The sequence below is a fragment of the Pseudoduganella albidiflava genome, from assembly GCF_004322755.1.
Lineage (GTDB): Bacteria > Pseudomonadota > Gammaproteobacteria > Burkholderiales > Burkholderiaceae_D > Rugamonas > Rugamonas albidiflava.
Genome location: NZ_CP036401.1, coordinates 4,130,665 through 4,188,335, shown reverse-complemented (window position 1 = coordinate 4,188,335; position 57,671 = coordinate 4,130,665). Strand labels below are relative to the sequence as shown.

The following is a 57,671-nucleotide window of genomic DNA, read 5'->3' as shown; positions in this document are numbered from 1 at the left end:
AAATCATGCGTCGCACGCACGGATTGTTCCCAGACATCGAAAAGACGGGGTAGATCGTTTTCATTTACTTTATCGACAGGCATTCGTTATCCTTGCATTCCGCCAGCGCTATCCTGGAGCGCGAGAAAAATTACCATCACATGTGAAAATAAGATCCAGGCACTGCCCGGAAGTGCGACATTTGCCTGGCTACCGGTCAAATCAATCCAGTGCTTCGACCGGGCAGGCGACATTTGTTTGCGTCATGCTGCCATTGCGGTGGACTGGTGCGGGAAACGGGCTCGCGAGGTAGGCCGCGATACCGGGATCGAGGTTCACGGGCAGGCGATTTTGTTTGCTCATGAGATGCTTTCATTTTTTCGGCATTCCGTTCCGCTTGCGCCAGCCGGCATGCTTTTGTCGGGGAATATTTCCGCGTTATGGCGTCCGTGTGCTGCATCGATCGCCGGATCACATCCGTGCCGAAGGAAAAAGACGCCTCCAGGGCGGCTGCCGAATGTCGTGAGCGTTATGCTCTGAGGGCGTCCCATGGGGCCTACTCAGCCAGTGTCTTGCGCATGACGGCATTGCGCAGCGCTACGCCTCTCACGACTGGAGTCCGCTCTTCCTCGATCAGAAAGCCGAAACGGGCAAAGAACGGCTGCGCAGTCAGGCTGACGCAGGAGAACAGTGCTGGCAGCCGGCGAGCCGACGCAATATCGAGCAGGTGGCGCATCAGGGCAGTCCCAACGCCTTTTCCGGCAAAATCCGGTGCCACGAAAAACTGGTCGATATAACCTGTTTGCTGCAAGTCGGCGAAGGCCACCGGCCGGCCATCGATCTCGACTGCCCACGGACGATTGGCGTCGATCCGGCGATCCCACGACCGCCGGGATTCGGCATCGAGTACACGGGGAGCCCAGGCCGCGATCTGCTCGGCCGTATAGTCACGGCTGGCCAGCCCATGGACGGACGATTGAAAGATGGCGAGAAGAGCGCCTTGCTCTCCTTCGGTATAAGGACGGATGCGCATGCTGTGCAGCGGAAAAAGCGCCAGTATGCCGTCCAGCCTCTTTTAAGTCTGTCAACAATTGTAATCAGATGTCGGCAATCGAGCGGGATCGGCCGTTCACAGAACGGCCGAGTTCGGTAAATGGCGGTAATAACCCGAAAAGCGAAGCCTCCGCAGGCAAGGGGTATCGGTTCAGCGCGAAGCAGGCGCTTCGGAAAACCGTGCAGCAATGGCGTCGAGCTCGTTACCGGTCGCTTCGCCGATCCGGCTGTAGAGCGCAGGCCGGCGGCCACGTATCCATCTGCGGCCCGTGCAGCGGTCGAGCAGCGACAGGTCAAGCTGGCCGCAAACCATTTCGTCGCCGGCCTTCCATGTTTCGTTGATGATGCGCCCATAGCAGTCGATCAGCATCGCGTTGCCCGTGCGGACTTCGCCATGATCCTCGCCGACGCCGTTGGAAAATACCAGGAACATGCCGTTGTCGTGCGCCCTGGCGGGCAGCCAGCGCATCAGCCAGCCGCGCCCCTTGTCACCACGAAACTCGGCCTCGATTGCTCCCGGATCGTTCTTGCGGTTGCGCCACAGGGCTGGATCGATCACGCCCATGGCATGCGGGCTCCTGGATGCGGTGCCGCCTGTCTGGTGCGGCGCGAGCAGGATGTCTGCGCCCAGCAGAGCCGTCATGCGCGCGTTTTCGACCAGATTGTTATCCCAACAGATCAGGATGCCCAGTTTGCAACCCAGCGTCGAGTCGAACACCGTGTAACGGTCGCCGGAAGCGATGTGCTCGCTTTCGAACGCATGGAGTTTCCTGTGCACGTGCCAGCTTCCGTCAGGCTCCGCCACGACATAGCTGTTGTACAGTGTTCCCCGATCATTTTCGATGAGCCCGGCCCCGATGACCATATGGTGTTGCCTGGCAAGTGCCAGCAGATGCCGGGTACTCGGCCCGTCGGGCACTTCTTCGGCCAGCTGTTCGATGCTGTCGCGCGGCATGCCGATGACATGCCAGTACCCGGTGATGCACATTTCGGGAAAGACCGCGAGCTGTACCTTTCGGGATGCCGCTTGCGCGGCAAAATCCGTTATCAATGTCAAGTTGGCTTGCTTGTTTCCCGGGATGTGCTGGAACTGGATGGATGCCGCCTGGATAATCATTTGCCGTGAGCCTTTCGATCTGAATATGGCGTATGGAGATACTCATCCTGATAATCGTATGCTCAAATGGCCGGCCAGATGTCGGGAAATTGTCGATACCACCGCACGCGAAGCTGCCCGGACGAGCGTTGACTTGCCCGGCCGTGGCGTAGATCATGGAAGAGGTCGAACCCCGGGAACAGGAGAGCACATCAGATGGGCACCCACACGCAAAGCGTCATGGACCGAGCGACATCCGATACGGAGAAGGCGAAGCGCCTTGGCGAATGCATCGTCGCTTGGCTGGTCGAGCAGGAGATCATCCAGCACCGGTTGACCGACTGCTGCTACAAGCCCGGTTATCCTCCCGGGCCGCATTACAGGCGGGCATGCGGGGGCATTCCAGAGAGCGAGCGGGAAGCCGATTATGCCGATTTCCTGCAATACAATCCCAACGGCATGGAACTGTCGATGACGCGGAATGCCTTCTTCAATGGCCAGGGCGACTACGGCCCCGCGCGTTGCCCCCACTGCGCAGCCGAGCACGATATTCACCTGTTCTATGCGGCTGCCGACGTATGGCTGAAAGGAGGCGAGGGCGAACTGGCGTGCATGCAATGTGGCCAGGGTGCGCCGGTGACGGCGTGGGAACACGACGATCTCCTGTTCGGCACGCTGGGCCTGCAGTTCTGGGAATGGCCGGACCTGTCACCTGAGTTCCTGCTGGAGCTCGAGCGGCGCACCGGACATCGGTGGACTTACATGTTCGGGAAGCTCTAGTGTTCCAGACCAGAATTCGCTGGATGAACCCAACGCAACGGTGCTTGTCGGAGCCGATGCTGCGTTGACATGCCAAAAGCCGTGGCAGGCACAGCCCGACACGGCCCACCACAAGACTTTGGCATGTCCCTTCAGGAAGAAAAACATCTTTCCATTGAAAGCCTCGCGTTGCCCGGCTTTCCTCGCGCCAGGACGATCGGCCTGTATTGTCTGCCAGCCAGCGCTGTACGAGTTCCCTCACCAATATGTCGGGCGTCACCCCGGGGTGCGTACCAGTGCCCGACTCAATCGCCGGCACGTTGAAGACGCCAGCAGCACTCCGGAGGATCGGGCGTGCGCCCGGGCACCAGCCCGGCGCCAGGCCGGACCGGACGATGGCAGTTGCCGGTATTGTGACTTTCCGAATAACCGCGACGTTTTTGAAATCGCTGCGATTACCGGCGTAAGGTAGCGAGGCCCACCGCTTCTTGCTGAGTTACACTAGTCGCAATGAATTCCGCTATCGGCCAAAAGCGGTCCTTGGGGTTCCCAACGGCGGCTGTATCGGCACAACGTTTCAACGACTTTTGAAAGATCGGCATGCTACGACTCGGAAGAGTGTTGTTGGTAGCTCTGATGCTATTCCCTCTACCTGGGCTTACCGCCGACTGTGAGGTAGAAGCACAATTGCAGGAGGTCCAGATTCAGACGTGTGACGGTGACCGATTCCTGGGTACTTCAAGCGGCGATGGATCTTTTGCTAATCGTATTCCCTACGACGCAATCCCCGTCGGTCTTGAAAAGTTTTGGTCGGACCTTTGCAATTGCTACCTGTGGCAGGTATCCGGCATCGCTGGTGCACACACTCGTGTTGTCGGGTTTTATCAGGGCGGCAGTGATGGCAGGCTTACCCTAGTCCCTGGCGGCGAGTTCGGTTCCGAGATTGGCAAAATCTCGCGCGTTAGCCAAACATCCGGATTCATTGTCGAAGTACGGGACAGTGACGTTGCTGGGAAACGGAGGACGTGGGAACGATACCGCTTCGATGGCAAAAGATTTCTACGGCTTAGGACGCCCTAGCTGCGTTTGTTGACCGTCTGCTTCGGGGCGGAACCGGCCGGTCGCAATAAACCGGTTTCAGCCGGAAGCGGACCTACAAAGCCGACTTAACAAGTACTTCTTTCCATGATCAATATTCGATCCTGTAGCTCAAATCGCGAACTTAAGATTAGCTGCGCAAGCGGCCCGTATTTGCTCGCTGAATTAGTCGGATTCCCCGTTTCTGCTAAGGTCGAAGTCTGGGTTGAGACCGGCGATGCTGCCGGACTTGAAGCATTCCTTGCCGACCTTGGTAAGCAGGACGGGCCATGGAGCGGCACACGAGAATGGCAGTCGATTGAAGGAGATTTCAAGCTCTCCGCGACCTGTACTGCACTTGGCAATGTTGTTTTCAACGTCGAGCTGCATGGATTGCAGGGTGCAACTGAAGAATGGGCTGTCACCGCTGGCATTGACTACGAGCTGGGCCAACTCGAACGCCTGTTCCATGGGTTGGTTCCGAAAAAACTCGCTGAGCCGTCATAGGCCGCGGCCGTCTGCTATGGGGTGCGAAACCGGCCGTTGGCGACAGACCGCGATCAGCCCGTCTACCGACGCCAAGCGGCCTGGCGTTTCGCCAACGGTTTATTCACTTCGTCCCACTCGACAACCATCCGCCAGTCCCTGACGGCACACTGCGCTAGTTCAGCGGATTCGGAAAGCCGAAGGGCCAGGGCGCGGCCTCGACTGGGTCAGGCGGCGGAAGATAGCGCCGCCAGCGGCTCAGGCATCTGGTCCGATACCGGGCTGGAATGCGCAGCGATCCAGTCACTCAGGTCACGCCCGAGAACGCGCAGGCGCGCTGTCTCGACCTGGCGGCGCTTGTAAGCGTCGTGGCTGGACGGCCCGGTCATGCTGCGCTGGTGGCTTTCCTTGTCCATCAACTGCAGTTCATAGTCGAAGAAAAAGCCGACGTCATAATCCTGGCCCGCCGTTTCAGGATAGCCTTGCCCGGCCTGCAGATGGATCATCTTGCGCACCGTGACCTGGATGCTGCTGAAATCGGCGCCGCTGTGGGGATTGTCGGCGCGCGTCTGGCGCTTGGCGACGGCCAGGAGCTCCGCGTCCATCTTTTGCAGCAGCTCGGCCGGATACTCGTGGCTGCGCTCCAGCATGCAGCGGTATTTCACGAAGATTTCCTTGGCCGCTTCCAGGTCGAGCAAGGTATTGCGGGTGCGATTGGGTTCGATATTGGTAATGGACAGGATGTGCGCGCGCTGCAGCGTCTCCAGCGCCAGCAGGCATTCGAAGCGGGTGCCGAAGACGAGGCGCACGCCCAGGTGGTCGTAAATGTCCTGCGCGAGATAAGCCGCCTTTTGCAGCAGCTTGAGCAGGATGCTGTTGCGCCCCTTGTTGCGCTTGCGTTCGTGGTGGTGCAGGGGTAGGCACAGCTCGCCGTTGGACAGGAAAAATTGCCCCTCGTCGTCTTCGTGGATGACCTCGTCGAGCGTGGCGAACACCTGGTCGCGGATCGTATTGAAGTGCCTCAGCTCCAGGTTGTTGTCGATGTAGAAAATCGCATGCATCACTTTGAGGATGGCACAGGACCACATGCGCTGCTCGCTATGTTGCTGCGCCTGGTGGGACGCGTAGACCAGCAGCTGGACCGGATCACCGGGCTCCAGCACTTCGCGCGGAATGAGGTTTTCCTGGCCCGGCTGCAGGAACGTGCCGATGATGAAATCGACGGCCTCGCGGTGGCCATTGCGGATGATGTCGCGGGCGGCCGGCTGGTCCAGGTCGTAGCCGTATTCGCGCACGAATTCACGCGCATCGTGCAGGTTGCGCAGGGCAAGCGCGCCGAGGTCGATCGCCGAGCGTCCGCTGGCGATGGCCCCGAGGTAGCCCCAATTTAACGAGAATTTGCGCTTGGTCTCGAGCGTGGGCCGGAATTCACTCATATCTGCTGCCTTGATCTGCTTTGCTCGAGCAAGTATCCAGTCGTTCGAAATTGAGGTCAATCAATATCCGATCCTTAAGGGCATCAATTCTCCTTCAGGCCACAGCGTCGGTAGGCGGCGACTGCCTCGGTCATGGACATCGCTGCAAAGTTACCGGAATGTCCGCTGAAGGTGGACGACGCCAGCGCTTCCCACGCTGGACGAGGAAGCTGCCCAGAGTTACATCACGCGTTGCCCGCAAACAACCTTTTGACCAGGACAGCTTCCTATAATGAAGCGACCTGTCCCTGAAGTGTTGGCCGCGTCAAGCATGTTCGATGAACTGATTCCCTCCCCGCCGTCATGCGCATGACGCCCTATGCCCGGCTGCAACGCTGGCTGCTGTACGCCGCCATGGTGCTGGTGGTCGGTACGCCAGGCTTGCTGGTCTGGCACCACCTTGGCATGACGCGCGTGCTGGAGCTGGCGGCCGGCAGCGGATTCCCCGTGACACCGGTCGACGACCGTGGTGACGGCGGTACCTCGACCGCGAAGCTGGTAAAAGGAGGGCCGGGCATCGTGCTCGATTGCGATGTGCGCAAGGATACCTACCAGTGGCCCTATTGCGGCTATCACTTCGAACTGGGCCTGGGCGAGAACGGCATCGACCTGTCCGGCTTTCATTCAATGACCGTCGACGTTACCGACGCGGCGCCCGGCAAGCACGGCATGCGGGCGTATTTCCGGCAGTTCGAGCGGGGTTTCTCCCGCGTCGGGGAATGGCAGTCCCAGAAGGTCAACGAGATCGAATTCATGTTGCCGCCCGATGGCGTGGCGACGGTTCCGCTGGAACTGCTGCGCACCGCGCCCTGGTGGGTCTCGGCGCGCGAGGTGCCGCTGCTGATGACCGGTGTGCGGATCGATAACACGACCGCCATCGAACTCTATACCGGCAGCCGCGAAGCCCCCGGGCTGCACCGCCTGACCCTGAAGAGTCTGCGGCTGGAAGGAAAATGGATCAGCCAGAACGCCTTGCTGCTGGCGATCGTCGTGGCCTGGATGCTGCTCGGGACGATGTGGCTGGCCGCCAGGCTGCTGGAATACCGGGCAAAACTCCACAGCAGCAAGGCGCGGGTGGCGGCGCTGAAGGTAGTCAATCGCGCGCTCGAACTGGAGACGCAGGAGCTGGCCGGGCAGGCGTTCACCGATTCCCTGACCGGCGCACTTAACCGGAATGGCATGCGTGAATGGCTGATGGTGGACGACCAGGCGCGGCGCGAGTGCATGGGCCTGATCGTCGTGGATCTCGATCACTTCAAGCGGATCAACGACGGGCATGGCCATGCCGTCGGCGACGAAGTCCTGTCCCGCTTCGCCCGTGAAATGCGCGCCCGGCTGCGCGCGGAAGACCGCCTGGTTCGCTGGGGTGGCGAGGAATTCCTGGTGCTGCGCCGCGGCGCGTCCGTCGATGAAACGCTGGCGCTGGCCGAGCGACTGCGTGGCGCGATGGCCGATATCGCCTGGCCATCCGGCCTGCGCGTCACCGCATCGTTCGGTGTCACCGGCACCCACGAGGGCGAAGACATCGGCGTGGCGCTGCACCGGGCCGACCAGGCACTGTATATCGCCAAGAAGAACGGTAGGAACCGCGCCGAGTGCGCACGGGATGCGCAGCAGGCAGTCGATCATGGCGTCGCATCGTAGCCGTTATCGCAGGAGGAGCACCGGCCGATGCCGCCAAGCGCGGCGCATGGCTCATCCATGCAACACTCCGAGCCATTTTGGTAGCGCTAATCCAGTCCCCGCGCTAAAATTTCTCCTGGGTAAATAAAGTAACCCAAAATCCAACATCCGGCCGTAACGCCGTGAAGTTAGGCCGACCCCAAGGGCAACTTCCGGGGTCAGACCCGGCGGGTCTGACCCCAGCCCCTCGCCGTTGGGGTGCTTGCATGCGCTTTCAATGTGTCAGGTAACGCTTAACTTGACGGCATTAACATCCGGCCGCTAATGCCGAGACCCTTTCGCCTCCGGCGAACATTTCCGGAGCAGGGCGTGATCCATACCGATTCCCGTATTTCCAGGCCATCACCGTCGGGCTCGATCCCGGGCGGCAGCCGTGCCAGCGCTGCGGCCGTGGCAGCCTGACTCCGCAACACGATCGCCGGCACGCACATGGTCCTGTATCCCCGCACGCTGAAGTCGCGCATCGCCATCCTGGTGGGCGTGCTCGCGCTCGCGTCGGCGGTGCTGGCGTCGCTGGCTGTGCTGCATCCGATGCGCCAGCAAATGCGCGCCGTCGTCGGCAACCAGCAGGCGGCGCTTCTCGCGAGCACGGCGGCCGCGCTCGACCAGCAGATCAGCGACCGGCGCACCCTGCTGCGTGCCGTGGCGGAGAGTGCGGCCAGGGAGCGCGGGCTGCGGCCCGGCGACCTCCAGCCGCTGCTGGAACAGCATCCGGTGCTGCGCGACGAATTCGACAACGTCGTGGTGCTCGATGCGTCGGGAACGCTGATCGCCAACCTTGCCGACCGGCGCGCGACCGGTGACCGGGGCGCCGCGAAGTCCAGGACATTCCGGGAAACCATCGATACCCGCGAAGGCGTGATCTCGCGGCCCTATCGCAGCCCGTTTACGGGCAAGCCGACCATCGTCCTCCTCGAGCCGGTGATCGGCGCGGACGGTTCGGTCGCCTATGTCCTCGGCGGCGCCCTCAGCCTCGTCAACGCCCGCTTCATGGGGCAGTTCCTGGCATCCCGGCCCGGCACCTCGGCGTATTTCTTCCTGATCGACCAGCACGGCACCATCCTCTATCATCCCGACGCGTCGCGCGTGCTGCGCAACGTCTGGCGCGAGGAGGGTGGCATTACCGAGGTCACGCGCGAGGCCCTGGAAGGCTTCGAAGGGTGGACCGAGGGCGTCACCAAGGAAGGCCAGCGCGCGCTCATCGCCGCCACGCACCTGCGCCGTACCGGGTGGACGCTCACGGTCGTCTATCCAACGGCCGAAGCCTTCGCGCCGTTGCAGCAAGGCGAGGATGCGGCCTGGCTGTCGGCGGCCGCCGTCACGTTGCTGGCCGCGGCCGCCGGCCTGTGGCTGGTGTCCCGTTTCCTCCGGCCGCTCAGGCGCCTGCACCGGCAAGTCGACATGCTGGCCGCCGGTACGGCGGACATCGGCGTGCTGGATTCGGCGCGGGCAGACGAGATCGGCAGCCTCAGCCGGGCGTTCTTCGGCCTGTCGCAGCAGCGGCGTGCCGCCGAGGAGCGGCTTGCCCTGCTGAGCCGGACCGATGTGCTGACGGGATTGAACAACCGGCGCATGTTCGAGGCGGAGCTCCCCGCGGCGATTGCGCGCGCCCGCCGCCAGCATCAGGGGCTGGTGCTGGCGTTCCTCGATATCGACCGCTTCAAGGACATCAACGACACCTTCGGGCATGCCATCGGCGACCGGGTGCTGGGCGAGTTCGCCGACCGGCTGCGCAGGAGCGTCCGGGAAGTCGACACGATCGCGCGCCTGGCGGGCGACGAATTCGTCATCATCTTCGAGACCATCGACACGCAGGCGCGTATCGCGCCGATCGTGGACAAGCTGCTCGATGCCATCCGCGAGCCGTTCGCGTGCGGCGGCATGATGCTGGACGTGACGGCGACGGTCGGGGTGGCGTACAGCACCGGCAAGGTCGCGCCCGACAAGCTGCTCAAGATCGCCGACGATGCCCTGTACGAAGCCAAGGCCGCCGGCCGGAACACCTGGGCGCTGCGCCACGTGGATGTCGCCGCGGATCCGCTGAAGGATGCCGGGCCGCCGGCGACCTGACCATCAGGGCCGGGGCGCCGGCCTGCCGCACGGGAGCGGCGCGCGCGGGTGACGTAGCACTGCTATACAATCTGGTCCTCAAGACAACGATTGTGTTTTCACTCGCGATGGCGTTACCGATATGGCGATAGCAGTGCTCCCGGATCCGGGCTACGACGATGCGCGGCAGGGCGACGATGGCCTGTTCGACTACCCTGGTCCGATGGCCAGCCAGATGCGCGAGCTTGACTGGCGCGCCACGCCGCTGGGACCGGTGCACGCCTGGCCCGCCAGCCTGAAGACGGCGGTCAGGATCCTGCTGCAGTGCCAGCTGCCGATGTACATCGCCTGGGGCCGCGAATTCGTCCAGCTGTACAACGATGCCTACCTGCCGATCCTCGGCGCCAAGCATGTCGGCGCGCTGGGTGGTACCGCGCCCGGGACATGGCACGAGATCTGGCACGTCATCGGCCCGATGTGGGAAGAGGTATGGGATGGCAAATCGTTCGGCTTCGACGACTTCAAGCTCACCATCGACCGCTTCGGCTACCGCGAAGACTGCTACTTCAACTATTCGTACAGCGCCGTGCCGGACGACGCCGGCAACGTCGGTGGCGTCCTTGTCACGTTCACCGAGACCACCCAGAAAGTCCTGTCCCAGCGCCGCCAGGACTTCCTGCTGTCGACCGCGCAGCGCTTCCGCGAGCTGACCGACCCCTTCGACATCATGCGTGCCGCCAGCGAGCTGCTGGGAACGCACCTGGGCGTCGCGCGGGCCGGCTACGGCGAGATCGATGCGGCGGGCGAAACCGTCTCCGTCAAGGACGACTGGACCGCGCCCGGCATGGCCAGCCTGGCCGGCGAACAGCGGCCGCTGGCCAGTTTCGGCCCGGCGATCATCGACGTGCTTCGCCGCGGCGAGGTGCTGCGGCTCGACGATATCGCCGCGGATGCCCGCTCCGCGCCGTATGCGGCGGGCTATGCCAGCATCGGCACGCAGGCGCTGCTGGTGGTGCCGATCATCCGCGACGGGCGCTTCGCGGCCATCCTGTACCTGCACCAGCCGGCGCCGTGCCAGTGGCGCGAGGAAGACGCGGCACTCGCGCGTGACGTGGCCGACCAGACCTGGGAAGCCGTGGCGCGCGCCCGCGCGCAGCTGGACCTGCGCGAAAGCGAGGATCACTTCCGCCACACCGTCGCGCTCAATCCCGATGTGCAGTGGACCGCAGACGCGCAGGGTATCGTCGATCCCCTGCCGCCGCGCTGGCAGGAGTGGACCGGGCAGCAGGCCGGCGATGGCAACTGGATGCTGGCCGCGCATCCGGACGACCGGCCCAGGGCCGCGCATGCCTGGGCGCACGCCGTGCTGGCGGGGCAGCCGTTCGACGTGCAGGCGCGCATCCGCCTGGCCGATGGCCGCTATCACTGGATGCACGCGCGCGCCTTTCCGCGCCGCGACAGCGCGGGCAAGATCGTCAAGTGGTACGGCATCACGCAGGACATCCAGGCGTACCGGGATGCCATCGACGAGCAGGAACGGCATCGCCAGGATTTCCGCAAGCTGGCCGAGGCCATGCCCAACCACGCGTGGGTGATGGACGGCGCGGCGCGCCTGTCCTGGTGCAACAACGAGTTCGTGGCCTATGCGGGCATGGGCGAGGAGGCGCTGCACGGCACCGGCTGGACCGCCATCGTGCATCCGGACGACCTTGGCCAGGCGCTGGACGCCTGGCGCGAGTGCACGGCCACCGGCGCCGCCTACGACAACGAACTGCGCCTGCGCCATGGCGGCAGCGGCGCCTACCGCTGGTTCATCGCCCGCGCCTTGCCCGCGCACGATCCGGTGACGGGCGAGCTGCGCTGGATCGGCACCAGCACCGATGTGCACGCGCAAAAGTCCCTGGCCGATTCGCTCGCCACCATCAACCATGGGCTGGAAGAAGAAGTGGCGCGCCGCACGGCCGACCGCGACCGCATGTGGCGCCTGTCCACGGATGTGATGCTGGTGGCCCGCTTCGATGCGTCCATCGTCGCCGTCAATCCGGCGTGGACGGAGCTGCTCGGCTGGACCGAACAGGACCTGCTGGGCCAGCGCTTCCTCGACCTCGTGCATCCGGACGACGTGGCGGCAACCCTGGCGGAGGCCGGCCGCCTCGCCGGCGGCATCAAGACCATGCGCTTTGAAAACCGCTACCGGCATCGCGATGGATCGTACCGCTGGCTATCCTGGACCGCGGTGCCGGACGAGTCGTTCATCCATGCGGTGGCGCGCGACGTCACCCAGGAAAAGGAGCAGCGCCTGGCCCTGCAGCACGCCGAGATGGCGCTCCGGCAGGCGCAGAAGCTGGAGTCGATCGGCAAGCTGACGGGCGGCGTGGCGCACGATTTCAACAATATCCTGCAGGTGCTGCAGGGCAGCCTGCAACTGCTGCAGGGGCATGTCCGCGGCAACGAGGCGGCCGGCCAGCGCATCGCCACGGCGCTGCGCGCGGTGGAGCGGGGCGGGCGGCTGTCCGCGCAGCTGCTGGCGTTCGCGCGGCGCCAGCCGCTGCAGCCCGCCGTCCTCGATCCCCGCCTGGTCCTGGAAAGCATGGACGAACTGCTGCGCCGGGCGGTGGGCGACGAGATCGCGTTCCAGGTGGTGTGCGGCGCGGCGCCATGGCCGGTATCGGTCGACAAGGATCAGCTGGAAAACGTGCTGCTGAACCTCGTCATCAATGCGCGCGATGCCATGCCCGGTGGCGGCACGCTGACCGTGGAAATCGCCAACGTGGCGCGGGTCGACGGCGACCTGGCCAGCCACGCCGGGTCGATCGCCGGCGAGCACGTCATGTTCGCGGTGGTGGACACGGGCACCGGCATGACGCGCGAAGTCCTCGAGCAGGCCTGCGAGCCGTTCTTCACCACCAAGCCGGTGGGCGAGGGCACCGGCCTGGGGCTGAGCATGGCCTACGGCTTCGTGCAGCAGAGCGGTGGCCATTTCCGCATTGCCAGCGAGCCGGGCAAGGGCACGGCCGTGCGCCTGTATTTCCCGCGCTGCACGGAGGCCGGCGCGCCCGTGTCGCCGGCAGCGCCGCCGCGCTGCGAAGGGGGCAGCGAGACCATCCTGGTGGTCGAGGACGATCCCGACGTGCAGGCTACCGTGGTGGGCATCCTGAAGGACCTCGGCTATCACGTGGTGTGCGCAAGCTGCGCCGAGGCCGGGCTGGAACTCATCCGGAGCGGCACGCCAGTCGACCTGCTGTTCACCGACGTCATCATGCCCGGCGCGATGCGCAGTCCCGAGATGGTCCGCCATGCCAGGGCGCTCCTGCCGGGGCTGGCCGTGCTGTACACCTCGGGGTATGCGCAGGACGCCATCGTCCACGACGGGCGGCTCGACCCGGGCGTGCAGCTGCTCTCGAAGCCGTACAGCCGGGAGCAGCTGGCCGGCCGCATCCGCCGGATGCTGGGCAACGGCAACACGGGCCGCTGATCCGGCGCGCGGGCGCAGGAGCGCCGGCCCGGCGCCAATCGGGCGCGACTTGTGTTGCGATTACATTACCATTGCATGCTTGCAGCATAAAAGGATGTCCGTCGGCGCTTCGCCAGGCAAGGCGCGGCGCCACGGACGATGCCACGACAATCAACCGGACCGGCATGTGCGCGGAGGCTCGCCGGTCATTGCGGGAGCATGCCCATGAAACACACCCAGACTCCGCCGCCGGATCGATCCGAGATCGATATCGACAGCATCGTGCCGGCCGATTTCCCCGTGCCGGACGACGTGCTCGACATGATCGACGATGCGGTAGCGGCGCCCGATGCCGCGTTCGACGAACACGCCATCGCGCTGCAGTATTGCGGCACCGCCTATCACGCCCGTTTCGCCACCTGCCAGGCCCTGGCGCAGCAGCTCTGCGCGCTCATCAGGGAACGCGGCGAAGCCTTCCCCTCGCAGGCGGAACAACGCCACGTGCTGGTCCGCTACCGGAGCGCGCTGGCGCTTTCCGGCTGGACGTCGCTCGAGGAAGCCTACTGGGTAACGCACCGGATGGCGCTCTGGCTCGGCTGGCACGGCGCCGTGGCGCGCACGCGCGGGCCGGTGCACTGACGCGGCGGTTGGACTGGGCGATTGGACTGGGCGATTGGACTGGGCGGGTTGACTGATTTCCCGCGCCCGGCCGTCAGCCCACCGGCCTTGCGGTGCGCAGCGTGATCAGCGTGATATCGGAAGGCCTGCCCAGCCGGATCGGGAAGCCCGGCCACAGCCCGGCGCCATTGCTCACATAGAGCATCCCCCGCCCGACCGCATAGCGCCCGGACACAAAACCCTTGTTGAAGCGCGCGATGATCCAGTCCAGGCCGACGGCGTGCCCTCCATGGGTGTGGCCGGACAGTTGCAGGTCGACGCCCAGCGGCTGGTTGTGCAGCACGTTGGCCGGCCGGTGATCGAGCAGCACGACGGGCAGGCCGGCCGGCTTGCCCGCCAGCGCGGCGGCGGTGTCGGGAATGCGCTGCCCGTGGCGGGCGGCCATCTGGTCGGGAACGCCGGCCAGCACGAAGCCCTGGCGGATCACCACGTGGCGGTTCTCCAGCATGTCGATGCCGAGTTCGTCGAACTTGCGCATCCACGCCACGTAGTCGGCATAGTATTCGTGGTTGCCCGCCACGGCGAACACGCCGTCCCTGGCCGACAGACCGGCCAATGGCGCCACATCGGCGGCGCGCGCCGCGGGCGTGCCGTCGACCAGGTCGCCCGAGATGACGATCAGGTCCGCCGCCGCGGCGTTGGTGGCCGCGACCGTCGCCGCGGCCCAGGGAGCCTGCAGCAGGCGGCTCAGGTGCAGGTCGGTCAGGTGCGCGACCTGGTAACCGTCGAGCTCCGCCGGCAGGCCAGGCAGCGCGACTTCCAGTTGCTTGACGGCCGGAACCTTGATGGCCTGCGCCACGCCGATGCCGGCCAGGACCAGGCTGGCGGCCAGGAACACATGGGGCGCCGCCCGGTTGCCCAGGATGGCCCGCCCGGCCGCGCGCGACGGCAGCCACGCGGCCAGGCCGGCCAGGTCGCGGAGCAGGAGCAGCACCGCCGTCGTGGCCAGCGTGCCATACGCCACGCTCACGCCGATCAGCGCGGCCCGGGGGATTTCCGGCGACGCGATGGTGCCGCCGAACACGCGGGCGACCAGCCAGTGATGTTCGATCAGCGCCATGAGCAGGGCCGCCAGCGCGGCCTTGCCGGGCACGCCGAGGCGCAAGGTCCAGACGTACCGCCAGATCAGGTACGCGCCGAGGACGAGGTTTACGATGGGCAGCACAGGAAAATCCTTGGAGTCGTTCGATGACCCTGCACCGTCGTGGGCAAGGCCGTTCGTGATGAGTGCAAAACGCGGGCGACAGCGTAGCACGGATGGGCTTTTCATGGCTGAGCACTGCATCCGCCGGGCCGGCGAGGGCAACCGGCCGGGCGCCTGCGCCATGCGTGGCCAGGGACTGACCAGGGTGCCAGGCGACAATGCGTCCGTGCGATGCGTCCGTACGGGCGCCAATGCGGTACCCTGTTGTTTACTTTCAGTTGCATTCCCTGGTGACAGCGTCTCACCGCTGCGCTGGCCAGGTGAATGACCGGTCCCTCATAACGTGCGCACGCCTCGCCAAGCCGGCATGGCCATCGTTTTCCCGCTCGTCCGCGTGCTGCTGGCGATCGGCCTCTGCCTGCCCGCGGCGGCCGTCGCCGCGCCCCTGCGCGTGGTCCTGGAACGGAACTACCCGCCGTTTGCCTTCCGCAATGCCGACGGCAAGCTGGAAGGCTATTCGGTCGACCTGTGGCGCCTGTGGGAGCAGCAGACCGGCGTGAAGGTGGAACTGTATCCGGTCGACTGGCCGGATGTCCAACGTCTGCTGCGCGAAGGCCGGGTCGACGTGGCCGACACCATTTTCCACACCGAAGGGCGCACCGCGTACCTGGATTTCTCCGCGCCCTATGCGGACGTGACGACGTCGATCTATGCGCACCGGGCCATCACCGGCATCCATGATTTCGCCAGCCTGAAAGGATTCGCGGTCACGGTGCAGGTCGACGATGCCTGCGTGGAGCGGCTGCAACGCCGCCGCGTCGACGTCCGGACCATGTCGTACCAGGCGCTGCTTGCCGGGCTTGCCGATCGCAGCGTCAAGCTGCTGTGCATGGACGACAACGCGGCCAACTATGATTTCTTCCGGCTCGGCGTGCATGACGACTACATGAAGACGGTCGAAGTCGCGCAAACGCAGGTGCGCCGGGCGGTCAGGAAGGGCGACGCGGCCACGCTGGCGCTGGTCGAAGGCGGCATGGCCCGCATCAGTCCCGACGACATCGCCGCCCTGCACGATAAATGGATGGGACGCCCGCTGGGCTTCGCCAGCTACGGGCGCCCGCTGTTGCAGGCGCTGGCCGTGCTGGGCGGGCTGGTCCTGCTGCTGGGGGGCTGGCTGGTGTCCGTGCGCAGGGCGGTGCGCAACCGTACTGGTGAGCTTGAGTACGAGAAGGCGCAATTGCGCACGCTGATCGAGAGCAGCACGGACCTGATCTGGCTGAAGGACGCCGCGGGCATCTACCAGGCCTGCAACCACCAGCTGACGGCACTGCTGGACCGGCCGAGGGAAGAGATCATCGGCAAGGACGATGTCGCGCTGTTCGGCGCGCTGGCGGGCGAGCGCTTCCGGCAAGACGATCTCGCCGCGCTGCTGGCCGGCCGCGCGCTCACGGGGGAAGATCACGTGGCGGTGCCGGGCCAGGCCGCCGAGCGTGTGTTTGAAACCATCAAGACCCCGATCCGGAACGCCGACGGCACGGTGCTCGGCGTGCTGGGCGTGGCGCGCGACATCACCGAGCGCCGCGAGCGCGAACGCCTGCTGTTCGAGCAGGACAGGCTGCTGCAGGAAATGAGCGCGCTGGCCCGCATCGGCGCGTGGGAGCTCGACCCGGCCGACGGACAATTGCGCTGGACCGACGAGGTGGCGCGCATCTGCCAGGCCGTGACGGCCCGGCCGCTGACGCTGGAACTCTTCCTGGGCTGCTGCAAGGTGAGCGACCGGAAAGTGGCCGAGCAGGCCTGCGCGGCGGCCATCGCGCGCGGCGAGCCGTTCGACCTGGAACTGGAGTTCGAGACGCCGGGGCCGCGCACCTGGGTGCGCATGCAGTGCAGTCCCGTGCTCGACGGCGACCGGGTGGTCAAACTGCGCGGCACGGTGCAGGACGTGACCGAGCGCCGCGCGCTGGAAGAGTCGATGCGCATGGCGAACCTGATCTACCAGACCAGCCCGGAAGCCATCGTGGTCACCGATGCCGACAACCGCATCGTCGACGTCAATCCCGCGTTCACGGCACAAACCGGCATGTCGCTGGCCGCGGCCCGTGGCACGCGCCCGCGCCTGTTCGAGTCGGCCATGCACGACAGCGGCTTCTATGCGCACCTGTGGCAGCACCTGGTGGCCGACGGCCAGTGGCAGGGCGAAGTGCTGGACCGCGAGGCCGACGGCACCGAGAGCACCAAGTGTGTCGATATCCGCGTGATCCGCCAGCCGGACGGCGGCATCTTCCGCCATGTGATCCAGTTCCACGACATCAGCGCGCAAAAACAGAAGGACGAGCTGATCTGGCGCCAGACCAACTTCGACGCGCTGACCGGGCTGCCGAACCGCCGGCTGTTCCTCGACCGTCTCGAACAGGATATCCGCAAGGCGCACGGCGCCGACGAGGCGCTGGCCGTGCTGCAGCTCGATTTCGACCGCTTCCGCGACATCAACGACAGCTTCGGCGCCGCCCAGGGCGACCGGGCGCTGATCGAGCTGACCGGGCGCATCGCCGGCTGCCTGCCCGAAGATGCCACGATGGGGCGCCTCGGGGGCGACGCGTTCGCGCTCGTGATCCACGAAGTCGAGGGGCAACTGCACCCGGAGCCGCTGGCCCAGGCCGTGATCGACGCTGTCGCCGCGCCGCTGCCCCTCGATCCGGACGGCGTGGCTTACGCGTCCGCCAGCGTCGGCATCAGCGTCTATCCGGAGAACGGCAGCGACGCCATCCAGCTCGTCAGGCATGCCGAGCACGCGGTACGGCTGTCCAAGGAAGCCGGGCGCGGGCAATTCCAGTATTTCATGCCGGAGTTGCACGAGCGGGCGCATGTGAAGTTCTTGCTGACCAACGACTTGCGCGAGGCATTGGCCCGCCATGAGCTGGCCGTGCACTACCAGCCCATCGTCGAAGTCGCCACGGGCCATATCCGCAAGGCCGAGACGCTGCTGCGCTGGCGCCATCCGGAACGCGGCATGGTCAGCCCGGCGCTGTTTATCCCGCTGGCGGAAGAGGCGGGGCTGATCCGGGAGATCAGCGAGTGGGTGGTGGAGGAAGCCATCGCCAGCGTGTTGCGGTGGAACCGGATGTACGGCCGCGTGATCGAACTGAGCGTCAACATTTCCGCATCGCAATTCGAGCAGCGAGGCCCCCTGTCCTGGCTCGACCGCGTGGTCCAGGCGAACCTGCCCCACCACAGCATTACCGTGGAAATCACCGAAGGGGTGCTGGTCCACGATGCGGAGCAGGTGAACCGGTGCCTCGGCACGCTGCATGCCGCGGGGGCCAAGGTGTCGATCGACGACTTCGGCACCGGCTTTTCGGCGCTGTCCTACCTGAAGCGCTTCGAGATCGATTACCTGAAGATCGACAAGTCGTTCATCGACAACCTGCCCGGCGACAGCGGCGACAAGGCGCTCACCGAAGCCATCGTCGACCTGGCGCACCGGCTCGGCATCGAGGCCATTGCCGAAGGCGTCGAGACGGGCGCGCAGCGCGATGCCCTGGCCGCCATCGGCTGCGACTACATCCAGGGCTATTTCTACTCGAAGGCGGTAACCCGCGAAGTCTTCGAGCGGCTGCTGGAAGGGCAGATGGCGCACTGAGGCTGGTGCCGTCCATCCCGGCAAGCTAGTGGACGCGGCCGGCCGTCGAGTGACATGAAAGCATGCCGAGTGCCACTCGCTTCGGGCGCGCTGGCATCCCATCAGCGCGTGCTTACCCCAAGTGCAGAGTCCGGGGTCAGACCCGCCGGGTCTGACCCCAGCCGTTCGCCGTTGGGGTGTATGCATGCGCTTTCAATGTGTCGGGTAATGCTTAACTTGACGGCGTCACCCACGGCGCAGGCTCAGGCGCGGCCATGCCAAGAACACCCCCTGTCATTCTTGCCAAAACACCCATATAATTGAATGATAATGAGAACGATTTGCGTTTAATTGGGATTGCACGCATGGTTCACGATTCAACAGTGTCACATTCCGTCGCACGGGTGGCCCCGTGACCGCCGCCGTCATCGGCTTCATGCTGCTCTGCGCGGGCACGCTGGCCATCTACCTCGCGTCGCCGCACCAGAGCTGGCTTGCCCGGCCCTTGCCGGCCCGCCCGGCGCGCGTGGCGGGATCGCTGGCGCTGCTGGCGGCCCTGGCGGCCATGCTGCAGGCCTGGCGCCCGCTGGCTGCCGTGTTCCTGTTCTGCACATGGACCATGCTGCTGTTTGTCGCGTGGCCGTACCTGGGCGCCTGGCGGCGCGCGCGGCCATGAGCGCGCGCGAGCGGACGCCCGCCACGTGGTGGGCGCAGACCCTGGCCGGCATCGCCTGCGGCTTCGTGCTGGCGCTGCTGGCCAGCGCGCTGTTCGTGCGGCTGGGTCAGTCCATCGCGCCGCCGACGCGCACCCAGCTGGCGATGTGGCTGATGCCGCCGGTATGGCTCGGCGTGGCCGGCGGCGTGTATTTCTTCCCCACCGGCCGGCATGCGTGGGCCTGGCTCGGCGGCGCGTCGCTGCTGGGCATCCTGCTGTACTCTCTGACCCGACCGTGACGCCATGCGCAGTGAACTGATCCGCACCTACAAATCCCTGCATACCTGGACCGGCATCGTGGCCGGCATGGCGCTGTTCATCGCCTTCTATGCCGGCGCGCTGACGGTCTTCAAGGAGCCGCTGTCGCGCTGGGCCACGCCGCCGGGCGCCCATGGAGCAACCGTGCCGCTGGGGGACGCGCCGGCGCTGATCGCCGCCACGCTGGCGGTACGGCCGGCCATCGCGGACCGCTTCCGGCTCGACCTGGTCGCCGAAGGCAACGGGGCCGGCGGCATGCGCCTGAGCTGGGATGAATCCGACGGCAGCGAGGACGACCACGACCGCGGCAACGACCGCCATTTCAGCGCCACGCTGGCACCCGACGGCAGTGTCCGGGTAGCGGAACAGCGGCCGGCAAAGCTGGCCGAATTCCTCGACGTACTGCACCGCGTGGTCGGCCTGCCGTACGACACCGATCCGAACCGCTGGGTGATGGGCGTGGTGGCCGCGCTGTATGCGCTGGCGCTGATCTCCGGCGTGGTAGTGCTGCTGCCCACCCTGGCCAAGGATTTCTTTGCGCTGCGGCTGGGCCGCAACCTGAAGCGCATGTGGCTCGATGCGCACAACGTGATCGGCATCGTCAGCTTGCCGTTCCACGTGATCATGGCGCTCACGGCCACCGTGTTTGCTTTCCACGACGGGCTGTATGCCGCGCAGGATGCTGCCCTGTACGACGGCAAGATCGACGCGCTGTGGCGCGCGGGCACACCGAAGCCGCCGCGCGTGGCGCCGGATCCGGCCAGTCTGCTGGCGCCCGCGGAACTGGTGGCGCGCGCCCGTGCCGCGGCACCCGGCTTCGAGCCCGTCGCGCTGCACTATGCGCGGGTCGGCAAGTCCGGCGCGAACGTGCGCGTGTGGGGGCGCGCGCCCACCGATATCGCCCGCACGCCGGAGGGCGGTTTCATCCTGATGGACCCGTACACGGGCAAAATCGGCGGCACCGACTACACCCCTGGGCTGCAACCGGGATCGGCGGCCACGCTGACCAGTTTCTTCGCGCTGCACTTCGCCAGCTTCGGCGGGCCATCGGTGGCGTGGGCGTATTTCGTACTGGGCCTGGCCGGCGCCTTCCTGTTCTACACGGGGAACCTGCTGTGGGTCGAAAGCCGGCGGCGCAGCGAGCGGGCCGGCCATGGCCCCGTCGAGCAGCGCCGCGCCACCCGGTGGATGGCGGCGGCCACGGTCGGCGTCTGCCTGGGCTGCATCTGCGCCGTGTCGCTGGCGATCGCCGCGGCCAAGGGCTTGCATGGCGTCGTCGCCGATCCGGGCGAATGGCACCGCTTGGTCTACTACACGGTGTTCCTGGGCGCGGTGGCATGGTCGTTCGTGGCGGGCGCGGCGCGCGCCGGTGTGCACCTGCTTTGGGGCGCCGCCATCGCCACTGCGCTCATCCCCGCGCTGTCGCTGGCCGCCTGGCTCGTACCGGGAACCTGGTGGGTGTCCGCCGACACGGCAACGCTGGCCGTCGACCTGGTGGCCGGTGCCGGCGCGCTGGCGTTCGCGGCGATGGCGCGGCGTACCGGCCGCAGGGTTGCGGCGGGCCGCAGCGACAGCGTCTGGGCAGCGTCCCGGCCCGGGATGGCCGCCTGACGGCCATCTTTTCGTTCGCCTACCGGTACCGGATGGTCCAGCTGACCACCAGCGGTTCGCGCATGGCGAAGGCGCCGCTGCGGCACCGCACCACCGATTTCATCGGGCCGTACGGGGCGCGGTACAGCGCGCTGTCGCCCGCCGGCTGCACGGTGCAGTTAGCGGGGCCGCGCACTTCGAAGGCATGCACGGCGCCCTCCTTGAAGCGCACCGTGCCGCCTTCCTGCGCGGCGCCGGCCGAAAACGACGCGAACTCCAGGCTGAGATCGGCCACGTCGAGCGGTGCCGCCGGGATGAAGCGGTCGGTACGGGTGATCGCACCGGGCTGCAGCGTGTATTCGGTTTCGACGCGGAGGCGGGCATCCTTCTGCGGCAGGTTCTTGCCGAGGCGGGTCAGCTCGTCCTGCCGGTACGTCACGGCATGGCCGGCGCCCCGCGCGCTGCTCTGGATATCCTTCATGAACGCTGTGGCCATCAGCTCGCTGCCGTCCGCCAGCGTGAACTTGGGCAGCAGTTGCGGATGCGCGTAGCCGCTGTCGGCGATACCGGCCACGACATTGTCGGCGAAGGGCAGGGGATAATACGGGCTGTTGGCATGCTGGCCCTGGCCGCCATTGATCAGCGACAGGCTGAAGACATGCCCGCTGTCGCGCCAGATGGCCAGTGCGCGGTCGTACTCGCCGCGCGCGAAACGGGTGAGGCTGAACTTCGGGCGCGTGCGCTCGAGCCATTCCGCGAGATCCTTGCGCGGCGCCACGCCCTTCATGCCGGCGCGGTCCCACATCTCGCTGGTGGCGATCAGCTGGTGCAGCAGCGAGAAGTTTTCGCCCAGGATGCGGTGCTTGCCGCGGTACGTGTCGGTGCGCCGCCCCTGGTTCCACAGGTCGACGGAGCCGATGCCCGGGTCGTACCAGAAATCCATGTAGCGCCCGGCGATGCGTGACGAGTAGGCATAGGCGTACTCCTTTTCCTCGGGGCTCAGGACGCCAAGGTAGGCCGCGGTGGACAGGATCTCCAGCATGGCGGTCTCGCCATAGGGCCCCAGGCTGCGGCCCATGGTGAAGCCGCTGCCGTTCGCGGTGGCGCTGTTCAGGGCCACCTCGGCCGACTTGCGCAGCAGCGCCTTCAGTTCCGGCGTCACCGTCATGCCCGTTTCGATGAAGCGTTCGCAGATCTCGGCGCTCAGGAGGATGCTGTAGCGGTCGAAGCGGCCCTGGCCGTCGGTCTCGTCGCTGAAGCCATACTCGCCGGAGTAGGCGGCATAGTGCCTGAGCATCTTGTCGAGCAGGACGTCGCTGGCGCCCTGGTCTTCCCAGCCCATCAGCATGCGCAGGCGGGCGATGCTGAAGGCCACCCCGTAGTAATTGGTCGGCAGGTCGATCAGCTCGAAGCCGGGCTGGCGGACGAAGGTGCGCCAGTCGAGGCGCTCGCGCAGTTTCGCCAGCGTGGCGGGGCGCACGGCGCGCTCCAGCAGGCCGGCCTGCTTCAGGCGGTACAGCGCGCCGATGTAGTAGTAGATGCCCCAGGTCTCGTTTTCCATGCCGATCGTCAGGTCGGCCAGTCCTGCATAGTCGCGCAGCATGCCGGGCAGGCGCGGATCGGCTGGGTCGAGGTGGACCAGCAGGTCGGCCAGGCCGGTGGCGATCTTGCCGGGCAAGAACTTGTCCTTGCTTTTCAGGGCCGCCTGGCCATCGATGGTGATGCTCTCCCGTTCCTTGACCAGTTTCTGGAACAGCGTTTCAAGTTGCGGGTAGGCCTTCGCGACGCTGTGCTGCAGCGGTTGCTGGGCGAAGGCGGGCGCGGCGAGCAGGCTCGCGGCGGCCAGCAGGGGGAAAGCAAGGCGCATCGTGTCTCCATTTTGTTAAACGTTTTCTAAAAATATAGGGTATCGGGCTGCCAAAGTAAATACGTCTGCTACCAGTGCCGCTGGATAGGCCCACCCCAAGTGCAAATGCCGGGGTCAGACCCGCCGGGTCTGACTCCAGCCTTTCGCCGCTGGGGTGAACGCATGCGCATAGGATGTGCTGGCTTTTACGCCGCGGGGTAGTGCATTGGCTACTTGACACCATTGACCCGCTACACGCTTCAGTTATACTCGGCGGAATTAAGTTAAACGTTTTCCCTCACCACGGAGCCAACCCATGAGCCACGAACCCTCCCCGAAACCCTTCCAACGCCTGCTGCTGACCGGTGCCGGCGGCGGCCTCGGCACCCTGCTGCGCGAGCGCATCAAGCCGTGGGCGGAGGTGATCCGCGTCAGCGACGTGCGCGATATCCCCGCCGCGCAGGCCGGCGAGGAAGTCGTGCGCTGCGACCTGGCCGACCGCGACGCCGTGCTGGCGCTGCTCGACGGCGTGGACGCCGTGCTTCACTTCGGCGGCGTGTCCGTGGAAGAAGAGGCCAGCAAGATCGTGCAGGCCAATATCGTCGGCCTGCACAACCTGTACGAAGCGGTCCACAAGCAGGGCATCAAGCGCGTCATCTACGCCAGCTCCAGCCACGTGGTCGGCTTCTATCCCACCACCGAGGTGGTCGACGCCAGCGCGCCGCTGCGCCCCGACTGCCTGTATGGCGTGTCGAAGTGCTTCGGCGAAGCCCTGTCGCGCTACTACTACGACCGTTTCGGCATCGAGACCGTCTGCCTGCGCATCGGCTCCTCGTTCGAGGAACCGCGCAACGCGCGCATGATGGTCACCTTCCTGGCCCACGACGACCTGGTGGAGCTGGTGCGCTGCGCGCTGTTCACGCCCCGCGTCGGCCACACGATCACGTTCGGCGTGTCCGACAACACCGTGCGCTGGTGGGACAACCGGCAGGCCGCGCACCTGGGATTCGTGCCGAAGCACAGCTCGCGGCCCTATGCCGAACGCTTCCCGCAAGCCGGCGCCTGGCCGCCGGCGGACGACATCGCCGCCACGTTCCAGGGCGGCCCGTTCGTGCTGGCCGGGCCGATCTACAAGGATTGACCCCGCCGCGGTGACGTCGCTGCATTGACGTCCCGCTTTGCGGCGCCCTCCTTGCGGGACGGCGCCGCGGCCGCGGAGCGAAACGGTCAGAACTTCACATCCAGCTTGGCGCTGAAGTAGCGGAACACATCGCGCGGCGGCACCCAGCTGTCGACCGTGATGTTCGGCGACGTGGACGTCGGCCCGGCCCGGAAGCTCGGCCCGCTGGCGTTCGCGTTGGGGATGTAGAACCGGTCGAACAGGTTGTTGACGCGGAAGCTCAGGCGCCAGCGGTCGCCCGCTTCGCGGATGCCGAAGCCCAGGTCGGCGATCGTGTAGCCGGCGTTGACCGACCGCGGATCGTTGTTGATGTTGGTCTGGTAATCCCCCTGGTAGCGCACATTGCCGTTGACGAAGGCGCGAAACGGCAGCGACGTGAAGCGCATGTCGTAGTTGCTGCCGATATTGACCTTGATCTTCGGCGTGCCCGGGAACACGCCGCCGGACAGGTCCTGGATGCCGGTGGTGGCGCCGGCGCGGATCGGGAAGCACTGGCGGTTCCAGCCGCCCAGCGAACCGCCTTCGCCCAGCCCCGTGCCGCCGATCGCGGGATTGGTGTTGTCCTGGTAGCAGGGGCCGTTCTTCCAGTCGACGATGCTGGGCCGCGTGTAGGCCAGCGCGGCGTTGACCGACCAGTTCGCCGACAGCAGCATGTTGGCGTCGAGCTCGAAACCCTTGGTGCGGATTTTCGGGATCGAGTGGAGCTGGGTGTAGATGGTCGGGTCGTCCGGCAGCACGAACGAGGTGTTCTGCTGGTAGTGCTCGAAGTCGGTCTTGTAGACCGTCGCGGCGATCGACAGGCGGTTGTTGAACAGGTTGGCCTTCGCGCCCAGCTCGTAGGTGCGGCTGGTTTCCGGATCCACCGGGAAGGCGGCCGATGCGCGCAGGCCGCTGGTCACATCGTAGGCCTTGCCCTTGTGGCCGGTGGCCGTCATCGCGTACACCATCCAGTCGGCGTTGAGCTGCTTCTGGAGGCTCAGCTTGCCGGTGGTGGCCCAGTCCTCGTTGCCGCTGCTGCTGAACACGTCCACGCCCACCGGGCCGGGCACGAAGGTGGAACGGTCCAGCTGGTCGGTGTAGAAGCTGCGCTCGTAGTTGAAGCCGGATTCCTCGAGGTTGCGGCGCACGCCGGCGACCAGGGTCCAGGTGGGCGCGAAGTCCCAGGTGCCCTGGCCGAACACGGCCTTGTTCACGTTGTAGATGTCGGTGTAGTAGTTGGTGGGGCTCGATGGCGAGTTGGCCGCGCAGCGTACCGGCGCCACGCAGAAGCCGCGGATGAAGTGGCGGTCGATCTCGTTGCGGGCCCACCACAGGCCGGCCACGTAGCGCAGGGCGCCGCCGTCCGGCGAGACGAGGCGCAATTCCTGGGTCTTCGAGCGGATGTCGTAGGAGCCGAACTGGCTGTTGCCGACGGTGAAGCGGGTCTCGCCGGGGCGGGCGATGGTCGGCACGTCCGTGAAGTCCTGGTCGCGCGAGTCGTTCGCCTTGTAGCGCTGCCAGGACGAGATCGACATCAGCACCGCGTCGCTGGGTAGGGTGTACGACAGCTTCAGGCCCGTTCCGGTGGTGCGGGAACTGATCCCGGTGGGGAAGTCGCGCCGCACCGACCGGTTGTCCGGATTGGTGGGATCGATGCCGGCCAGGACCAGCGTGGCCGGCAATTGCGGATTGCCGTTCATGTAGGCGGTGGACAGGTCGACCGGCACGCGCGCCAGGTCGCCGTTGGCGGCCGAGCCGGTGGTGCGGTAGAACGCGTTCACGGCGGTGACGCCGCGCGTGTTCGACTGCTCGTTATATTGCGGCATGAAGTCGATGTCCAGGTTCGGAATCGGCGTCCACGTGAACTTCGCCATCATGGTCTTGCCGGACGATCCATTGACCTTCTCGCCGGTGGTCAGGTTGGTGAAGTTGCCCGGCATGTCGCTCTTGTTGACGGCGATGCGCATGCCGAAGGTGTCCGTCATCCGCCCGCCCACCGAAGCGGCCAGGCGCCATTCGTGGTCGTTGGTGTAGTAGGCGCTGCCCCGGTACACGACCGGCCCGCTGATCGGCTTGGTGACGATGTTGATCGCGCCGGCCACGGCCGACTTGCCGAAGAGGGTGCTCTGCGGGCCTTTCAGCACTTCCACGCGCGACACGTCGGCCAGGTCGCGGAAGGCCTGGAACTGCACGGCGATGGGGATATCGTCGATGATCACCGAGACGTCCGATTCCACGCCGATGCCGACCGACACAGTGCCGATGCCGCGCATGAACAGCGCGTTGTTGGCGGCGGTGGTGCCGGAAGCCTGGGTCAGCGATGGCGTGAGCGCGACGACATCTTCGATCTCGCGCACGTTATTGCGCTGCAGGGTTTCCTCCGACAGCACGGAAATGGCCATCGGCACGCTCTCGAGTTTTTCAACGCGCTTGTTGGCCGTGACGACCACCGACTGCAGCCGGTTCGGATCGGGCTGGGCTTCGGTTTCCGTGGCCAGCCTGGCTTGCGATGCCTGTGCGGTTTGCGTGGCTGGTGCAGCCTGCGTGGCGTCCCTGGCTTCCTGGGCCAGTGCGGGCGACGCCCACTGCGCGACGGCGAGCGCGACTACCGCGGCCACGCGCTTGCGCGCCGGCAGGGTTCGGGCTGCGGCCGGGCCTTCTCCTGCGGTGCGGGCACCCTCTGGTTCCATGGCCATGCCGGCCCCTGCGATTTCGCTCTTGTTCAATCTGGTCTCCTCCAATTGTTCAAAAAACAGCCGGGCCCGGGTAGCGGCCGCCGCGGTCCATCCCGCGGCGCCGATCCCGATGCTCCGGCCCCTTGTTTCAGCTGCCGCCCGGCGCCGCCTTCAGGCGCAGCAATGCTTCGAGAAAGTAGTGGCCGGCTTAGTCGAGCGGGATGCTGGGTTCCTGGGCCGCCGGGTTGTGGCGGGTGGCATGCTCGAGGACGAAACCGCCGTGTCCTCCGCGCTCGAGGGGAGTCATGAGGGAAGGGGATGAGGGGTGCAAGATGATTGTCTCCTGATATATTAGTTACGTCGATCGTAGGCAGGAGAAAGCACGAAGTCAATATAATAAGGAAAACGATTAACTTCGACTTGCAAAAGTGTTGCGGCTTTTGTTCAGGGGCTGGGGAAAGAATATGAGCCTGCCCGCACTAGCGTTCTTGCGACAGGTTGAGAAAACGTTTGCGCTGGTATCGTGGCCTGCCACGACCGGCTGCCACTACCCCCAACGGCGAACTGCTGGGGTCAGACCCGCCGGGTCTGACCCCGGAATCTGCACTTGGGGTGGGCTTATCTAAGCGGCATAAGGAGTAGACCCGTGTCTACCCCAGCCCTTCGCCGTCGGGGAAAATGCGTGCTCTTTTGACGCTTGACCGGACGGCGCTACAACCAAGGCCCGTCACCGCGCCCGGCGGCAAAGCGCCAGCCCAAGCACGCCGATGCCCAGCATCAGCCACGATGCCGGTTCGGGCACCAGCGAGATCGCGCCGGGGCCGCTGATGGTGATGCTGTAGGCACCGAAGTCGGCGCTGTCGAACCCGGCCATGACGAGGATGTACTCCTGCCCGGCATTCAGGTCCGTCGCGAAGCCGGAAGAAAAGGTCGTGGTCAGGTCGTCATCGGCACGCAGTCCGCCCGTAAGCGGGGTGGCGGGGTCGAAGGCCTGGTAGAGAAACAGGAAGGTATCGAAGTTCCCGGTGCCATAGATCGCATACTCTTCGGTCTCCGCGACAGTGAATTCGATGATGTCGTAGTGCGAACCGGTGCCGTTCGTCGACAGGGCGGAGAAATCGGCAAGCGGGCGGTCGAAAGCCGGGCTGCCGGTGGTATCGCCGGTGACGGTCACGATATCGGCACGGGCCGATTGGGCCAGTCCGGCAAGGAGGAAGATAATCGCTAGAGCGGGGCGGAACAGTGCGGATGGTTTCATGGCGTGCTCTCCGTGGATGGTGGGTTGCCTGACGATAGGCAGACCAAGTATCACGCCGCGATGGCGACTGGAGGTTGTCGCGCGGGGACAGCCGCAAAAAGTTCCTCGCGCCGCCTCCTCGCTGCGCAAGCCGGACAGCGCGGCGGCCCGCATCTATCCCTTAAGGCACGGGCGCGGCGCCCGTGCCCGGCCTAGAATGGGATTTTCCGACCAGGGAGTGCCCCATGACGACCCCTCGACAGCACCAGCCGGCGAAACGCCAGCTTCCCGCCAGCACCAGCCAGGCCAGCGTGCCAGATGACGAACTGGACGAGGCGCTGGACGAATCCTTCCCGGCGAGCGATCCCGTGGCGGTGTCGATCACCCACGTCGACATGTCCCCGACCCGGCCCGCGCCCGCGCCCGCGGTCAAACCCAGGTCCAGGCCGCGCTGACGCCTCGCGCGCCGCCCGCGCCGGTCACGCTCACAGCAGGACGCTCACAACAAAAATTTCCTGCTTCCATCCCCCGCCAGCGCCGCGGGGGCGCCGCTTTCGTCCTTCAACCCCACCCCGGTCAGCTGCCGCCGGCGCGCTTCGGCCAGCAGATAATGCAGCCGGGCCGCCGCCTCGCCATAGGTTTGCCCGGCGGGCCGCACGTTCGAGATGCAGTTGCGCCGCTCATCGGTCAGGCCCACGGCCGGCATCCACGTGATGTACAGGCCCATGCTGTCCGGCGAACTCAGGCCCGGGCGCTCGCCGATCAGCACCACCACAAGCTTCGCACCCAGCAGTTCGCCGACCTCGTCGCCGACTGCCACGCGCCCCTGCCGCACCACGGACAGCGGGGCCAGCGACCAGGGCCCGCCCTGCAAACGTTCGCGCAGCAGCGCGAGGAACGGTGCCGCGTGCTGCGTGACGGCGAGCGAGGAGAGACCGTCCGCCACCACGAAGGCCACGTCGAACGGCCGCGTATTCGCGGCGGACGGGTCGCGCCCTGCCAGCGCACGCGACGCCGCGTCCAGCCTGCGGCCCAGGTCCGGCCGCTGCAGGTAGACGTGGCGGTTTTCCGCGGCGCTGTGCAGCGCCAGGCAGGGAGCCGCTTCCGGCAACGCCGCTTCCAGCTCGCGCGCCAGCGCTTCGGCGTCGAGCGCGAGGTGGACTGCGTCGCGGGCGCGCGCATGAGCCAGCTGGAAGTCCAGCTGGGCGGCGGTAGGCTGGCTGACGCCCGTGTGGCCGAGCGCGATGCGCGCGGCGGTGAACTGGCGCAGCCCCTGCCAGGGATCGGGTTTGCCGAGGGGATCCGGCATGGCGGGCTCCTTCAGGAAAACTGCAGCAAAGCATGCTGGAACGGCGCGGGCAGCGTGCGGCCCAGGGTCGCTTCGCCGTCGGCGGTGAAGATGCCCAGGTCGCGCAGCCAGCGTTCGAACTCCGGCGCCGGCCGCAGCCCCAATGCGCGGCGCGCGTACAGCGCATCGTGGAACGACGTGGTCTGGTAGTTCAGCATGATGTCGTCCGAGCCGGGAATGCCCATCACGAAGGTGCAGCCGGCGGTGGCCAGCATCGTCAGCAGCACGTCCATGTCGTCCTGGTCGGCCTCGGCATGGTTCGTGTAGCACACGTCGCAGCCCATCGGCAGGCCAAGCAGCTTGCCGCAGAAATGGTCTTCCAGGCCGGCGCGCGTGATCTGCTTGCCGTCGTACAGGTATTCCGGGCCCATGAAGCCGACCACGGTGTTCACCAGCAGGGGTTCGAAGCGGCGCGCCACGGCATAGGCGCGCGCTTCGCAGGTCTGCTGGTCGACCCCGTGGTTGGCGTTGGCCGACAGCGCGCTGCCCTGGCCCGTCTCGAAGTACATCACGTTGTTGCCCACGGTGCCGCGCCCGAGCGACAGGGCGGCGGCGCGCGCCTCGTCCAGCAGGGCCAGGTCGATGCCGAAGCTGGCATTGGCCGCCTGCGTGCCGGCGATCGACTGGAACACCAGGTCCACGGGCGCGCCCCGTTCGATGGCGGCGATGGTGTTCGTCACGTGCGTGAGCACGCACGACTGGGTGGGAATGGCGTAGCGGGCGATGATCTCGTCGAGCATGGTGACGATGTGGATCACCTGGGCCACGTTGTCGGTGGCCGGATTGATGCCGATCACCGCATCGCCGCTGCCGTACAGCAGGCCGTCGAACAGGCTGGCGGCGATGCCGGACGCATCGTCCGTGGGATGGTTCGGCTGCAGCCGCGTCGACAGCGTGCCGGGCAGCCCGATCGTGTTGCGAAAGCGCGTCACGGGCCGGCACTTGCGCGCCACCAGCACCAGGTCCTGGATGCGCATGATCTTCGACACGGCGGCCGCCATCTCCGGCGTGATGCCGGGCGCCAGCCGCGCCAGCGCGGCCGTATCGGCTTCGTCGCCCAGCAGCCAGTCGCGCAGGTCGCCCACCGTCAGATGGCGCACGGGCGCAAAGGCGGCGGCGTCGTGCCCGTCGACGATCAGGCGCGTGACCTCGTCCGTTTCATAGGGCACCACGGCTTCGTTGAGGAAGGTGGTAACGGGCAGGGCGGCCAGTGCCATTTGCGCCGCCACGCGCTCTTCGGCGCTGCCGGCGGCCACCCCGGCCAGGTAGTCGCCCGAGCGCGCCGGCGTGGCCTTTGCCAGCAGCTCGCGCAAGCCGGCGAAGGTGTAGGTCCGGGCGCCGACGGTATGGGAATATTGAGGCATCGCTGTCGCGCTCCACTGTTGAGCATGGCGGTCAGAACGTCTGCGACGCGCTGATCACCAGTGCCGATCCTGCCACATGCTTGCCGGTGCCATCCGCATCGAAGAATGTCCACAGCGGGACGGCGCCGCGCGCCGCCTCGCCATCGTTGTGCATGGCGGCCAGGCTGAAGGACCAGGCCTTGTACTGCTTCGTCACGCCGATCTTCACGTCCGTGAAATCATAATCGCCCAGGTGCCGCAAGTGCTGCCGGCCGGCGTGCAGGTTGAGCACGAGGCCGGGCGCCAGCTCCGGCGACCAGTTCACTTCCAGGTAGCTGGTGCCCCGGGTTGCCACTGGCTGGCCGCTGAACGGATCGGCGGCGAAACCGAACCAGTGCTTGCTCAGGCCCACCCAGCCCGTCACATTGACGCTGCCCAGGTTGACCGCCAGCTTGGCTTCCTGCGTATCGTAGTCGATATGCCGGCCGCCCGACTGGTAGCCGGCGCCGGGGAACCAGTAGGTCACGATGCCGGCATCGATATTGTTGCCCTCGCCCCAGGCGAACCGGTAGCCGCCGTACACGTCGATCTCGGTGCCGCTGCCGTTGTTGTAGGCCGCCTGCGAGACGCTGGAGGCGAACAGGCCGAGGTACAGGCCGCTGGCGTGCACGCCATCGAACGTGCCCTGCACCACGGGCCGTTTCTGGGTCTGCGTCAGGCCGCGGAAGCGGTAGTCGGACGCCAGCGTGAGGTTGCCGGACAGCGTCCAGGGGGCTTCCTGGGCGGCCGCGCCGGCGGCCCAGGTGGCGATGGCGACGGAAACGAGCAGGTGGGCAAAGGTGCGGGGCATCAGATGGTCTCCACGGTAGGGGCGGCGGGATGCCTGTCGCGGCTGAGCAGGAACACGGCGTAGCCGGCGGCCAGCAAGCCGAGATAGACGCAGAAGATCAGGAAGTTGTAGTAGATCATGGTGACCAGGCACACCAGCGCCGCGATGACGGCGAAGCCCGGCACCCACGGATAGCCGGGCGCGCGCCACGGGCGCACCATGTCGGGTTCCGTGCGGCGCAGCTTGAACAGGCTGAGCATGCTGACGATGTACATCGTGATGGCGCCGAACACGGACATGGTGACGATATTGGCCGTCAGCGTCTGGCCGCCAAAGCTCACCCACTGGTCGCTGAAGATGGCGGCGATACCGATCACGCCGCCGGCCAGCACGGCCAGGTGGGGCGTATGCAGGCGCGGATGGATGGTCGCCAGCCGGCGTGGCAGGAAGCCTTCGCGCGCCAGGGCGAAGATCTGCCGCGAGTAGCCCAGGATGATGGCGTGGAAGGAAGCGACCAGGCCGAACAGGCCGAGCCAGACCAGCATGTGCAGCCAGCCGCTGTCCGCGCCGACGATGGTCTTCATCGCCTGCGGCAGCGGATCGTTGATGTTCGACAGCCTGGTCCAGTCGCCCACGCCGCCGGCGAACACCATCACGCCGATGGCCAGCGCCACCAGCGTGAGGATGCCGGCGATATAGGCGATGGGGATCGAGCGGCGCGGGTCCTTGGCTTCCTCGGCCGCCATCGCCACGCCCTCGATCGCCAGGAAGAACCAGATGGCGAACGGGATCGCCGCCAGCATGCCGGGAACCGCCGCCATGCTGAAGCCATCCTGTCCGGCCCAGCCGCCGCGCACGAAATTGGCCATCGAAAAGCCGGGCGAGACGACGCCCATGAAGACCAGCAGCTCGCCGATGGCCAGCACGGTGATCAGCAGTTCGAAAGTGGCCGCCAGCTGCACGCCGGCGATGTTGAGCGTCATGAACACGAGGTAGGCGCCCACCGCGATCCATTTCGGATCCAGGTCGGGAAACTGCACGTTCAGGTAGGAGCCGATCGCCAGCGCGATGGCCGGCGGCGCGAAGACGAATTCGATCAGCGTGGCCGCGCCGGCGAGATAGCCGCCGGTGGCGCCGAACGCCCGCTTGCTGTAGGCGAAGGGGCCGCCGGCCTGCGGAATGGCGGTGGTCAGTTCGGTGAAGCTGAAGATGAAGCAGGTGTACATCAGCGCGACGAAGATCGCCGTCACCGTGAAGCCCAGCGTGCCCGCCGAAGCCCATCCATAGCTCCAGCCGAAATACTCGCCGGAAATCACCAGCCCGACGGCGATCCCCCAGAGCTGGACAGTGCCCAGCGTTTGCCTGAGCGCCGGCGCGCCCGGTTTGCCTGCCATGTTCATGCTGTTCTCCTGTTGGCTCATGCATTGACATGCCCCACGCGGGAAGCGTCGTGGAACGCAAATTGCTAAACCGAGTGTAGGAAAGCTTCGCTCGACAACGTTAGTGGAAATCGGCAAAGTTCCCGTCAGTGCGGCGCATTTACCACGGCGGCGGCCACCCGCACCGCCGCCGGCAACCCCGTCCCAAGGTGAACCAGTCATGCACCAGATTGAAACCACATCCGCACCTTCCTGCCTCGCGGCGGAACCCGGCCTGCCGGTGGAACCCGGCATACTGCGGCGCGTCACGGCCGATGACGCCGACGACCTGGCACGCCATCTCACCGGCTGGGAGCAGGTCTACGACCAGATCACGTGCGGCGCCTTCGTCGGCGCGCTGGATGAATGGCAGCTGCCCGGCGTGCAGGTGTTCCGGGAACGCATCAACCAGTCGGTCCACCAGGCGTGCCGCGTACGCGAGGATGCGCTGTGGTTCGGCCTGCCGCTGGAGCTGGAGGCCAGCCGCATCAACGGCCGCAAGGCCGGCGCCGCCACGGTGATGGCCCGGCCGGGCGGCAAGGCCTTCGAACTGGTCACCCCGCGCGACCACGATATCTACGGCATCGTGGTCAGCCGCGGCCTGTGCGAGGAGAGGGCGCGGCAGCTGGGCTGCGAGGAAGGACTGGCGGGGCTCGACGGCGCAGAAATCCTGCGCGTCGACCCGGCCGCCCGCGGCGCCTGCCTGCGCATGCTGTCCGCCTTGCTGGACGGTGCCCGCGAGGGCGACGGCTGCGACGAAGCATCGGCCGAGGCCACCCGGCATCGCGTGGTGGACACGCTGCTGCGCATGCTCGGTGCGACCAGCATCGAAGCGGCGGCGCTGAAAAGCCAGCAGCGGCGCCGCGGCATCGTGGCGAAATGCCGCGACTACCTGTATTTGCACCGCGACCGGGCGGTCAGTATTCCCGAGCTGTGCGAACACGCCTGCGTCAGCCGCCGCACGCTGCAATACTGCTTCGAGGATGTATTGGGCGTCAGCCCGGTGGTGTACCTGCGCCGGCTGCGGCTCAACGCCATCCGCCGCATGCTGCGCGACGAGCCGCCGCATGCCCGCGGCATCGGCCGGCTCGCCGCCGACTGGGGCATCGATAACTTCAGCCAGTTTTCCAGCGACTACAAGAAGCTGTTCGGGAAAACGCCGTCGGCCTGCGCCAGGGGGGCCGCGCGCCCTGGCTGATCAAGGGCGTTCGCGCGATGTCTTCGCGTGCTGTCTTCGCGTGCTGTCTTCGCGGGATGCCTTATTTGCGCCCGGCCGCCGAACGGATGGCGCGGCTCACTTCGAACGATGCCTGGCGCGCCAGGCGGCCCAGGATCTGCGTACCCTCGGCGCCGAGCTTGCGCGGTTTGGTATCGATGACGCACAGCGAGCCGAGGGCAAAGCCCCGGTCGTCCATGATCGGCGCACCGGCGTAGTAGCGGAAATGCGGCGCACCCGCGACGGCGGGGTTGTCCGCGAAACGGGGATCGGTGTCCAGTTCGCAGATTTCCTGAACGCCGGACTGCAGCAGCGTGTGGTTGCAGAAAGCCCAGTCGCGCGGCGTTTCCCGCAGCTCGAGCCCAACCCGGGCCTTGAACCATTGCTTGTCCTCGCTGATGATGCTGATCAGGGCGACCGGCATCGCCAGGCTCAGGGCAGCCAGTTCGGCGATATTGTCCATCGTGGCTTCGCGCGCGCTGTACAGGAGCCCCGAGCGGTGCACCGCTGCCAGGCGCGCCGCTTCGTTGGCGCCCACGGGGAACGGCGCATCCAGCAGCGCCGGGGGCAGGGGCACCGGGATGCCGGGCTTCAGCGGCGAATGCTTCGCCAGTTCCTCGGTCAGGCCTTCCGGCCTGGCGTGCAGGGGAATCAGCGTGTAGCGCAGGTCGGGGCCCAGCATGGCGTCGATCCGTGCGGGCGGCAGGCCGGTCGCGATCACCAGCCGCAGGCGGTTCAGCAAGGGCACGTCCTGCAGCGCCGCCAGGAAGTCCGGCAGCAGGTCATCCGCCGTCTCCACCTGCACCACCAGCATGTCCGGCACGGTGGCGCCGAGCATCACCGCGGCGGCGACCGGATTGTCGAGACAGGAAATGCGTTCCGCCCCCAGGGACGTGAACGCGCCATACCAGTTCGCGTGGTGGCGCTCAGGGGCCAGCACGAGCACTTCCCAGTCCGGCGCCTTGACGTCGCCGCCCTGTGCCAGCGTTGCCAGCACATCGGACTCGTACATGCGCCGGTGGCCGCCGGGTGTCTTCCACGACGGGATCACGCCGCTTTCGATCCAGAGCTGCGCGGTGCGCGCCGAGACGCCGAGGATCTTCGCTGCCTGGGCCGTCGTGATGATGGAGCTGTTCATGGCCGGCAGTATAGCCGAGGCGCTGCCTGCGGGCGGGCGCGTGCCGTCACGGCGGCACCGTATCGAGCACGCCCTCGCCGGCCAATCGAGCGGCTTCGTCGATCAGCGCGCGCAGTTTCGGCTGGTGCTGGCTGCGCATCGGGAAATACAGGTACAGGCCGGACGTTTCCGGGACATGGCGCGCCAGCGTGCGCACCAGGCGCCCGCTGGCCAGCTCGCCGGCGATCTCGATGTCGGGCAGGCAGGCGATGCCGAGGCCCTGGCGCGCCAGCTCGGCGATCAACCGCGTATCGTTCGCGCACAGGGCGGCCGGGGTATCGATCTGGATCTCGCCCTCGCTGCCGGTGAAGCGCCAGGGCGGCAGGACGCCCGCGGTGGCGAAGCGATAGCGAATGGTCGCATGCTCCAGCAGGTCGCGCGGCGTGGCCGGCTCGCCGTGCCGGGCGAAGTAGGCGGGCGATGCCACCATCGACCAGGGCAGCGGGCGGCTGAGGCGGATGGCCACCATGTCCTGCGCGATCGCCTGGCCCAGCCGCACGCCGGCATCGTAGCCGGCCGCCACCAGGTCGACGAGCCCGTCGTCGAGCGACAGGTCGAACGTGATGTCCGGGTACTTCGCCCGCATGCGCGGCACCAGGTGGCGCGCCAGCAGGAAACCGAATGCGCGCGGCGCCGTGACGCGCAGATGGCCGGACGGCCGGGCCTGGAACCGGGCCAGTTCGGCGAATGCGCCATCGATCTGGTCCACCGCGGGTTTCAGCTCGGCCAGCAGGGCGGTGCCGGCATCGGTCAGCGAGACGCTGCGGGTGTTTCGCGTGAACAGCGTGACGCCATGCCGGTTCTCCAGGGCCCGGACGCCCTTGCTCACGGCGGTCGGGCTGACATTGAGGCGCCTGGCCGCCAGCGTGAAGCTGCGGTGTTCGGCCACGGCCAGGAACAGCCGGATCAATTCTAGCGAGCTCATCGAATTCATTATGAACCACAGGTTCATCGAGCATACCTGTACCGCTAGTTTTTCGCCATGGTGAGCGGCCCTACACTGGGTAAAACACTCAAGGAGAACACCATGAACGAGAAGCCTTCCACCTTGCCGCCTTCCCCTGTGCTGCCATCCGCCGTGGCGGCTTATATCCAGGCAGCGAATGACCAGGACGCCGCAGGCGTCGCCGCCTGTTTCGTTGCCGATGGCACGGTGCGCGACGAGGGGGCGACCCGGCGCGGCAGCGCGGAAATTGCCGCCTGGGTGCATGACACCGCCACGCGCTATCAGTCCAGCATCGAGCCGCTTGCCATGGTGGGCGACGATGCGCAGTGCGAACTCAGCGCTGTCGTGTCGGGGAATTTTCCCGGCAGTCCCGTCACCCTCAAGTTCCATTTCGTGCTGGTGCCAGGCGGTATCGCCTCGCTGGCGATCGGCGCGTGAAGCTCGACGGCGCATTATCCCAACGCAAAATAAATTCGATAGAATCGGAAAAATCGATATAATCGGCATCGCATTCAAAAAATGCAACAGCACGCCGGCCCTGTCGTGGCTCCTGGCGCCCTCCATCTATCGAAAGCATGCACATGACCAGTACGAACTCAACGGAACCCGGCTTCGCGGAAGCGGTCCGCGCCAACCAGCTGCACCTGTCCACGTCACAGAACACCCGCTTCGACTTCATCGTGTGCGGCGCCGGCTCGGCGGGGTCCGTCGTCGCGGCGCGGCTCGCCGAGAATCCCGAAGTGCGGGTGCTGCTACTCGAAGCGGGGGGCAGCGACGAGGTCGCCAGCGTCACCGATCCCGCGCAGTGGCCCCTGAACCTGGGCTCGGAACGCGACTGGGGTTTCATGGCCGAGCCGAACGAACACCTGGGTGGCCGCGCCATCCCCATGAACATGGGCAAGGTGCTGGGCGGCGGTTCCAGCATCAACGTGATGGTGTGGGCCCGGGGCCACCGCGCCGACTGGAACCACTTCGCCGCCGAGGCGGGCGACGATGCGTGGAACTACCAGTCCGTGCTGGGCATCTACCGGCGCATCGAGGACTGGCATGGCCCGGCGGACCCGGAGCGCCGTGGCCGGGGAGGGCCGGTCCACGTCGCACCCGCCGCGGATCCCAAGCCCGCCGCGACCCTGATGCTGGAAGCGGCCCGTTCGCTCGGCGTGCCGACTTTCGACAGCCCGAACGGCGCGATGATGGAAGGCGATGGTGGCGCGGCCCTGAACGACCTGCGCATCGCCGGCGGCAAGCGCCTGTCGATCTTCCGTTCCTATACATATCCGCGCATGGCCGCGCCGAACCTGACCGTCCTCACCGGTGCGCTGGTGTCCCGGCTGGTCTTCGAGGGCAGCCGGGTCACCGGTGTCGACGTCATCGTCGATGGCCGCCTGCGGTCGTTTACCGCGGAGCGCGAAGTCGTGCTGTCGCTGGGCGCGGTCAACACGCCGAAGGTGCTGATGCAGTCGGGCATCGGGCCGGAACAGGAATTGCGGCGGCATGGCATCGGCGTGCGCCAGCACCTGCCCGGGGTCGGCCAGAACCACCAGGACCATGTGTCGTTCGGCTGCATCTGGGAATACGCCGAACCGCAGGAAGTGGGCAATGGCGGCTCGGAAGCCACGCTGTACTGGAAGAGCGATCCCGCCCTCGACGCGCCGGACATGCTGCACTGCCAGGTCGAGTTCCCCGTGCCCAGCGCGGAGAATGCGGCGCTCGGCGTTCCCGCGCATGGATGGACGATGTTCGCGGGGCTGGCGCACCCCAAAAGCCGCGGCCAGCTGCTGCTCTCCGGGCCCGGCGCCGGCGATGCGATGATCATCCGGGCCAATACGCTGGCCGATCCGGACGACATGGAGGCGGCGCTGGCCAGCGTACGCATGTGCCGGGAGCTGGGCAACGCGGCGGCCTTCAAGGGCTTCGTCACCCGCGAGAGCATGCCGGGCAACCTTCACGCCGAAGACATGCGGCGCTACCTGCGCAATGGCGCCGTCACGTACTGGCACCAGTCGTGCACGGCGAAGATGGGGCGCGACGCCATGTCGGTGGTTAACGGGAGCCTGGAAGTGTATGGCGTGGCGGGCCTGCGCATCGCCGATGCATCGATCATGCCGCGCATCACCACCGGCAATACGATGGCGCCCTGTGTCGTCATCGGCGAGCGCGCCGCCGATGCCATCAAGGCGAAGTACGGGATCTGACGGTAGCACGGCTTGGATAAGCCCACCCCAAGTGCAAATTCCGGGGTCAGACCCGCCGGGTCTGACCCCAGCCCTTCGCCGTTGGGGTGAATGCATGCGCTTTCAATGTGTGTGGGTAACGCTTAACTTAGCGGCATCGGCATCTGACGGCCGGTCCGGTTTTTATCCCCGCGCCAGCAAGCGGCCCGTCATGCCCCGGCCCGCACGAGCACGCGGGCCGGTGAGCCGCTGACCCCGGCGAGCCGCAAGGGCATGGCGATGATGTCGCCAGTGGACGCCAGCTCGCCGATGTCTTCCAGCGTATCCTCGGCCAGGAATTTTCCCGCCTGCGCCACGCGGCGGTGGAACCACAGCGGGTCGTCGTGCGCCGGCGTCACGCAACCGACCATGACGATCATCCGGGGCGGCAGCGCCAGCAGGGCGTCGATGGCTGGCGTGGCGGCCCGGTGCGGCGCGCGGGCATCCAGCAGGAGGTGCGATTCGCCGGCCCATTCAGGCTGGAAGTCCGGGTCGGCGAGGTGTCCGGCCATGACCAGGCGATAGGTGCCGACGCACGCGGCGGCGGGCAAGGTGTCCAGCGTGGCGCCGCCATCGGCGAAGTGGCAGGGCGCGTCGATATGCGTGCCCGTCTGCGTGCCCAGCGCCAGGCGCCATACCTCGAAGCCCGCCGTAGCCCGTTCGGCCCAGCGCTCGACGACGAGCGGCGGGTCGGCATAGCCGTCTTCCCGGTAGATCCACAGATCCTCGTCCAGCGTGCGGGTCAGGTCGATCCATTCGCTCATCCGATGCTCCTCCGTGTCCTGGTCGATGGTACGCCCGGCGGAATGCGTGGCGTGGCGTCTACCGGTAATCGTCCGCCACCAGCCCGTACTTCTGCATCTTGTGGTACATGGTCTGCTTGGGCAGCGTGAGCGCGGTGCAGGCGGCGCCCACGTTGCCGGCCGCGCTGCGCAAGGCCTGTTCGATCAGGGCGCGCTCGAATGCGCCCACCTGGTCCGCCAGCGAGGCCGCAGGCGTCTCGGCCGCCGCCGGGCCGGTAGCCATGCCGGGCAGGGCGCCGCCCAGGCCCAGCACGTAGCGGTCGGCGGCGTTGCGCAGCTCGCGCACATTGCCGGGCCAGTCGTGCCGCAGCAGCGCCTGCATGTGCGCGGCGGGCACGGACGGCACGTCGCGCCGGTAGCGGCGGGCCGCGTCCAGCATGAAGTGCTCGAACAGCAGCGGGATATCGTCGCGCCGCTCGCGCAGCGGCGGAATGTGCAGCACGATCAGGTTCAGGCGGTAGTACAGGTCGGCGCGGAACTGGCCGGCCTTCACCAGCTCCTGCAGGTCGTCCTTCGAGGCGGCGATCACGCGCACGTCCACCGGCAGCGGCTGGACCGAGCCGAGGCGCTCGACATGGCGTTCCTGCAGCACCCGCAGCAGCTTGACCTGCATGGCCAGCGGCAGGCTCTCGATCTCGTCCAGGAACAGCGTGCCGCCCGAGGCGTGCTCGATCTTGCCCACCTGGCGCTTGCCCGCACCCGTGAACGCGCCCGCCTCATGGCCGAACAGTTCACTCTCGAAGATGGTTTCCGGGATGGCGCCGCAATTGATGGCCACATACTGGTGGCGCGCGCGCTCGCTGAATTCATGCAGGCAGCGCGCCACCAGTTCCTTGCCGGTCCCCGTCTCGCCATACACCAGCACATCGGCGGGCTGGCTGGCCACCTCCAGGATCAGCCGGCGCAGTTCGCGCATGGCGGGCGCGTTGCCGAGCAGCGCGGCATCGATGCCCTGGCTGTGCGCCAGGCGCTGGCGCAGCTCATGCACTTCCAGCTGCAGGCGGCGCTTGTCGGCCGCGCGCCGCACCACGTCGGCCAGCTGGACGGACGAGTAAGGTTTTTCAATGAAATCGTAGGCGCCGTCGTGCATGGCCTGGACCGCCATGGCGATATCGCCATGCCCCGTCACCAGGATAACCGGCAGGTCGGGATCGACTGCGCGGACCGCCGCCAGCAGTTCCAGCCCGCTCATGCCGGGCAGCCGCACATCGCTTACCAGCACGGCGCGGCCCTGGCTTGCCAGCAGCTCGCGCGCCGGTTCGGCGCTGTCGAAGGCACGCACGGTGAAACCGGCCAGGTCGAGCGCCTGGGCACTGCCTTCGCGCACGGCGGGGTCGTCCTCGACCAGGATGACTTCGATCGCATTCACATCCATTGCAATGGCTCCTCTCTGTTGCATCAGGGCCCCGCGGAGGCCGGCCGGAGTTCGATGATAAAGCAGGCGCCGGTGGCGGCGCCCTCGGCGCGCAGGGTGCCGCCGAAGTCGCGGATGATCTGTTCGGAAATGGCCAGGCCGAGCCCCAGGCCTTCGCCCTGCGGCTTGGTGGTGAAGAAGGGTTCGAACAGGCGCGCGCGCGCTTCGTCCGACAAGCCTGGGCCGCTGTCGGCGACACGGATCAGCACCGATCCCGGCTTTTCCCAGACGCTTACCGACAGTTCGCGGCGCGCGCCCCGCTCCAGCGTTCCCAGCGCGTCGAGCGCATTGCTCAGCAGGTTCAGCAGCACCTGTTCCAGCCGGTTGCTGTCGCACAGCGCATAGATGTCGCCCTGGCTGATGTCGAGCGTGAAGGCCACGTTGTCCAGCTGCAGGCGGCGCTCCACCAGCACCAGCGCGTTCGACACGGCGGTGTGCACCGAGACCGGCGCCAGGTCGGCGTTGGACTTGCGCGCGAAGCTCTTCAGCTTGCCCGTGATGCCGCCCATGCGCGCCACGATCTGCGAGATCTTGGCCAGGTTGTCGCGCGCTTCGGCCATGCGGCCGCGATCGAACAGCAGCACGGCATTGTCGGACATGGTGCGCAGCGCCGTCAGCGGCTGGTTCAGTTCATGGGTGATGCTGGCGGACATCTGGCCCAGCACGGCCATCTTGCCGGCCTGGTACAGCTCGTTCTGGGTGCGGTGCAGCTGCTGCTCGGCCTGTCGGCGCACGGCCATTTCATCGATCAGGCTTTGCGTGGTCTGTTCCAGCCGGGACGTGCGTTCGGCCACCATCAATTCCAGGTTGTTGTAGGCTGCCAGCAGTTGCTCCCTGGCTTGCAGGCGCTGGCGGTTGCCGCGCCGGCGCTGGCGCAGGTACAGGAACAGCACCACCAGGAAGCCGTAGGCCATGCAGGTGAACAGCACGGCCGCGCGGGCGTTGGCGCGGGCCTGGCTCAGGTCGGACAGGTAGATGAAGGTCCACTGGCGCGGTGCCAGCGAACGGGTTTGCGCCAGCAGGGGCGGCGCGGTGCCGCTCCTTGTGACGCCGGGTGTATCGATGACGAGCACGCGGGTACCGTCGGCGCGTGCCTCCTCGTGGCGGATGGGCAGCGGCGGCAGCGGCAGGCGGTGGTACTGGCGCGTCTGTGCCAGGCTGGCACGTACACTGGCGGGCAGCGGGCGCAGCGCGTGGTACTTCCAGGCCGGGAGCGACGACAGGAACACCACGCCGTTGGCATCGGCCAGCATCACCTTGTCCGCGCCCTGGATCCAGCCCCGTTCCAGCGCTTCGATATTGACCTTCACCACGGCCACGCCCAGCATGCGCCCGTCGCGGTACACGCCGCGCGCATAGAAATATCCCGGTTCGCCGCTGGTGGTGCCCACGCCGTAGAAGCCGCTGGGGCGGCCGCGCAGCGCGTTTTGCAGGTAGGGGCGGAAACCGATGTCGTCGCCCACGAAGCTGTCCTTCTGGCGCCAGTTGCTGGCCGCCAGCGTGCGGCCGCGCAGGTCGACGATATAAATGATGCGGGAGCCGGCCTGCCGGGACAGGCGCTCCAAATAGCTGTTGACTTCATGGCGGCGCGCCGCATCGCCGGGGTGTTCCAGCAGCGCCAGCACATCCTTGTCCAGCTCCAGCATGTGCGGCAGGAAGTCGTATTTGTCGAGCAGGTTTTCCAGGCTGGCCGCGTAGGTTTCCAGGCGTTGCGCACCTGCCGCGCGCAGCCGGTCCGTGCTGACCTCCCCGGTCCACCAGTAGGCGGCCCAGGCCAGGGCCACGCCGCCGGCGAGCGCCGCACCCCACGCCAGGCGCACCGGCTCGAACCAATGCCGACGCGGCGGCCGCCCGGGTGGGGCGGCCGCCGCGTCGGAGGGATCGGCAATGGTGTCGGGCAGGGCTGGCATCCCGGCAACTATAGCAAATGCGGCGTGCCGCGCCGCTTAGAACTTGTGGCGGATGCCGAGGTTCAGGGCGGCGTTGCCGGTGCCGTCGTCGCTGGCGTTGCCGACCTTGTAGCTGGCGCCGTTGTCGTTGTCGATATGGCCGTAGGCGGTGTACAGGTCGGTACGGGGCGACAGGCCGTACAGGTAGCCGATACCGAACTGGCGCGCATCGCGCTTGGCGGCCGAGCTGTCGTCGCGCTGGACGGCGGAGAACAGCACGCGGTGCGGACCGGTCACGTACGTCAGGCCGAGCAGCACGTCGCGGCTGTCGTCGCCCAGGCCGCGGTTGCGCGCGAAGGCGGCATGGCCGATCAGGTCGCCCAGCTTGTAGCGCACCACCACCGCCGAGTTGCTGGCGTGCTGCGGCAGCAGCGGGTCTTCGCGGCGATGGTGGGTGAGGATCACGGTCAGGTCGCCGGGCGCATACGTCACCGCGCCGCTCAGTTCGCGCCTGCGGGTGGCGTCGCCCGCCACTTCGCCCGCGCCGTATGCCACCTCGGCCGAGAAGCCGGCCATCACCGGGGTGCCGTACACCACCGAGTTATCCATGCGGCGGTTGGCCGCGATGATGTTCATCGCCTGCCCGGCCAGGCCATCCTCGAACGGGTCGGCGATGTCGCCCAGCGCCTTGTAGTAGGGCGAATACTGGCGGCCTGCCGTCAGGCTGCCGAACTTGCCGGCCAGGCCCACGAAGGCCTGGCGGCCGAACAGGCGGCCGCCCTGGCCGGACGTGCCGGTATCGATATTGATGCCGCTCTCCAGCGTGAAGATGGCGGACAGGCCGCCACCCAGGTCTTCCTTGCCCTTGAAGCCCAGCCGCGAGCCGTAGGCCACGCCGCCGGTGAGATTGGTGCTGCTGCCGTTCGGCGTGCCGTATTCCTTGACCAGGCCCGCGTCCATGACGCCGTAGACCTTGACTTCCGATTGTGCGTGGGCGGTGGCGCAGGCCATTGCCAGCGCGGCGGTGATTGCATATTTCATGGCATCTCCTTGTGGTTATAAATGTTGGGAATGATTGATGTGAGGGTTGAAAAATTCGTGTGCTTCATGCTGCCTGGATGTCGCGCGGCTTGTCGCGCGCCGGCGCCTCGTCGTCGAGCGCGCCTTCCCATTTCGCCACGACGGCCGTGGCCACCGCGTTGCCCACGGCATTGGTGGCCGAGCGGCCCATGTCGAGGAACTGGTCGACGCCCATCAGCAGCAGCAGGCCCGCTTCGGGGATGTTGAACTGCGTCAGCGTAGCGGCGATCACCACCAGCGACGCGCGCGGTACGCCGGCCATCCCCTTGGAGGTCAGCATCAGCAACAGCAGCATGGTGATCTGCGTGCCGACCGACAGGTCGATACCGTAGGCCTGGGCGATGAACAGCACGGCGAAGGTGCAGTACATCATCGAGCCATCCAGGTTGAACGAGTAGCCCATCGGCAGCACGAAGCTGGAGATGCGGCGCTCCACGCCGAACTTGTCGAGCGCCACCAGCAGCTTCGGATACGCCGCTTCCGAGCTGGCGGTCGAGAAAGCCAGCAGGAACGGTTCGCGGATCAGCCCGACCAGGCGGAACACGCGCGGACCCAGCACCGCGAAACCGGCACCGATCAGCAGCAGCCACAGGCAGAGCAGGCCCAGGTAGAAGCCGCCCATGAACTTGGCGAAGGTGGCCAGGATGCCCAGCCCGTTGGTGGTGACGACCGAGGCCATCGCGGCGAACACGGCCAGCGGTGCCATGACCATGATGGCGCCGGTAATGCGCAGCATCACCTGCGCCAGCTCGTCCACCACGGCCACCAGCCGCTTGCCGGATTCGCCCAGCGCGCCCAGCGCGGAACCGAAGAAGATCGAGAACACCAGCACCTGCAGGATCTCGTTGTTGGCCATCGCCTCGATGGGCGACTTCGGCACCACGTGCGTGATGAAATCCTTCAGCGTGAACGCCGCGGTCTTCAGGCCGGTGGTCGCGTCGGCGGGGGGCAGCGGCAAGCCCAGGTTGGTGCCCAGCTGGAGCAGGTTGGACAGCCCCATGCCCAGCGCCAGCGACACCAGCGAGGCCAGCACGAACCAGGCGAAGGCCTTGGCGCCGATGCGGCCGGCAGCCTTGCCGTCGGCCAGGTTGGCGATGCCGATGGTCAGCGTGGAGAACACCAGCAGCGCGATGATCATCTTGATCAGGCGCAGGAAGATATCCGTCACCAGCGAAATGTGGCCGGATATCGCCGTGGTGACGGCCTTGTCGGGGAAGATCGTATGGCAGGCATAGCCCACCGCGATGCCGAGCAGCATCGCGATCAGGATATACAGGGTGAGAGGGCGCCTTTTTTGCATTGCAGTCTCCGTTTTATAGAAACCGCGGTGGGCCACCGCGGCGGTGGGTCGTAGATAGCAAATGCCATGCCACTCTTGTCGGATTGTCCAAGTTATTGTTTTTATTGGAATTGATGCCGACGGCGGCGGCCGTGTGTCTGAAAAATTGGACGGGATTCGGCGGGGCGGTCCAAGACTCAGGACGGGCCTTGGCGAGCGGGCCCGGGGTACTGCTTCTGCGGGTTGCCTGGCAACGCAGACGGGATGTCAGCCAAGGTCTGCCCTTGCAATGTCAGGACGGCGATCTATACTGTATGGATATACAGCAATTTGATCTTGGGCAAACGGGGCACTGAAACCGGTATTGGAACAGGAACAGGAACCGGAACCGGAACCGGCGATGGCTCAACGATGGGGCTTGGCAAGCTGGTCAAGAGAATCCAAGCCCGGATTGCGATCAACCGCGGGGTCTGGGCCGTCGAGCGAGCACCAGGCTTTCCAGCGAGTTGGAGGTATATCGTTGTTTTCCGCTTTTTTCCGCTTGTTTTCCAACCTGAGGAGATACGCCATGATCCACGAACTGTTTGCCTACCTGTGCGTGCGCGACGCCAACGCGGCGATCGATTTCTACGGCAAGGCCTTCGGCGCGACCGAGAAGTTCCGGCTGACCGAACCCGGCGGCCGCGTCGGGCATGCCGAGCTCGATTTCGGCGGCGTCACGCTGATGCTGTCGGACGAGTATCCGGAATTCGGCATCAGCGGCCCGCGCGGCGTAGAGAGCCCGCCCGTCACGATCCATCTGCACGTGGACGATGCGGATGCGGTGGTGGCCCGCGCGCTGGAGGCGGGCGCCAGCCTGAAGCGCGAGGTCCAGGATGAATTCTATGGCGAGCGCGGCGGCGTCGTGCGCGATCCGTTCGGGCACCGCTGGAACATCGGGCACAGCATCGAGGAGCTGAGCGCGGAAGAGATGCAGCGCCGCTATACGGTCTACATGCAGCAGCCGGCGGGGTAGGCGGGCAGCCGTGAGGTCGCGGCCGGCACCGTGCAGCGCACTTCCAGGCGGCCGGTTCCTCATGCCTGCCGGGCCTGTCGTATTCCGGTAACAAAAGCCTCCTAAGATGGGACGCAGGATACGCGGCAGTTCGGGGCAATCCCCGCTGCCGCCGGTCCGGCGCGCGCTGGCGACATGATTTCGTTGCATCGTCCGGCCGGACTATGTTAACGTTAACGCTCATCGTCTCGCCAGTGCCGCGCAAGGCAGCGCCACGCCCACCCACCCATCACGGAGGATGCATGACCCGACTTTCCCGCCGCCGCTTCCTGGGCGGCACGGCCGCTGCCGGCGTGCTCGGCGCCATGTCGCCGCTGCTGCGCGAGGCGCTGGCGGTGCCGGCGCGCCGCGCCACCGGCACGCTGGCCGATGTGCGCCACGTCGTCATCCTGATGCAGGAAAACCGTTCGTTCGACCATTATTTCGGCACGCTGGCCGGGGTACGCGGCTTCGGCGACCGCATGGCGATTCCGCTGCGTGACGGCCGCACCGTCTGGCAGCAGCACAATGGCCGCCGCATCGTGATGCCGTACCGGCTCGATGCCCGCGCCGGCAATGCCCAGCCGGCGCTCGACCTGCCGCATACCTGGCCGGACGCGCAGGCGGCATGGGACGACGGCCGGCTGAACGCCTGGCCGCGTTCCAAGACCGATGCGTCGATGGCGTACTACACCCGCGCCGAACTGCCGATCCAGTTCGCCCTGGCCGAGGCGTTCACGCTGTGCGATGCCTATCACTGCTCGCTGCAGGGTGGCACGAATCCCAACCGGCTGTTCCTGATGACCGGCACCAACGATCCGTCCGGCCGGCATGGCGGCCCGGCGATCGACAACCGCATGGAAGGCTTCGGCCCGCCGGAACAGGGTTTTACCTGGGCCACCTACCCGGAGCGGCTGGAGGCGGCGGGCGTCAGCTGGAAGGTCTACACGGACATGGCGGACAACTACGACTGCAACATGCTGACGACGTTCCGTACCTTCCGCGAAGCCCACGCATCCCGTCACAATGCTGCGCGACCGAACGCGCTGGCGGACAAGGGCATCAGCAGCACGCTGGGCAATGCCACGCTGGACGGCTTGCGCGACGATGTCGTCAACGGCCGCCTGCCGCAGGTGAGCTGGGTGATCTCGCCGCGCCTCTATTCCGAGCACCCGGGGCCGTCGACGCCGGTGCAGGGCGGCGCCTACACGCTGCAGGTGCTGGAAGCGCTGCTGGCCGATCCCGAGGTGTGGAGCGGTACCGTGTTCCTGCAGATGTACGACGAAAACGATGCCTTCTTCGACCATGTGCCGCCGCCGGCACCGCCGGCGCTGCTGCGCGACGGCACGCGCTCGGGCAAGTCGACCGTCCCCTTCGGCGACGAGTGCCACGGCGACGGCCTGCTGTACGGGCTGGGGCCGCGCGTGCCGATGGTGGTGATGTCGCCATGGAGCAAGGGCGGCTGGGTCAATTCCGAGGTGTTCGACCACACGTCCGTGCTGCGCTTCCTGGAGCGCCGTTTCGGCGTGGCCGAACCGAACATCAGTGCCTGGCGCCGCGCCGTGTGCGGCGACCTGACGAGCTGCTTCGACTTCGCTTCGCCGGATGCCGCCACGCCGCGCCTGCCGGTATTCGGCACGGCGCAGGCCGATGCGGAACGGGCGCGCCAGCGCGCCACGCCCGCCATCGACGTGCCGGTGGAAGGCGCGCAGGCGGCGCCCCGGCAGGAACCAGGCACGCGGCCCTCGCGCGCGCTGCCGTATCGGCTGGAAGTGCGGTTTGAAGTGCAGGATGCGCGGCTGGAAGCGCCGGCCGCACCGGGCGCCAGCGGCGTGCCGCTCACCTTCGTCAACAGTGGCACCGCGGGCGCCGTGTTCCACGTCTACGACCGGCTGCGGCTGGGCCGTCCGCCGCGCCGCTACACGGTCGAAGCGGGCAAGGAGCTGGCCGAGCTGTGGACTCCGCCCGGGGAGGCGGGCGCCATTCCGCCCGAGGCTTACGACCTGTGGATCCTCGGCCCGAACGGCTTCCATCGCGCGCTGCGCGGCAGTGGCCCGCAGGAACTCGCCGTGCATGCGGTGCGGGAGGGCGATCGTCTCGCGCTGGAACTGCGCAATACCGGCACCGTGGCACGCCAGGCCACGCTGACCATGCTGGCCTATGCCGATGCGGCACCGCGCACGGTCACGGTGGCGCCGGGCGGCGTCGAACGCATCCGGCTGCCCGGTCCGTGGTACGACGCGCAGGTGGAGAGCAACGGCGCGGCATGGCGCTTTGCCGGCCGCGTCGAGACAGGGTTCGATGGCACCAGCGATCCGGCCATGGCCGCTGGCCAGTGAGGTGTCCAGCGGCCCCGTCGTCCGGACTGGCGGGCCCTGGAATGCGGCCTGGAAGGGCAGGCCGGACGCCGCGCCGGTAGTTTTACCGAAGCTGTGCAAAAAGAACTTTCTAAGCACGACAAGAAATGGTAACGTTAACGTTATCAACCTGAATGAAGATGCAAGAGCGCATGAAAACACCTCCCGTAACACTGATCACCATCGCCGAGCAGGCCGGCGTCTCCGTGATGACCGTCTCCCGCGCCCTGAACGACGAAGGCTCGGTCGCCGCGAAAACGCGCGAGAAGGTGCGCAGGATCGCCGCCGAGCTGGGCTACTCGCCCAACCTGTCGGCCAAGATGATGAAGGGCAGCCGCACCAACGTGATCGGCATCCTCGTCAACGACCTGCAGTCGGCGGTGATCAACGAGATCATCGGCGCCGTCAGCAGCGCGGTGCGCAAGCTCGAGATGGACCTGGTGATCTACAACTCGATCGGCGACAGCGACAACGCGCCCAGCCGCGGCCTGGGCAGCATGCTGCAGGGACTGTGCGACGGGCTGCTGCTGATCCTGCCACGCATCAGCGACACGCACCTGCGCCAGCTGGAGCAGCGCGGCCTGCCGGTGGTGCTGGTAAACTATTGGCGCCCGACGGATCTGCCGGTGGTCCGTGGCGGCAACAGCGACGCGGCGGCCGCGGCTACGCGCCACCTGCTGCAGCTGGGCCATCGCCGCATCGGCTTCATCGCCGGTTCCGCGTTCACCGGCCAGAGCCAGGAACGCCAGCATGGCTATGAGTCAGCCTTGCGGGGCGCCGGCATCGAAGTCGATCCGAAGCTGATCGCGGCAGGGGACTTCGGCCGGCGTTCCGGGTACGAAGCGGCCAGCGCGCTGCTGACGGCCGAGGATGCGCCCACCGCGATCTTCGCGGCCAACGATGAAATGGCGTTCGGCGCGATCGATGCCGTGCGCGCCTGCGGCCTGCAGATGCCGCAGGACGTTTCCGTGGTCGGCTTCGACGACATCCCCGCGGCCGCCCATGTGCATCCGGCGCTGACGACGGTGCGCCAGCCGCTGGCCGCCATCAGCGAGGCGGCGGTGCGCGAACTGCTGGTGCGGATCACCGGGGCCGGTGGCGAACGGCAGCGCGTGGAGTTTCCTTCCGAACTGGTGCTGCGCGATTCCACCGCCAAGGCCCCTGGACGCGCCGGCTCCGGTGCTGCCCCCGGACGCGCTGGTGTCACTCCGGTCTCACGCCGTGCCGCCGCGTCGAAGACCGCCTCCCGCACCGTCGCAGCAACGGTAACGACGGCAACGACGGCAAAGCCGCCCGTCGCTGCCGGCGCGGCCGGCAAGCGCACGCCGAAGAAGGCCTGAGCGATGACCACGCCCTCCACCCGCACGCCGGCCGGCTACCTGTCGCGCCTCGGCCGCGACCTGGCGCGCAACCGCGTCGCCTACCTGATGCTGCTGCCGGTGGTCGCCTACTTTGTCGTGTTCCACTACGTGCCGATGTACGGCACGCTGATCGCGTTCAAGGACTTCAACCCGGCCGCCGGCATCGCCGGCAGCGAGTGGGTGGGCCTCGACTGGTTCCGTCAGTTCTTCAACGGCCTGTTCGTCGAGCGCCTGATCGTCAACACGCTGCTGCTCAACATCTACGACGTGCTGTTCGGCTTCCCCGCGCCGATCATCCTGGCCCTGCTGCTGAACGAGCTGACCAGCGAGCGCTTCCGGCGCTTCGTGCAGACCATCACCTACCTGCCGCACTTCATCTCCGTGGTGGTGGTGGCGGGCATGCTGCTCGACTTCGCCGCCCGCGACGGCATCCTGACCCAGGTCGCGGTGGCGCTGGGCGGCACGCCGGACCCGCTGGTCAACGACCCGTCGTGGTTCCGCACGCTGTTCGTCGGCTCGGAGATCTGGCAAAGCGTGGGGTGGGGCTCGATCATCTACCTGGCCACGCTGTCGGCCATCAATCCATCGCTGTACGAGGCGGCGCGGATCGACGGCGCCAACCGCTGGCAGCGCATGGTGCACGTCACGCTGCCCGGCCTGCTGCCCATCGTCAGCACGCTGCTGGTGCTGCGGCTGGGGCAACTGATGACGGTCGGCTTCGAGAAGGTGATCCTGCTGTACAACCCGGGCACCTATGAAACGGCGGACGTGATTTCCACCTACGTCTACCGCCACGGCATCCTGGATGCGAACTACAGCTACGCGGCCGCCGTCGGCCTGTGCAACTCCGCGGTGGCGCTGCTGCTGCTCGTCGCCGCCAACCGCCTCAGCCGCAAGCTGACCGGCAACAGCATCTGGTAGGAGAAACCATGCAAACCCATGCCATGTCCGAGACCCCCGCGCTGCCGCGCCCGGGCACCAGCCTGCGCGCGTTCCGGCCCCGCCAGGGCTGGGGCGGCGCCATCTTCGACACGCTGAACATCACCGTGCTGTCGCTGCTGTGCTTCATTACGTTCTACCCGTTCTACTACGTGCTGATCGCCTCGCTCAGCGATCCGCTGGCGCTGGCCACGCACAGGGGCCTGATGCTGCTGCCGCAGGGCCTGTCGTTCGAGGCCTTCGAGCGGGTCTGGCAAAACCCCATGGTGCGCAGCGGCTTCGTCAACACCCTCGTCATCGTGGTGGGCGGCACGGCGCTGAACCTCGTGCTGACCTGCTGCGGCGCATATGCGCTGTCGCGGCGCCGGCTGATGCTGGAAAAGCCGGTCATGCTGATGATCATCTTCACGATGTTCTTCACGGGCGGGCTGGTGCCGAACTACCTGCTGGTGCGCGACCTGGGCTTGCTGGACAGCCGCTGGGCCGTGATCCTGCCGTTCGCCGTCAGTGCGTGGAACCTGATCATCCTGCGCTCGGCCTTCAACGCGGTGCCCAAGGATTACGAGGAGGCCGCCCGCATCGACGGCGCCGGCGACTTCACCATCCTGGCGCAGGTCTACGTACCGCTGTGCATGCCCACGCTGGCGGTGGTGGCGATGTTCTACGCGGTGGCGCACTGGAACGGCTACTTCTATTCGATGATCTACCTGTCCGACCGTGAACTGTTCCCGCTGCAGCTGGTGCTGCGCGAGATCCTCGTGTCGAGCAGCACCGATTCGATGATGACCGGCGAGGCGGCGGGGCGCGAAGCGCTCAGCACCACGATCAAGTACGCCACCGTGATCGTGGCCACGCTGCCGGTGCTGGCCGTGTACCCGTTCCTGCAGCGCTTTTTCGCCAAGGGCGTGCTGGTGGGAGGGATCAAGGAATGAGGATGATTTTTTCGGTTCCGCGAATGTTAACGTTATCTAAACTTTTCGTGACCGCGCTGGCGCTGCCGCTGCCAGCCCTCGCGGCGCCCGCGGCGCCTGCGCTGCCGATCGTCGACAAGCCGCTCACGCTGACATGGTTCGTCAACTTCAACGCCAAGGCCGCCGTGTCGATGAACAGCTACGCCGAGCAGACCGCCTACCAGGTGCTGGCCGAGCGCACAGGGATCCGCGTGCGCTTCGACCACCCGCCGCTCGGCGCGGAGAAGGAGCGCTTCAACCTGCTGGCCGTGTCGGGCAAGTACCCGGACGTCATCGAAGCCGACTGGTTCGGCTATCCGGGCGGCTCCGAGAAGGCGCTGCGCGACGGCGTCATCATTCCCCTCAATGACCTGATCCGCCGCCATGCGCCGAACTTCCAGGCGCTGCTCGATGCCAATCCGGAAGTGTTCCGCCAAGTGTCGACGGCCGATGGCCGCATCTACGCGTTTCCCATGCTGCGCCTTGACCCGGAAGTGCGCAACGTGTGGGGACCGCAGATCCGCGCGGACTGGCTGCACAAGCTGGGCCTGGAAGCGCCCCGCAGCATCGACGACTGGTACCGCGTGCTGAAGGCGTTCCGCACGCGCGATCCGAACGGCAACGGCAAGGCCGACGAGATCCCGTTTTCCGTGATGACGATCAACGGCGACCGCGCCGTGCCCGGCCTGCCGGCGCCGATGTGGGTCTTCCTCGGCGGCTTCGGGCTGGCCCCGGAGTTCTTCCGCAAGGATGGCCAGGTGCGCTACAGCCCCGCCGAACCGGCGTACCGCGACTTCCTGGCCACCATGCGCCGCTGGTATGCCGAAGGGTTGATCGACCCCGATTACGTATCGCAGACGGAACGCCAGTTCGATGCGCGCATGACCAACAACCTGGTGGGTGCCTACGCGGGCTTCAATGGCGGCGGGCTGGCCCGCTTCACCAGCATGAACCGCCAGCGCTTCCCCGGCTTTCGCCTGGTGGCGGTGCCGTATCCCAGCGGCCCGGGCAGCGGTGGACGGCATTTCCTGACGTGGCCCGAGGCGGGGCAGGTTTACTCCGGCCTGGGCGCGGCGGTCAGCAGCCAGAACCGGCACGTGGTGGAAACCATCCGCTACCTGGACTACGGCTATTCGAAAGAGGGCGGCCGCGTGCTGTCCTACGGCCGCGAAGGGCTCAGCTACACGATGGTGGACGGCCTGCCGCGTTATACGGCGCAGGTGATGCGGCATCCGAAGCTGTCGGTGGCCGAGGCGATCTACGTGCATGCCCGCGTGCAGAGCGCGCCGCTGGTGCAGGAGGCGAACTACCTGCAGCAGTTCTACACGATGCCGGAACAGCGCGAAGCCGTGTCCATCTGGGCCAGCGCATCGCCGGACCTGCTGCTGCCCGCGCTGGAAGTCGATCCTGCCGACTCGCGCAAGTTCAACGCCATCATGAGCGACCTGAAGCTGTATATCGCCGAGATGACGACGCGCTTCATCACCGGCCGCGAGCCGATGGAAAACTTCGACCTGTACCTGAAGAAGCTCGACCAGGCCGGCGTACGGCGCGCCACCGCCTACATGCAGAAAGCCTACGACCGCTACCAGTCGAAATCTCCCGCCGGACCCGCTCCGGCCCAACGCTGACCAGAACGGACGAGAACGACATGCCACGACTTACTCACCACTTGTGGGCCGGAGCCACCGCATACCAACGCGCGGCCAGAAATGTGAACGTTAACAGCGACGTGCGTGCCGCTGAAACCCAATGACCAACGACATGACTTTACCCATGCATTCTTCCCCGCCGGCCGGCGACGACGTGCTGGAAGGCGCGCTGGACCTGGCCCTGGGCCAGCTGGCGGCCAACCTGCGGCGCTTCACGGAACGCTTCCCCGACGACACCACCACCGCCAACCACTACACGCTGCGCCGCTACGAAGACCATCCGGCGGGCGTGAATGCCGGCTGGACCAGCGGCTTCTGGACCGGCATGCTGTGGATGGCCTATGAACTGACGGGGGCCACGGCGTTCCGCCAGGCCGCGGCCAGCCAGCTGCCCAGTTTCGCCTGGCGCCTGGAGCAGGATATCCAGGTCGACCATCATGACCTGGGCTTCCTGTACATGCCTTCGGCGGTGGCCGCGTGGCGCATCACCGGCGAGACGGCGCCGCACCGGATGGCGCTCCAGGCGGCCGACCGGCTGATGCGGCGCTACCTGCCGGGCGCCGGCATCATCCAGGCCTGGGGCGACCTGGACGACCCGGCGCAGCGGGGCCGGATCATCATCGACTGCCTGATGAACCTGCCCCTGCTGCACTGGGCCAGTGCGCAGAGCGGCGACGGGCGCTATCGCGAGGCCGCGCTGTCGCACCTGCGCCAGTCGCGCAAGTACCTGGTGCGCCCGGATCACTCCAGCTTCCACACCTACCACTTCGATCCGGTGACCGGCGACGCGCTGGGCGGCAGCACGGCGCAGGGCGCGTCGGACGATTCGTGCTGGGCGCGTGGCCAGGCCTGGGGCATCTACGGCTTCGCGCTGAACCACCGCCACGCGCCGGAGCTGGGCCTGCTCGATATCGCCTGTGCCCAGGCCGACTACTTCCTGGCCCGGCTGCCGGAACACGGCATCGCCTACTGGGACCTGGCCTACGGCGACGGCAGCGGCGAGCCGTGGGACAGCTCGGCCTCCGCCATCGCAGCATGCGGGCTGCTGGAAGTGTGCGCGCTGCTGCCGGAGGGCGCACTCCACGCACGCTACCGCGCCGCGGCGCTGCACCTGCTCGGCAGCCTGGCGCGGCGCTGCGCCGCCCGCCAGCCGGACAGCGACGCGCTGCTGCTGCATGGCGTGTACAGCAAGCCGCACGGGCAGGGCATCGACGAGGCCAGCCTGTGGGGCGACTTCTTCTACCTGGAAGCGCTGGCGCGGGTCACGCGCGGCTGGACCAGCTACTGGTAGCTGGGAGGCGGAGGAGACAGACAACGACGGCACGCAAGATCGGCTAGAAAAAATCGGCATCCAAGGATCGGCTCAAAACCGGGTAGTCAATAAAACAGCAGTTCTCATCAGGAGAGAAACATGATTGCGCACTTCAGCACTTCCATCAGCCTGCCGCCGCTGCGGCCCCTGACCGCGGCCATCGCCCTGGCGATGCTGGGCGCCGTGCCGGCCCAGGCCCAGCAGGCCGACAGCGGCAAGCTCGAACAGGTGGTCGTCACCGCCAACAAGCGGGCACAGAACCTGCAAGACGTCCCGGCGGCCATCTCGGTGATCAACGACGCCACGCTGCAGCGCGCCAACGTGCGCGACATCGACGATCTGCCGTCGCTGTCGCCGGCGCTGACGATTTCCTATGGCTCGCAACCCGGCAACAACAGCATCAACATGCGCGGCATCGGCACTTTCTCGCTGGGCATCGGCACCGAGTCCGACGTCGCCGTGATCGTCGACGACATCCCGATGGGCCTGCAGGCCGGCGCCTTCAAGGACATGACGGACATCTTCCGCGTGGAAGTGCTGAAGGGCCCGCAAAGCACGCTGTTCGGCAAGTCTTCCATCGCCGGCGCGCTGAACATCACCACCAAGCCGATCGCCGGCACGCGCAAGGCCAGCACCAGCTTCCTGCTGACGGACGACAAGGAGTGGCGCGCCAGTGCCAGCGTGTCCGGCCCGCTGACCGACACGCTGCGCGGCCGCGTCACCGTCAGCAAGACCGGTTTCGGCGGCGTCGTCGACAACCTGTACGATGGCTCGAAGCTCAACGGCAGCCGCGGCGAAACCATCATGGGCAAGTTCGAATGGAATCCATCCGACCAGTTCCAGGCCGTGTTCTCGCCGCATTACAACCGCACCAACCGCAACTGCTGCGTGAATCCGTACACGTCGATCACGCCGGGTGGCTACTACCAGAACGTGCCCCAGTTGCCGGCCACCGAACTGAATGCCGGCATTCCGATCGGCCCCGGCAACACGGCCGTCAGCAACGACTACCCGGCCGGCGGCAAGTTCCGCGATGCCGGTGCCGGCCTTCGCCTGAACTGGCAGTTCGGCGACGATTCGGTGCTGGCCGGCCATAACCTCACCTCCATCACCTCGTTCGGCAACTACCACATGGACGACTTCCAGGACGGCGACGGCACCAGCAGCGACATCCTGCGCTACCTGCCCGTCAATGGCCGGCCAACGGGCCTCTCCGGTGGCCTGTACAGCTTCGGCACCTTCGACGTGAAGTCGATCACGCAGGAAGTGCGCCTCACGTCGCCCGATACCGGCAAGTTCCGCTACGTCACCGGATTCTGGTACGGCCGCAACATGCTCAACCGCCTGCTGGTGCGGGCGCCGGTGAGCAGCTACGTCACCGCCTACGAGGCGCAGGCCTGGAACACCAACTACGCACTGTTCGGCCAGGCCAGCTATGCCTTCGCGGAGAAAACCAGCCTGATCGCGGGGCTGCGCCTGAACCGGGAGGATTCGGGCTACGGCTTCACCCGCTACACGCCGCCGCCCGCCGCGCGCGTGCCGACCGAGTTCTACACGGACGACCACTCGGACAACGCCGTCACCGGCAAGGTGGGCCTGGAACACCATGTGAGTCGCGACACGATGGCCTACGCGACATTCTCCACCGGCTACAAGGGTGTCGCCTACGATCTCACCAGCGGCTTCAACGCCGCCGTGGCGCGCAAGCAGCCGGTCGATCCGGAAAAGGCGAAGAACTTCGAACTGGGCCTGAAGACCGCGCTGCTGGACAACCGCGCCACGCTCGACATCGCCCTGTTCAACACGAACTTCCGCGGCTTCCAGCAGGCGGCCGGTTTCGTCGACGACGACAACGTCTTCCGCACCACGCTGCACAGCATCGGCGGCTTGCGCACGCGCGGCCTGGAAGTGGATGGCACGCTGCGCGCCAGCCGCGCGCTGCTGCTGAACGCCAGCTTCGCCTGGACCCAGGCCACCATCACGGAATTCGAGAACGGCCCGTGCCACTGGGTGCTCAACGCGGCCGGCACGGCGGCCATCGTGGGCGGCAATTGCGCGCCGAACCCGCAATACGCGAACGCCAATGTGCAGAACCTGAAGGGGGCCACGCTGCCGAACGCGCCGAAGATCAAGGTCAACCTGGGCGGCCAGTACGACGTGCCGCTGCAGGCCGCCGGCTTCGACCTGTTCGTCACGGGCGCCTGGCGCTGGCAAAGCCGCACCCAGTTCGCGCTGAACCAGGACCCGGTGACGGTGCAGGGCGGCTACGGCGTGGCCAACCTTGGCTTCGGCATGAAGGACAAGCGCGACCGCTACAAGCTGTCGTTCTTCGTCAACAACCTGTTCGACAAGACGTATGCGATCGGCCTGGGCAACTCGGTGGCCACCGGTACGTGGAGCGCGAAGGCGCCGAACCCGGTGGCCGTGGTCAGCACCACCTCGTGGCTGCCGCCGCGCGATTACACCCGCTACGTCGGCGCCCGGCTCGACCTGAATTTCTGATTGGTCCGTGGGCGAGGCGCACCGGCTCCCCCTGGTGCGCCTGGCTCTTTCGAAGGGACGCGGCCACCGGGCTGCGCTCCCTTTTTTTTCGTTCGCATCGTTATCCAACATCATGCACAACTCACCTTCCTTCACGATTTCCGGCGACCGTTTCCTGCTCGACGGCGCACCGCTGCGCGTGCTGTCCGGCGCACTGCATTATTTCCGCGTGGTGCCCGGCCAGTGGCGCGACCGGCTGCTGAAACTGCGCGCCATGGGCCTGAACACCGTGGAAACCTATGTGGCCTGGAACCTGCACGAGCCGCGGCCCGGCGAGTTCCGCTTCGACGGTGGGCTCGACCTCGCCGCGTTCGTGCGGCTGGCGCAGGAACTGGGCCTGTACGTGATCGTGCGGCCGGGCCCCTACATCTGCGCAGAATGGGAGTTCGGCGGCCTGCCGGCCTGGCTGCTGGCCGATCCGGCCATGGAAGTGCGCTGCTGCTATCCGCCCTACCTGGACGCGGTGCGGCGCTTCTATGCGGCGCTGCTGCCGCAACTGCTGACGCTGCAGGTCCCGCACGGCGGACCGATCCTCGCCA

At 66.8% G+C, this 57,671-nt stretch carries 44 protein-coding genes (2 of these 44 only partly in view); 24 read left to right on the top strand and 20 right to left on the bottom strand.

The genetic code is table 11. The features are described from left to right. The 4 genes from EYF70_RS17180 to EYF70_RS17170 form a co-directional block, all read right to left on the bottom strand. Positions 1–83, bottom strand: partial view of an acetyltransferase gene (locus EYF70_RS17180; RefSeq protein WP_131146494.1) — the 5' end (the start) only. Its footprint begins 358 nt before the window's first position; 83 of the gene's 441 nt are visible here — the first part of the coding sequence; it begins with the start codon at positions 81–83; its stop codon lies off the left edge, out of view. 118 nt (positions 84–201) lie between these two features. Further along, complete coding sequence (locus tag EYF70_RS31110) at positions 202–342, bottom strand: hypothetical protein (protein ID WP_165497711.1); 141 nt, start codon at positions 340–342, stop codon at positions 202–204. 193 nt (positions 343–535) lie between these two features. Beyond that, the gene (locus EYF70_RS17175) at positions 536–1,012 is read right to left on the bottom strand and encodes a GNAT family N-acetyltransferase (protein ID WP_131146493.1); all 477 of its coding nucleotides are present in this window, start codon (positions 1,010–1,012) and stop codon (positions 536–538) included. A 171-nt stretch (positions 1,013–1,183) separates the two neighbouring features. After that, positions 1,184–2,149, bottom strand: coding sequence for a nitrilase family protein (locus EYF70_RS17170; RefSeq protein ID WP_131146492.1), 966 nt, complete (start codon positions 2,147–2,149; stop codon positions 1,184–1,186). A gap of 195 nt (positions 2,150–2,344) precedes the next feature. On the opposite strand from EYF70_RS17170, the gene EYF70_RS17165 reads away from it, so the two are divergent. Together EYF70_RS17165 and EYF70_RS17160 are read left to right on the top strand one after the other, a co-directional pair. Further along, positions 2,345–2,908 (top strand): hypothetical protein, encoded by a 564-nt coding sequence (locus tag EYF70_RS17165; RefSeq protein ID WP_131146491.1) that lies wholly within the window; start codon positions 2,345–2,347, stop codon positions 2,906–2,908. Between the two features lie 1,164 nt (positions 2,909–4,072). Then, positions 4,073–4,471 carry a DUF6228 family protein gene (locus tag EYF70_RS17160; protein WP_131146490.1) on the top strand — a complete coding sequence of 133 codons (399 nt, stop codon included), beginning with the start codon at positions 4,073–4,075 and terminating at the stop codon, positions 4,469–4,471. Positions 4,472–4,677: 206 nt separating this feature from the next. On the opposite strand, the gene EYF70_RS17155 is transcribed toward EYF70_RS17160, so the two are convergent. Then, positions 4,678–5,886 carry a TIGR04552 family protein gene (locus EYF70_RS17155; RefSeq protein WP_131146489.1) on the bottom strand — a complete coding sequence of 403 codons (1,209 nt, stop codon included), beginning with the start codon at positions 5,884–5,886 and terminating at the stop codon, positions 4,678–4,680. A gap of 348 nt (positions 5,887–6,234) precedes the next feature. Between EYF70_RS17155 and EYF70_RS17150 the strand changes: the two genes are divergently transcribed. From EYF70_RS17150 to EYF70_RS17135, 4 genes are all read left to right on the top strand, one after another. After that, positions 6,235–7,569 carry a GGDEF domain-containing protein gene (locus EYF70_RS17150; RefSeq protein ID WP_165497710.1) on the top strand — a complete coding sequence of 445 codons (1,335 nt, stop codon included), beginning with the start codon at positions 6,235–6,237 and terminating at the stop codon, positions 7,567–7,569. 468 nt (positions 7,570–8,037) lie between these two features. After that, on the top strand, positions 8,038–9,678 hold the full coding sequence (locus EYF70_RS17145) for a diguanylate cyclase domain-containing protein (RefSeq protein WP_131146487.1): 1,641 nt from the start codon (positions 8,038–8,040) through the stop codon (positions 9,676–9,678). Between the two features lie 133 nt (positions 9,679–9,811). Next, positions 9,812–13,132, top strand: a complete 3,321-nt coding sequence (locus EYF70_RS17140) for a PAS domain-containing protein (protein WP_165497709.1) — start codon at positions 9,812–9,814, stop codon at positions 13,130–13,132. 204 nt (positions 13,133–13,336) lie between these two features. Further along, entirely contained in the window at positions 13,337–13,750 is a 414-nt protein-coding gene (locus EYF70_RS17135) for a hypothetical protein (protein WP_131146485.1), read from the top strand. A gap of 73 nt (positions 13,751–13,823) precedes the next feature. Here EYF70_RS17135 and EYF70_RS17130 read toward each other — a convergent pair whose 3' ends face one another. Next, entirely contained in the window at positions 13,824–14,954 is a 1,131-nt protein-coding gene (locus EYF70_RS17130) for a metallophosphoesterase (protein WP_229420425.1), read from the bottom strand. A gap of 346 nt (positions 14,955–15,300) precedes the next feature. Between EYF70_RS17130 and EYF70_RS17125 the strand changes: the two genes are divergently transcribed. From EYF70_RS17125 to EYF70_RS17110, 4 genes are all read left to right on the top strand, one after another. Continuing rightward, entirely contained in the window at positions 15,301–18,573 is a 3,273-nt protein-coding gene (locus tag EYF70_RS17125; RefSeq protein ID WP_131146483.1) for an EAL domain-containing protein, read from the top strand. Between the two features lie 391 nt (positions 18,574–18,964). Then, the gene (locus tag EYF70_RS17120) at positions 18,965–19,228 is read left to right on the top strand and encodes a hypothetical protein (protein ID WP_229420424.1); all 264 of its coding nucleotides are present in this window, start codon (positions 18,965–18,967) and stop codon (positions 19,226–19,228) included. Beyond that, the gene (locus EYF70_RS17115) at positions 19,225–19,506 is read left to right on the top strand and encodes a hypothetical protein (RefSeq protein ID WP_131146482.1); all 282 of its coding nucleotides are present in this window, start codon (positions 19,225–19,227) and stop codon (positions 19,504–19,506) included. The genes EYF70_RS17120 and EYF70_RS17115 overlap by 4 nt, the downstream gene beginning before the upstream one ends. 4 nt (positions 19,507–19,510) lie before the next feature. Continuing rightward, entirely contained in the window at positions 19,511–21,136 is a 1,626-nt protein-coding gene (locus tag EYF70_RS17110) for a PepSY-associated TM helix domain-containing protein (protein WP_131146481.1), read from the top strand. 19 nt (positions 21,137–21,155) lie between these two features. Here EYF70_RS17110 and EYF70_RS17105 read toward each other — a convergent pair whose 3' ends face one another. After that, positions 21,156–22,982 carry a hypothetical protein gene (locus EYF70_RS17105; protein ID WP_131146480.1) on the bottom strand — a complete coding sequence of 609 codons (1,827 nt, stop codon included), beginning with the start codon at positions 22,980–22,982 and terminating at the stop codon, positions 21,156–21,158. 295 nt (positions 22,983–23,277) lie between these two features. On the opposite strand from EYF70_RS17105, the gene EYF70_RS17100 reads away from it, so the two are divergent. Then, on the top strand, positions 23,278–24,102 hold the full coding sequence (locus tag EYF70_RS17100) for an NAD-dependent epimerase/dehydratase family protein (RefSeq protein WP_131146479.1): 825 nt from the start codon (positions 23,278–23,280) through the stop codon (positions 24,100–24,102). Positions 24,103–24,188: 86 nt separating this feature from the next. Here the strand turns inward: EYF70_RS17100 and EYF70_RS17095 are convergent, their stop codons facing one another. Further along, positions 24,189–26,846: a TonB-dependent receptor gene (locus EYF70_RS17095; RefSeq protein WP_131146478.1), complete on the bottom strand. Its 2,658-nt coding sequence runs from the start codon at positions 26,844–26,846 to the stop codon at positions 24,189–24,191. 676 nt (positions 26,847–27,522) lie between these two features. After that, on the bottom strand, positions 27,523–28,053 hold the full coding sequence (locus EYF70_RS17090; RefSeq protein ID WP_165497708.1) for a PEP-CTERM sorting domain-containing protein: 531 nt from the start codon (positions 28,051–28,053) through the stop codon (positions 27,523–27,525). A gap of 224 nt (positions 28,054–28,277) precedes the next feature. On the opposite strand from EYF70_RS17090, the gene EYF70_RS17085 reads away from it, so the two are divergent. Beyond that, a complete protein-coding gene (locus EYF70_RS17085; RefSeq protein WP_131146476.1) occupies positions 28,278–28,487 on the top strand; it encodes a hypothetical protein in 210 nt (69 codons plus the stop codon). A gap of 44 nt (positions 28,488–28,531) precedes the next feature. Here EYF70_RS17085 and eutC read toward each other — a convergent pair whose 3' ends face one another. The 4 genes from eutC to eat are packed head-to-tail and all read right to left on the bottom strand — an operon-like array spanning position 28,532 to position 32,973. Beyond that, positions 28,532–29,341, bottom strand: coding sequence for an ethanolamine ammonia-lyase subunit EutC (gene eutC / locus EYF70_RS17080; RefSeq protein WP_131146475.1), 810 nt, complete (start codon positions 29,339–29,341; stop codon positions 28,532–28,534). Between the two features lie 11 nt (positions 29,342–29,352). Further along, the gene (locus EYF70_RS17075; RefSeq protein WP_131146474.1) at positions 29,353–30,744 is read right to left on the bottom strand and encodes an ethanolamine ammonia-lyase subunit EutB; all 1,392 of its coding nucleotides are present in this window, start codon (positions 30,742–30,744) and stop codon (positions 29,353–29,355) included. A gap of 31 nt (positions 30,745–30,775) precedes the next feature. After that, positions 30,776–31,573: a TorF family putative porin gene (locus tag EYF70_RS17070; protein WP_131146473.1), complete on the bottom strand. Its 798-nt coding sequence runs from the start codon at positions 31,571–31,573 to the stop codon at positions 30,776–30,778. After that, a complete protein-coding gene (eat, locus tag EYF70_RS17065; protein WP_131146472.1) occupies positions 31,573–32,973 on the bottom strand; it encodes an ethanolamine permease in 1,401 nt (466 codons plus the stop codon). The genes EYF70_RS17070 and eat overlap by 1 nt, the downstream gene beginning before the upstream one ends. A gap of 178 nt (positions 32,974–33,151) precedes the next feature. Here eat and EYF70_RS17060 point away from each other — a divergent pair, with 178 nt between their 5' ends. Continuing rightward, a complete protein-coding gene (locus tag EYF70_RS17060) occupies positions 33,152–34,168 on the top strand; it encodes a helix-turn-helix domain-containing protein (RefSeq protein ID WP_131146471.1) in 1,017 nt (338 codons plus the stop codon). Between the two features lie 61 nt (positions 34,169–34,229). On the opposite strand, the gene EYF70_RS17055 is transcribed toward EYF70_RS17060, so the two are convergent. After that, positions 34,230–35,324: a GAF domain-containing protein gene (locus EYF70_RS17055; RefSeq protein ID WP_131146470.1), complete on the bottom strand. Its 1,095-nt coding sequence runs from the start codon at positions 35,322–35,324 to the stop codon at positions 34,230–34,232. Between the two features lie 46 nt (positions 35,325–35,370). Continuing rightward, the gene (locus tag EYF70_RS17050) at positions 35,371–36,288 is read right to left on the bottom strand and encodes a LysR family transcriptional regulator (RefSeq protein ID WP_131146469.1); all 918 of its coding nucleotides are present in this window, start codon (positions 36,286–36,288) and stop codon (positions 35,371–35,373) included. Between the two features lie 102 nt (positions 36,289–36,390). Here EYF70_RS17050 and EYF70_RS17045 point away from each other — a divergent pair, with 102 nt between their 5' ends. Next, positions 36,391–36,747: a nuclear transport factor 2 family protein gene (locus EYF70_RS17045; protein WP_131146468.1), complete on the top strand. Its 357-nt coding sequence runs from the start codon at positions 36,391–36,393 to the stop codon at positions 36,745–36,747. 143 nt (positions 36,748–36,890) lie between these two features. Continuing rightward, the gene (locus EYF70_RS17040) at positions 36,891–38,504 is read left to right on the top strand and encodes a GMC family oxidoreductase (protein ID WP_131146467.1); all 1,614 of its coding nucleotides are present in this window, start codon (positions 36,891–36,893) and stop codon (positions 38,502–38,504) included. Between the two features lie 188 nt (positions 38,505–38,692). Here the strand turns inward: EYF70_RS17040 and EYF70_RS17035 are convergent, their stop codons facing one another. The 5 genes from EYF70_RS17035 to EYF70_RS17015 form a co-directional block, all read right to left on the bottom strand. Further along, complete coding sequence (locus tag EYF70_RS17035; protein ID WP_131146466.1) at positions 38,693–39,286, bottom strand: cyclase family protein; 594 nt, start codon at positions 39,284–39,286, stop codon at positions 38,693–38,695. 58 nt (positions 39,287–39,344) lie between these two features. Next, the gene (locus tag EYF70_RS17030) at positions 39,345–40,700 is read right to left on the bottom strand and encodes a sigma-54-dependent transcriptional regulator (protein WP_165497706.1); all 1,356 of its coding nucleotides are present in this window, start codon (positions 40,698–40,700) and stop codon (positions 39,345–39,347) included. 23 nt (positions 40,701–40,723) lie between these two features. Beyond that, positions 40,724–42,649, bottom strand: a complete 1,926-nt coding sequence (locus EYF70_RS17025; RefSeq protein ID WP_131146465.1) for a sensor histidine kinase — start codon at positions 42,647–42,649, stop codon at positions 40,724–40,726. Positions 42,650–42,685: 36 nt separating this feature from the next. Beyond that, positions 42,686–43,669 (bottom strand): porin, encoded by a 984-nt coding sequence (locus tag EYF70_RS17020; protein ID WP_131146464.1) that lies wholly within the window; start codon positions 43,667–43,669, stop codon positions 42,686–42,688. A gap of 64 nt (positions 43,670–43,733) precedes the next feature. Next, positions 43,734–45,008: a dicarboxylate/amino acid:cation symporter gene (locus tag EYF70_RS17015; protein WP_131146463.1), complete on the bottom strand. Its 1,275-nt coding sequence runs from the start codon at positions 45,006–45,008 to the stop codon at positions 43,734–43,736. Between the two features lie 547 nt (positions 45,009–45,555). On the opposite strand from EYF70_RS17015, the gene EYF70_RS17010 reads away from it, so the two are divergent. The 9 genes from EYF70_RS17010 to EYF70_RS16970 all read left to right on the top strand — a co-directional run. Next, on the top strand, positions 45,556–46,002 hold the full coding sequence (locus tag EYF70_RS17010; protein WP_131146462.1) for a VOC family protein: 447 nt from the start codon (positions 45,556–45,558) through the stop codon (positions 46,000–46,002). A 281-nt stretch (positions 46,003–46,283) separates the two neighbouring features. Further along, on the top strand, positions 46,284–48,359 hold the full coding sequence (locus EYF70_RS17005; RefSeq protein WP_131146461.1) for a phosphocholine-specific phospholipase C: 2,076 nt from the start codon (positions 46,284–46,286) through the stop codon (positions 48,357–48,359). 170 nt (positions 48,360–48,529) lie between these two features. Beyond that, positions 48,530–49,717 carry a LacI family DNA-binding transcriptional regulator gene (locus tag EYF70_RS17000; RefSeq protein WP_165497705.1) on the top strand — a complete coding sequence of 396 codons (1,188 nt, stop codon included), beginning with the start codon at positions 48,530–48,532 and terminating at the stop codon, positions 49,715–49,717. Between the two features lie 3 nt (positions 49,718–49,720). Further along, on the top strand, positions 49,721–50,659 hold the full coding sequence (locus EYF70_RS16995) for an ABC transporter permease (protein WP_131146459.1): 939 nt from the start codon (positions 49,721–49,723) through the stop codon (positions 50,657–50,659). Between the two features lie 8 nt (positions 50,660–50,667). Next, complete coding sequence (locus EYF70_RS16990) at positions 50,668–51,609, top strand: carbohydrate ABC transporter permease (protein WP_218943689.1); 942 nt, start codon at positions 50,668–50,670, stop codon at positions 51,607–51,609. A gap of 23 nt (positions 51,610–51,632) precedes the next feature. Further along, positions 51,633–53,258: a type 2 periplasmic-binding domain-containing protein gene (locus tag EYF70_RS16985; RefSeq protein WP_165497704.1), complete on the top strand. Its 1,626-nt coding sequence runs from the start codon at positions 51,633–51,635 to the stop codon at positions 53,256–53,258. A 133-nt stretch (positions 53,259–53,391) separates the two neighbouring features. Further along, on the top strand, positions 53,392–54,570 hold the full coding sequence (locus EYF70_RS16980) for a glycoside hydrolase family 88 protein (RefSeq protein WP_218943688.1): 1,179 nt from the start codon (positions 53,392–53,394) through the stop codon (positions 54,568–54,570). A 120-nt stretch (positions 54,571–54,690) separates the two neighbouring features. Continuing rightward, positions 54,691–57,093 carry a TonB-dependent receptor gene (locus EYF70_RS16975; protein WP_131146457.1) on the top strand — a complete coding sequence of 801 codons (2,403 nt, stop codon included), beginning with the start codon at positions 54,691–54,693 and terminating at the stop codon, positions 57,091–57,093. Between the two features lie 112 nt (positions 57,094–57,205). Further along, positions 57,206–57,671 carry the 5' portion of a glycoside hydrolase family 35 protein gene (locus tag EYF70_RS16970; protein ID WP_131146456.1) on the top strand. Its footprint extends 1,283 nt past the window's final position, so only the first 466 of its 1,749 coding nucleotides appear in the window; its start codon is at positions 57,206–57,208; its stop codon lies off the right edge, out of view.

What these genes read in the sequence shown, in the direction of transcription:
- EYF70_RS31110 (WP_165497711.1), bottom strand. Translation starts at nt 342, where the DNA reads ATGAGCAAACAAAATCGCCTGCCCGTGAACCTCGATCCCGGTATCGCG.
- EYF70_RS17175 (WP_131146493.1), bottom strand. Translation starts at nt 1,012, where the DNA reads ATGCGCATCCGTCCTTATACCGAAGGAGAGCAAGGCGCTCTTCTCGCC.
- EYF70_RS17170 (WP_131146492.1), bottom strand. Translation starts at nt 2,149, where the DNA reads ATGATTATCCAGGCGGCATCCATCCAGTTCCAGCACATCCCGGGAAAC.
- EYF70_RS17165 (WP_131146491.1), top strand. Translation starts at nt 2,345, where the DNA reads ATGGGCACCCACACGCAAAGCGTCATGGACCGAGCGACATCCGATACG.
- EYF70_RS17160 (WP_131146490.1), top strand. Translation starts at nt 4,073, where the DNA reads ATGATCAATATTCGATCCTGTAGCTCAAATCGCGAACTTAAGATTAGC.
- EYF70_RS17155 (WP_131146489.1), bottom strand. Translation starts at nt 5,886, where the DNA reads ATGAGTGAATTCCGGCCCACGCTCGAGACCAAGCGCAAATTCTCGTTA.
- EYF70_RS17150 (WP_165497710.1), top strand. Translation starts at nt 6,235, where the DNA reads ATGACGCCCTATGCCCGGCTGCAACGCTGGCTGCTGTACGCCGCCATG.
- EYF70_RS17145 (WP_131146487.1), top strand. Translation starts at nt 8,038, where the DNA reads ATGGTCCTGTATCCCCGCACGCTGAAGTCGCGCATCGCCATCCTGGTG.
- EYF70_RS17135 (WP_131146485.1), top strand. Translation starts at nt 13,337, where the DNA reads ATGAAACACACCCAGACTCCGCCGCCGGATCGATCCGAGATCGATATC.
- EYF70_RS17125 (WP_131146483.1), top strand. Translation starts at nt 15,301, where the DNA reads ATGGCCATCGTTTTCCCGCTCGTCCGCGTGCTGCTGGCGATCGGCCTC.
- EYF70_RS17115 (WP_131146482.1), top strand. Translation starts at nt 19,225, where the DNA reads ATGAGCGCGCGCGAGCGGACGCCCGCCACGTGGTGGGCGCAGACCCTG.
- EYF70_RS17110 (WP_131146481.1), top strand. Translation starts at nt 19,511, where the DNA reads ATGCGCAGTGAACTGATCCGCACCTACAAATCCCTGCATACCTGGACC.
- EYF70_RS17105 (WP_131146480.1), bottom strand. Translation starts at nt 22,982, where the DNA reads ATGCGCCTTGCTTTCCCCCTGCTGGCCGCCGCGAGCCTGCTCGCCGCG.
- EYF70_RS17100 (WP_131146479.1), top strand. Translation starts at nt 23,278, where the DNA reads ATGAGCCACGAACCCTCCCCGAAACCCTTCCAACGCCTGCTGCTGACC.
- EYF70_RS17090 (WP_165497708.1), bottom strand. Translation starts at nt 28,053, where the DNA reads ATGAAACCATCCGCACTGTTCCGCCCCGCTCTAGCGATTATCTTCCTC.
- EYF70_RS17085 (WP_131146476.1), top strand. Translation starts at nt 28,278, where the DNA reads ATGACGACCCCTCGACAGCACCAGCCGGCGAAACGCCAGCTTCCCGCC.
- eutC (WP_131146475.1), bottom strand. Translation starts at nt 29,341, where the DNA reads ATGCCGGATCCCCTCGGCAAACCCGATCCCTGGCAGGGGCTGCGCCAG.
- EYF70_RS17075 (WP_131146474.1), bottom strand. Translation starts at nt 30,744, where the DNA reads ATGCCTCAATATTCCCATACCGTCGGCGCCCGGACCTACACCTTCGCC.
- EYF70_RS17070 (WP_131146473.1), bottom strand. Translation starts at nt 31,573, where the DNA reads ATGCCCCGCACCTTTGCCCACCTGCTCGTTTCCGTCGCCATCGCCACC.
- eat (WP_131146472.1), bottom strand. Translation starts at nt 32,973, where the DNA reads ATGAGCCAACAGGAGAACAGCATGAACATGGCAGGCAAACCGGGCGCG.
- EYF70_RS17060 (WP_131146471.1), top strand. Translation starts at nt 33,152, where the DNA reads ATGCACCAGATTGAAACCACATCCGCACCTTCCTGCCTCGCGGCGGAA.
- EYF70_RS17055 (WP_131146470.1), bottom strand. Translation starts at nt 35,324, where the DNA reads ATGAACAGCTCCATCATCACGACGGCCCAGGCAGCGAAGATCCTCGGC.
- EYF70_RS17050 (WP_131146469.1), bottom strand. Translation starts at nt 36,288, where the DNA reads ATGAGCTCGCTAGAATTGATCCGGCTGTTCCTGGCCGTGGCCGAACAC.
- EYF70_RS17045 (WP_131146468.1), top strand. Translation starts at nt 36,391, where the DNA reads ATGAACGAGAAGCCTTCCACCTTGCCGCCTTCCCCTGTGCTGCCATCC.
- EYF70_RS17040 (WP_131146467.1), top strand. Translation starts at nt 36,891, where the DNA reads ATGACCAGTACGAACTCAACGGAACCCGGCTTCGCGGAAGCGGTCCGC.
- EYF70_RS17035 (WP_131146466.1), bottom strand. Translation starts at nt 39,286, where the DNA reads ATGAGCGAATGGATCGACCTGACCCGCACGCTGGACGAGGATCTGTGG.
- EYF70_RS17030 (WP_165497706.1), bottom strand. Translation starts at nt 40,700, where the DNA reads ATGGATGTGAATGCGATCGAAGTCATCCTGGTCGAGGACGACCCCGCC.
- EYF70_RS17025 (WP_131146465.1), bottom strand. Translation starts at nt 42,649, where the DNA reads ATGCCAGCCCTGCCCGACACCATTGCCGATCCCTCCGACGCGGCGGCC.
- EYF70_RS17020 (WP_131146464.1), bottom strand. Translation starts at nt 43,669, where the DNA reads ATGAAATATGCAATCACCGCCGCGCTGGCAATGGCCTGCGCCACCGCC.
- EYF70_RS17015 (WP_131146463.1), bottom strand. Translation starts at nt 45,008, where the DNA reads ATGCAAAAAAGGCGCCCTCTCACCCTGTATATCCTGATCGCGATGCTG.
- EYF70_RS17010 (WP_131146462.1), top strand. Translation starts at nt 45,556, where the DNA reads ATGATCCACGAACTGTTTGCCTACCTGTGCGTGCGCGACGCCAACGCG.
- EYF70_RS17005 (WP_131146461.1), top strand. Translation starts at nt 46,284, where the DNA reads ATGACCCGACTTTCCCGCCGCCGCTTCCTGGGCGGCACGGCCGCTGCC.
- EYF70_RS17000 (WP_165497705.1), top strand. Translation starts at nt 48,530, where the DNA reads ATGAAAACACCTCCCGTAACACTGATCACCATCGCCGAGCAGGCCGGC.
- EYF70_RS16995 (WP_131146459.1), top strand. Translation starts at nt 49,721, where the DNA reads ATGACCACGCCCTCCACCCGCACGCCGGCCGGCTACCTGTCGCGCCTC.
- EYF70_RS16990 (WP_218943689.1), top strand. Translation starts at nt 50,668, where the DNA reads ATGCAAACCCATGCCATGTCCGAGACCCCCGCGCTGCCGCGCCCGGGC.
- EYF70_RS16985 (WP_165497704.1), top strand. Translation starts at nt 51,633, where the DNA reads ATGTTAACGTTATCTAAACTTTTCGTGACCGCGCTGGCGCTGCCGCTG.
- EYF70_RS16980 (WP_218943688.1), top strand. Translation starts at nt 53,392, where the DNA reads ATGACTTTACCCATGCATTCTTCCCCGCCGGCCGGCGACGACGTGCTG.
- EYF70_RS16975 (WP_131146457.1), top strand. Translation starts at nt 54,691, where the DNA reads ATGATTGCGCACTTCAGCACTTCCATCAGCCTGCCGCCGCTGCGGCCC.